Below are 55,133 nucleotides of genomic sequence, written 5' to 3'. Positions count from 1 at the left end.
GTCTCGTAGTCACCGCGCGGCAGCTCGTGGCCGACCGACCGCTCGACCTCGTCGATGTGGATCTCGCCGGCCATCACCCAGGTCCCGTCGTCCTCGACCGGGACGTAGCCCGGCTCGGTCGGGTCGTGCTCGTCGGTGATCTCGCCCACCAGCTCCTCGGCCAGGTCCTCGACGGTGACGACGCCCGCGAGGCCGCCGTACTCGTCGATCACGCACGCCAGCTGGTTCTTGCCGCTGACGAGGATGCGCAGGGCCTCGGGCAGCCGCATGGCGGTCGGCACCACCACGGGTGACCGCATCAGGGTGGTCGCCGCGCTGCTGTCGGGGAGGTCGGTGTCGAGGACGTCCTGCAGGTGGACCACGCCCACGACCTGCTCGGTCTCGTCCAGCACCGGGTAGCGCGAGTGGCCGGCGGCCATCGCGGTGCGGATCTCACCGAGGGTGTCGTCGGCTCGGAGCACGTCGACGCGAGCCCGCGGGATCATCGCGTGCTCGGTGTCGCGCTCGGGGAAGTCGAGGATCCGGTCCAGCAGCACCGACAGCTCCTCGGGCAGGTCGCCGCTCTCGCGGGAGTCAGCCACGATGTGCTCGAGGTCGCGAGCGGTCGCTGAGTGCTCGACGTCGTGGACCGGCTCGATCCGCAGGGCGCGCAGCAGCAGGTTCGACGCCCCGTCGAACGCCCAGATCAGCCAGCCGAACAGGCGCAGGTACCAGGTGGTCGAGGTCGCCAGCCCGACGGCGATCGGCTCCGGCCGCGCGATCGCGAGGTTCTTGGGGAACAGCTCGCCGAACAGCATCTGCACGAAGGTCGAGAACACCAGCGCCAGCACGGTGCCGACGGCGATGCCCACACCGGTGGGCACCCCGACGCCGCCGAACGCCTCGCCCAGCGACTCACCGATCAGTGGCTCGGCCACGTAACCCACGAGCAGACCGGTCACGGTGATGCCGAGCTGGGCGCCCGAGAGCATGAACGACGTACGCCGCGTCACCGCGAGGGCGCGGTCGGCCCCGGTGTCGCCGCGGGACGCGCGCGCGCTCAGCCTCGACCGGTCGACGGCCATGTACGCGAACTCTTGCGCGACGAAGTATCCGGTCGCCGCGGTGATCAGCAGCACGACCACGATCCCCAGCAGCAGGGACAGTACCCACATCAGCAACTCCCCCCTCTCGCCACTAGGTGCAGCTCAAGGGGGCTCGTACTGTCGCTGTCCATCACTCTCCAGGTCGGGGTCGACGACGCGGGATCACGCTCAGAGGCGCGAGTCCCGAACGTGCATGCTACGGCAACGTCAGTCGCGGGTCCCGTCCCGCAGCACGCCCGGGTCCTCGGGCACCAGCGCGTCGAGGATCCGGTTGAGGTCCGCGACGTTCGCGAACTCGATGCTGACGCTGCCCTTGCGCTGCCCCAGGTTGACCTTGACCTTGGTGTCGAGGCGGTCCGAGAGCCGCGCGGCCAGGTCCTGGAGAGCGCCGCGGTGCACTCCCGCACGCGGGCCGCTGCGGCGGGCGGGCCGCTCGTCCTCGCCGGTCTCGCCCAGCGCCACGATCTCCTCCGTGGCGCGCACGCTGATGCCCTCGGCGACGATGCGCTGGGCGAGGCGCTCCATGGCGGCGCCGTCGGGCAGGCCGAGGAGCGCACGCGCGTGGCCGGCGGACAGCACGCCCGCCGCGACCCGGCGCTGCACCAGCGGCGGCAGCTTCAGCAGGCGCAGCGTGTTCGAGATCTGCGGCCGCGACCGCGCGATGCGGGTCGCGAGCTCCTCCTGGGTGCAGCCGAAGTCCTCGAGCAGCTGCGTGTAGGCCGCAGCCTCCTCCAGCGGGTTCAGCTCGCTGCGGTGCAGGTTCTCCAGCAGCGCGTCGCGCAGCATGTCGTCCTGGTCGGTGTCTCGGATGATCGCGGGGATCGTGTCCCGCTCCGCGAGCTGCGACGCGCGCCAGCGCCGCTCGCCCATGATCAGCTCGTAGGTGGGCTGCCCGGCCTCGTCGGTGCCGCGGGGGCGCACGACGATCGGCTGCAGCACGCCCACGGTGCGGATCGAGTCCGCGAGCTCGGACAGCTTGTCCTCGTCGAAGACCGTGCGGGGCTGCACCGCGTTCGGCACGATCGAGCCGATCGGCACCTCGGCGAAGGTGGCGCCGGGCACCGGGACGAGATCGACCCCACCCGCTGCGCTCGGCGAGGTCTCCTCGCCAGGGTTCGCTCCGCCGTCGGGGCTCTCGTCGTTCCCCTGCCCGACGGCGGTGCTGTCCTCGCCCTCCTCGCTCACGTCGTCGTTGGCGTAGGGGCTGCGGGTGTCGGGGAAGAACACGTCGACGGGTCGGCCGGCGCCGCGCTCGCCTGCGGCGGGACCGGTGGGCCCGGTCGGGATGAGCGCGCCGAGGCCTCGGCCGAGAGCGTGTCGGCGCTCGTTCATCAGGATGCTCCTTCGTTGCCGGGTGACCGCAGGGTGATCTCGCGCGCGGCCTCGCGATACGTCAGCGACCCGCTCGAGCCCGGGTCGTAGGTGAGGACGGTCTGGCCGTGCCCCGGCGCCTCGGAGATCCGCACCGAACGCGGCACGGTGGTCCGCAGCGTCTGCTCGGGAAAGTGCTCGCGGACCTCGGCGGCGACCTCGCGCGCGAGGTTGGTGCGCGCGTCGTACATCGTCAGCAGGATCGTCGAGACGTGCAGGGCGGGGTTGAGGTGCGCGCGGATCAGCTCGATGCTGTTGAGCAGCTGGCCCAGGCCCTCGAGCGCGTAGTACTCGGTCTGGATCGGGATCAGCACCTCGCGGGCCGCGACGAACGCGTTGACGGTGAGCAGGCCGAGGCTGGGCGGGCAGTCGATGAACACGTAGTCGATCCGCGGCTGACCCTCGCGCAGCCGGTGCCGCAGGTACTCGGCGAGCGCGTTCCGCAACCTGTTCTCCCTGGCCACGAGCGAGACGAGCTCGATCTCGGCTCCCGAGAGGTCGATCGTGGCAGGCACCACGCTGAGGTTGGGGAAGGCGGTGGACTGCACCACGACCTCGTGGATCGGCGCCTCGTTGATCAGGACGTCATAGGTCGACGGCGTGCCCGCCCTGTGCTCGGCGCCGAGCGCCGTGGAGGCGTTGCCCTGCGGGTCGTTGTCGATGACGAGGACGTGCAGACCTGCGGCGGCGAGCGCGGCCGCGAGGTTGACGGTCGTCGTCGTCTTGCCGACGCCGCCCTTCTGGTTCGCGACCGTGAACACCCGCGTCTGCGCCGGCCGGTCGTAGACGTGACCGTGCAGGGCGACCCGACGGCGCGCCTCTTCGGCGAGCTCGGCCAGCAGCGGCGTATCGCCGTCAACCTGCGGGATCACGTCGAGCCGGGCCTGGCGGTGGGCGTCCAGCGGGGAGTCGGGTTGCATCGGTTCCTGGGGTCGAGCGGAGGGTCACCACAGCCTACGGCTGCGCGGCCTCGCGCACGCCGGTGGGGACATCGTCCGTGGACGGCGGCCTCACACACCTCGACATCGGGTCGTCGGCCCGGAAGGGCGCGGCTCACTGCGGACGACACCGAGGAATACGATCGGATTCGCGACAGTATCCGCGCGCCCTCTGAGCAGCGCCGGCATCGCTCCCGCGCGAGCCGCCCGCGAGATATCGGGCTGAGAGCGCGCTCTCGATTGGGGCCCTGCGAGTGCTTGACGGCGCCGGACGATTCCGCAATACTCCCTGATACGATCCGATCGGAAGTTGATCTACGCTTCCAGGGCAAAGGAGCTCGGTGTGACACAGCAGATAGATCGCAGGCAGTTCTTGCGGACGGTGCAGGCGGGTGCCATCGGGGCGGGCCTGCTCGGCCTCGCGGCGTGTGGTTCGGGCTCCGGCTCCGGCGGCGCGACCGGCGGTGGCGGCGGGACCGGTGGCGGCGGCGCCGCTCGCGTCCGCGCCGCGTGGTGGGGCGGCGACGTCCGGCACGCGAAGTTCAACGAGATCTACGACCTCTACCAGGCCGCCAACGAGGGCGTCACGATCGAGCGCGAGTTCGCCGACTGGAGCTCGTACTGGGAGCGGCTCCCCACCCAGTTCGCCGGCGGCCAGGCCCCGGACATCATCCACGTCACCGAGCGGCAGGTCTCCGACTACGCCAGCCGCGACCAGCTCGCCGACCTCGAGGCGCTCGCCGGCGAGGGGCTCATCGACCTGTCCCACTTCACCGACTCCTCGATCGACGCCGGTCGCTACGACGGTCGCCTCGTCATGCTGCTCATCGGCGCCACGATCCCCGCCACCATGTGGAACCAGGCGATGTTCGACGCCGCCGGCATCGAGGCACCGTCGGTGGGCTGGGACTGGAACGGCTTCTACGAGCGGTGCGAGGCCTTCCGGGCAGCGCTGCCGGACGGCCAGTGGGGTTCGACGTATCAGGCGGTGTCGACGCCGACGTTCGACACCTTCCTCATCCAGAACGGCAAGAGCATCTTCGCGCCCGACGCCTCGCCCGAGCTCAACTTCGAGGCGGCAGACGCGGAGGAGTGGTTCGCGATGTGGAAGGAGCTCCAGGACGCGAACCTGTGCCAGAGCGCGGAGTCCGCCTCGGAGCAGCAGAGCGCGCCGTTCGAGGACACCTCGTTCGCGAGGTCCGAGGCGGCGATGCACGTGCAGAACTCGAACCAGCTGGTCACCTTCCAGACCGCGATCGGCGAGGAGAACCCGCTCCACCTGGCACCGTTCCCGCAGATGGGCGCTCAGCCTGCCTCGCTGGTCATCGGCTCCTACGTGTCGATCAACGAGGGCAGCGAGTCCAGGGAGGAGTGCGCGAAGATCGTCGACTTCTTCGTCAACGACCCCGAGGCCAACACGATCTTCGGCCTCGAGCTCGGCACGCCCGGCAACAGCAACTGGGCCGAAGCCGTCGAGGCCGACCTCGCCGAGGTCGACCGCCGCGTCCTCGACTTCGCCACCGAGGTCGAGAGCCAGTCGGTCTTCGCGACACCGCGTCCGGCGGGCAGCGCCCGCTCGGAGACGCTGATGGTGGAGCTCGGCCTCGCGGTCGGGTTCGAGCAGCTCACGCCGGCCGAGGCCGGTACCCGCCTGGTGGACGACCTGAGGGCCGCCATCACCGAGGCCGCCGCCGGATGACCTGACCCGCTCACGGGCCGCACGCCCGGTATCCGCTCATCCGACACCTGGACACGGAGTAGACGACCGCCCATGGCGACAAGGACACGGCCCAAGCGCGAGCGGAGCGAGTACGCGCGCAAGGAGGCTCGAGCAGCCTGGCTCATGCTCACACCCTGGCTGCTCGGGCTGGCGCTCATCACCGCGATCCCGATGGTGGCGTCGCTCTTCCTGTCGTTCACGAGCTACCCGCTCCTCGCGGCGCCGACCTGGGTCGGGCTGGACAACTACCTCCGGCTCGCCGACGACCCGCGGTTCCTCGCCGCGCTCGGAGTGACGTTCCGCTACGTGTTCATCTCGGTGCCGCTCCAGCTGGGGTTCGCGCTGACCCTGGCGCTGCTGCTCAACCGCGGCCTGAGCGGGATGCGGTTCTACCGCAGCGCCTTCTACCTGCCGTCGCTGCTGGGCGCCAGCGTGACGATCGCGATCCTGTGGCGGCAGGTGTTCGGCAAGGACGGCATCTTCAACGACGTGCTCGCCCTGGTGGGCATCGAGGGCATGAGCTGGATCGGCAACCCCAGCACAGCGCTGTCGACCCTGATCGTGCTGAACGTGTGGACGTTCGGTTCCCCGATGGTCATCTTCCTGGCCGGGCTGCGTCAGATCCCGCGCGAGTACTACGAAGCGGCTGCGGTGGACGGCGCAGGCCGGTTCAGCCAGTTCCGGCGCATCACGCTGCCGCTGCTGACGCCGGTGGTGTTCTTCAACGTGATCCTGCAGTTCATCCACGCGTTCCAGGCGTTCACGCCGTCGTACATCGTCAGCGGCGGCAGCGGAGGGCCGGTCGACTCGACGCTCTTCTACACCCTCTACCTCTACCAGCGCGGCTTCACCCAGTTCCAGATGGGCTACGCCTCCGCGATGGCGTGGGTGCTGCTGCTGATCATCTGCGTCTTCACCGCACTGAACTTCTTCGGATCCAGGTACTGGGTCTTCTACGGGGACGAGAAGTAGAGCCATGGCTATCGCCCGCACCGCTGCCAAGCGCATCAGCAACAACCCGGATGCCGACACCTCCCGGTTCGCCGGAGCCCAGGCCTCGCGCTTCACCCGGACGTTGCGTCACCTGCTGCTGATCACCGCCACGATCGTGATGCTCTACCCGGTGATCTGGATGCTGCTCAGCTCGCTGAAGCCGCAGGAGGAGATCTTCAGCACCGGGCTGTGGCCCGAGAGCTGGACCCTGGAGAACTACACCAACGGCTGGAACGCCCTGCAGCACGGGTTCGGCCGGTTCTTCACGAACTCCGCGATCATCGCGGCCGCCGCGGTCATCGGCAACCTCGCCTCGTGCTCGTTGGCGGCGTTCGCGATCGCCCGGCTGCGGTTCCGTGGCAACAAACTGGTGCTCGGCATCGTCCTGCTCACCATCATGCTGCCGTACCACGTGGTCGTCGTGCCCCAGTACGTCGTGTTCTCCTCGATCGGCTGGGTCAACACCTTCTGGCCGCTGATCCTGCCGAAGTTCCTCGCGACCGATGCGTTCTTCATCTTCCTGATGGTGCAGTTCATCCGGTCCCTGCCCCGCGAGCTGGACGAGGCGGCGCGCCTCGACGGGTGCGGACCGTTCGGCATCTACGGCCGCATCATCCTGCCGCTGACGGTCCCCGCGCTGGCGACGACCGCGATCTTCACGTTCATCTGGACCTGGAACGACTTCTTCACGCCGCTGATCTACCTCAACGACCCGGCCACGCACACGGTGCCGATCGCTCTGAGCAGCTTCCTCGACTCCACCGGGCAGTCCTCGTACGGCTCGCTCTTCGCGATGTCGATGCTCGCGCTGGCTCCCATCGTCGGGTTCTTCATCGCCGCCCAGCGCTACCTGGTCGAGGGCATCGCGACGACGGGCGCGAAGGGGTGAACGACGCCGTCCGCCTGAGCATCGACCCCGCCGCGGCCGTCGACCTCAGCTTCCCGATCGACCCGCACCACTTCCGGTGGCGCCACGAGCGCGAGCTCGTGGACCGGCTCCGGGACGGTGCCCCGTTCGAGACCTCGCGCTTCGCCATGTCGGCGCACGCGTTCACGCACGCCGATGCGCCGTCGCACGTCGCCGCGGGAGCGCACGCCCTGCACGAGGTGCCGGTCAGCACCTGGGTCGGCACCGCCTCGGTGCTCGACCTCAGCGACATCGCCCCCGGCGCCCCGATCGGCGCCGACCAACTGGCGCGGGCAGCCCGGCGTGCGCCCGAGCTGGTACCCGGCGACATCGTGCTGCTGCGTACCGACTGGGACCGCCGCCGCGACATCGCGACACCGGACTACTGGCACGACGCCCCCTGGGTGGACCGCAGCGGTGCCGAGTGGCTCGCCGGCGGCGGGCCCCGGGCCGTCGGCTTCGACTTCCCGCAGGACGAGCCGATCCGGCGCACGCTCGCGGGCGAGCCGGGGACGCCGCCGGAGTTCGTCACGCACGACGTGCTTCTCCGCAGCGGCATCGGCCTCATCGAGTACCTGCACGGTCTCGACCGCCTCCCCGCGCGGGTGCTCCTCGTCGCGGCACCGATCGCCCTCGTGGGCAGCGACGGCGGTCCCACCCGAGCACTCGCGTTCCCCCTGACAGCACCGCCACACGGGCACGGCACCACAACAGAAAGGCAACCGTGATCTCTCTCCACGAAGGCCGGACGACCAGCGACCTCTCGGGACCCTGGTCATACGCGCTCGACCCCGAGGACACCGGCGAGGAGCGCGGGTTCGGATCCGCCGAGCTCGACGTGACCGAGTGGGCCACGCTCGAGCTGCCGACGAACTGGTACCTCACCGAGATCGGTGACTACTTCGGCACGGTGTGGTTCCGCCGCACCTTCACGGTGCCGCCGGAGTTCGAGGGTCAGCGGGTCTACCTGCGGTTCGGGGCGGTGGACTACTTCGCGGACGTCTGGGTCAACGGCACCTTCGTCGGGTCCCACGAGGGCATGTTCAACCCGTTCGAGATCGACGTCACCGACCTCGTCGACCGGGACGGCGAGAACGTCGTCGTGCTCAAGGACGGCGCGCCGCGTGACGACACCGAGTACATCCAGGCGGTGTTCTCCGACAACCCGCTCTCGGACGACTACCAGCGGCACCAGGCCAGGTCGATCAGCCAGATCAAGGGCCACATGATCGACGCGATGCACCGCCCGGGCTCGATGACGAAGTTCCGTCAGGACGGCAACTCCGGGGGTCCGTGGGGAAGCATCTCGCTGATCGCCCGGCCGGACGTGCACGTCTCCTACGCCCGGATCTTCACGCGGATCGGCATCAAGAAGGACTGGCTGGGCGACCAGCTGGACAAGCCCGACGGGACCGGTCTGGTCGCCGTCGACGTCACGATCGTCAACACGACCGGCACGGTCGTGCGGACGACGGCGCGACTGACCGTCACGCCCAAGACCTTCGACGGCCCCGCCGTCAGCGGCCCCGACCGCCCGGTCGTGCTGCAGCCCGGCGAGAACGTCGTCAAGCTCGTGCTCACCGTGCGGGACGCACGGCTGTGGTGGACCTGGGACCACGGCAACCCCGACCTGTACGTCGCCACGATCGCCGTCGGCGAGGACTGCCTGGACCAGACCTTCGGCATCAAGGAGATCCGTCACGACGAGCCGACCGGCCAGTGGTACCTCAACAACAAGCGCATCTTCCTGCGCGGCATGCGGTACATCACCTCGCAGTGGCTGAGCGAGGGCAACCGCACGCTGTGGTCGGAGGACCTCGGCAAGATGCTCGACATGCAGATCAACTCGATCCGCATCGGCAGCCACGTCGAGCCCGACGAGTTCTACACGATGTGCGACGAGATGGGCTTCCTCGTCTGGCAGGTGTTCCCGCTGCACTACTGCGTCAGCGACAGCGACGACTTCATCGAGCGGGCGTCGGAGATGATCCGCGACATGGGTCAGATGCTGGTCAACCACGCCAGCATGGGCATGTGGTCGGTCTTCAAGGAGCCCGAGATCTACCTGCTGCCGGACAAGCCGAACAACTTCTTCCGGCTGTGCCAGATCCTCAAGGAGACGCTCGGCACGGTCGACCCCACCCGCTGGATCCACCTCGGTGACTACCGCGAGGGTGCGCAGAACCTCATGATCGGCGGCGTCCAGCCCGGCGACATGGACCTGAGCCAGAAGATCATCCAGCCGCAGATCGTCGAGTTCGGTGCGGCGTCGATCCCGGTGCTGGAGACCCTCAAGACCTTCATCCCCGAGGACAAGCTGTGGCCCCCGCACTGGGACACCTGGGAGTACCACGGGTTGTTCTACGACCTCGCCTTCGGGTTCGCCAAGATCGACATCGGCAGCTCGCTCGAGGAGTTCATCGACAACTACCAGTCGTACGAGGCGCTGGTCGTCAAGGAGCAGATCGAGTTCTTCCGGCAGCGCAAGTACAGCCCGGTCGCCTCGATGTACCTCTACTACTGGAGCGACTCCTGCCCGATCATCGGGTCCGGGCTGCTCGACTACTACCGCCGGCCGTACAAGGTCTACGACTGGATGAAGGCGGTCTACACCCGCGTGCTGGTCAGCCTCGAGCGCGAGGTGACGCCCTACGTCATCGGCCGGGAGAAGGTGTACGCGCCGACGCAGACCTTCACCGCGAAGCTGTGGCTGACCAACGACGTCGACGCGGCCTACGAGGGTGCGCAGATCTCATGGCGGATCAGCCACCGCGAGAGCGGCACCGAGGTCGCGCGCAACGCGTTCTCGGGCACCATCCTCGCCGACTCGGTGGCGGTGACCGATCACGTGGTGTGGCCGATCCCGGCCGACGCCCCGACCGGGGAGTACCGGGTCGACATGCTGGTCACCGATGCCGCGGGCACCGAGCTGTCCAGCAACTTCATGGACATCGTGGTGCGGTGACATGAGCGAGCAGCGAGCAGTCGTCATCACCGGCTCCGGGAGCGGGATCGGCCAGGCCACGGCCGCCGCCTTTCTCGCCCAGGGTGCCACCGTGCATGGCTTCGACCTCGCCGAGCCGCAGCCGGACCCCCTGCCGGAGCGCGACTCCGGCAGGTGGGTCCCCCACCGGCTGGACGTGGCGGACGCCGACGCCGTGCGCGCGGCCCTCGGTCGGGTGGTCGACGAGGAGGGCGGCGTCGACGTGCTGGTCACGAGCGCGGCCGTGGGCTTCCCCGAGCCGTTCAGCGAGATGACGCCGGAGTCCTGGGACCGGGTCTTCGGCATCAACGTCACCGGCACCATGACCTGCATCCAGACCGTGCTGCCGTCGATGATCGAGAACGGCAGCGGGGCCGTCGTGGTGATCTCCTCGATCGCCGGCCGGACCAGGAGCGTCGCCAACGGCGCTCACTACACGGTGTCCAAGTACGGCCTGATCGGGCTCACCCGACACCTGGCTGCCGAGCTCGCGGGCACCGGGGTACGGATCAACTGCGTGGCCCCCGGGCCCACGAACTCGCCGATCCTCACGGCGAACTCGAGCGAGGAGGAGATCGAGGGGATCGTCCAGCGCACGCCGTTGCGTCGGATCGCCGAGCCCGAGGACGTCGCCTCGGTCGTGGAGTTCGTGGCGGACCCCCGGGCCCGCCACATCCACGGCGCGGTGCTCGACGTCAACGGAGGGCTGTACTGATGGCACGCGGCGTGCTCGTCACCGGCGCCGCGGCCGGCATCGGAGCGGCGACGGCGGACCTGTTCCTCGCCGACGGCCACGGCGTCACCGGAGCCGACCTCGCCGCACCTGCGCCCCGGGCCGACGAGCGGTTCCTGCCGCTCCAGCTCGACCCGACGTCGGCCGACTCCCAGCGCGACATGGTCGAGGCCGCCGTCGAGCACGCCGGACGGCTCGACGTGGTGGTCACGCACGCCTTCGTGGGATCGACCACCCCGCTCGCGGACCTCACGCTCGAGGAGTGGAACCGCGTGATCGGCATCAACCTCCGGGGCGCGATGCTGACGATCAAGACGGCGCTGCCCCACTTGCGCAGCGGCGCGGCGATCGTGGTGACGTCCTCGATCGCGGGGCGCCGGTACAGCAGCGTGATGGGCCCGCACTACACCGTCGCCCGGTACGGCCTGATCGGGCTCACCCGGCACCTCGCGGAGGAGCTGGCCGGCAGCGGCATCCGCATCAACGCCGTCTGCCCGGGACCTCCGGACACGCCGCAGATGTGGGAGGTGACCACCGACGAGCAGCGCCGCGAGATCGCGGCTCGCACGCCGACCCGGCGCCTGGCTGCACCGGACGACGTGGCCGAGACGATCGCGTTCCTCGCGGGCTCGGGTGCCCGCCACATGCACGGCGCGGTCGTGGACGTCAACGGCGGCCTCCACTGATCAGCCCCGCGCCGACCCGAGAGGACGACCGATGACCCGCCCCGACGCGCGCCGCGCAGTCGCCGTGGCCACGATCGGCCTCGACGGCTTCGGGGACGAGAACTTCGAGTACGCCTTCGACCTCATCCCCCGCCTGGGCATCCGGCGCGTCGAGCTCAACTGCTGGTACGGGCGCAACCTGACACCGTCGGGGATCGAGTCGATCCGGGTCCGGTGCGCCGAACGTGGCCTGCTGCCGGTCTCGCTGCACCTGCCGGGGTTCAGCAGCGCCGGCAACGCCGACCACGCGCGCGAGGTGGCGCGGTGGCTGTGGGTGCTGGAGGCCGCCGATCGCCTCGGAATCGGCCTGATCAAGGCGACAGGCAGTGCCCGCGGCACCGCCGGCGGCCTCGAGGGCGTGATCGACGTGCTGCGCCAGATCACACCCGTGGCAGCCGACCGCGGCGTCACGATCGCGCTCGAGAACCACGTCGACAACGTGCTCGAGCTGCCCGAGGACTACCGGAGGATCTTCGAGGCGGTGCCCTCGGAGACGATCGGCATGTGCCTCGACACCGGTCACTTCACGGCCTCCGGCGTCGACATGATCGCCGTCGTCGACGAGCTCGGTGACCGGATCGTGCACGTCGATCTCAAGGACTGCGCATCGTCGCAGGGGCGCGAGGACTTCGTCGGGTTCGGCGAGGGGATCGTGGACTTCGACGCGGTGCTGGGGCGGCTGGTCGAGCGCGACTACAGCGGGCTGCTGCTCGTGGAGTTCCCGCGCCGCAGCCTCGACACGGTGATCGACGACCTGACAGCCGGCGCGCGGATCGCGCGGCGCTACGCGACGGAGGACGACTGATGGTCCGGATCGGCTTCATCGGCGCGGGCGGCGTCGCGCGACACCATGTCACGCACCTCCTCGAGCACCCCGAGGTGCAGATCACCGCCGTCGTCGACCCCGACGTCGAGAACGCGGGCCGGTTCGCCGAGCGCACCGGCGCACGCGTCCTCGCCTCCACGGACGAGGCGATCGGCCACGTGGATGCCGCCTACGTGACGACGCCACCGCGGGTGCGGATCCCGATCGTGCGCGCGCTGGCCGAGGCCGGCCGTGGGATCTTCTGCGAGAAGCCGCTCGCGGCCACGGTGGCGGACGCGCTGGCGCTCACCGCGATCGTCGAGGAGCACGGCGTGCCGTTCATGATGGGCTTCATGCGCCGGTGGCACCCGCCCTACCGCCACCTCAAGGAGCTCGCTGACGACGGTGAGCGGCTCGGCACGCCGCTGCAGCTGTTCCGGCAGCGGCTCGGCCACCTGCCACCGGGCCCGGGCAACTGGCGCGCCGACGCCGATCAGCTGTGCGGCATGACGGTGGAGTCGGTCTCCCACGACATCGACCTGTTCCGCTGGCTGGGCGGGGAGATCGTCGCGGCACGCGGTGAGGTGCTCTGCTCCGACCCCGAGCTGCCGGGCTTCGACGACACCCTGGCGGCGACCGTGCGGTTCACCTCCGGAGCGACCGGATCGCTCCAGGTGAGCTGGGCGAGCCGGATCCAGCGCAACCAGTGCGGAGTGCTCGGGACGCGGTCGGCAGCCGTGGTCTCCGGTGCCGGGATGTGGTCCTCGGAGGTGCTGGACGTCGCCGGGGCCGTGACCGACCTGCCACGGGAGGACGCCGAGGACATGGGCTACGGCGGCGAGACCGCCGCGTTCCTCGCGATGCTGGCGGGCGGCTCCGACCCGGTACCGGGTGTGCGCGACGGCCTGCGAACCGTGGAGATCTCGCACGAGATCCTCGGGTCCTCCACCGCCGAGAGCCGCTGACGCGCGGTCTCGCTACCGACCCGTGAACCTCGGTGGTCGACGCTCGACGAAGCTCGCGACACCGGTCCGGAAGTCCTCGCTGCCGTAGACGTCGCGATAGACGTCGTCGACCGGCACCTGGCTCACCGCGGCGTCGATGCGTCGCTCCAGACCCTTGACCGAGCGCAGCGTCAGCGGAGCGGCCGTACGGATGCGGTCGAGCGCGGTCGCCACGAGGGTCTCCAGCTCCTGGCCGTCGGCCACGGCGGTGACGAAGCCGGCAGCCCGGGCCTCGGCGGCGTCGAGCAGCCGACCGGTCAGCAGGATCTCGCTGGTCAGGCGCCGCCCCAGGGTGGCGTGCAGCCGCGCGATCGAGGTGGCGGACAGGGTGTTGCCGATCGTCTGCGCGATCGGCGACCCGAACCGTGCGCGGCTGGTGGCGTACACGATGTCGGCGAGCGCGGCCAGCACCAGCCCGCCGCCCACGCACGCGCCGTCGACCACGGCGAGCACCGGCACCCGCACCGCGAGCAGGGCGCTCTGCACCTGACGCATCCGGCGCTCGTACTCGACGCCGAGATCGCCGTCCGTGATGGCGAGGAGCTCGTTGATGTCGGTGCCGCCCGCGAAGTGGCCCTCCGCGCCCCGGAGCACGACGGCGCGCACGCTGCGGTCGTCGCGGACGTCGTCGCACGTGGCCTCGAAGGCGTCGTACATCGCGTGGTCGAGCGCGTTGCGCCGCCGCGGGTTGGCGAAGGTGACCGTGACGACGTCGTCCGCCCTCTCGACGAGGACCGAACCCGTCACGCCTGGCCGCCCAGCAGCTCGTCGCGGTGCTCGTCGAGCAGCGGCGGGTGGCGCCGTGCCTGCGCCGGCGTGCCTGAGAGCTTGACGGGGAATCCGAGGGTCTGCACGGTGCCCTCGACCGGGTGGGGGATGGTCTGCACCATCTCGCGTGCCTGCGTGTGCGGGTCGGCGAGCACGGCGTCGTAGGGCTGGATCTTGCCGGCGGGCACGCCTGCGGCCAGCAGGCGCTCGACCCATGCGTCGGTCGTGTCGGTGGCCAGCACCTCGCTGATCAGGTCGGCGAGCTCGGCGCGGTTGCGCATCCGGTCGGGGTTCGTGGCGAACCGCTCGTCACTCTCCAGCTCGGGGCGTCCGAGCGCGGCGCAGAGATAGCCCCAGAGCCGCTGGTTGTTCGCCCCGATCGTCATCCAGCCGTCCGCGGTCTCGAAGGCTTGGTACGGGGCGGACATGCGGTGCGCGGAGCCGGTGGCCACCGGCACCTGTCCGCTGGCCCAGTACTCGGTTGCCTCCCACACGGACAACGCCAGGGCCGAGTCGTACAGGGACGTCTCGATCCGTTGCCCCTCGCCGGTGCGCAGCTTGTGGATGTACGCGCTCAGGATCCCGTAGACGCAGAACAGACCGGAACCCAGGTCTGCGACCGGCACCCCCGCCTTGACCGGCGGGCCGCCGGGTGACCCGGTCACGCTCATCACCCCGGCCAGGCCCTGGGCGATGAGGTCGTACCCGGCGCGCTGGGAGTAGGGACCGTACGAGCCGAAACCCGTGATGCTGGCGTAGATGATCGACGGTGCGACCGCCCGCAGCGACTCGTAGTCGATCCCGAGCCGCTCGGTCACGCCCGGGCGGTAGTTCTCGACGACGACGTCGGCCTCCGCGACCAGGTCGAGGAGGTGCTGTCGGTCCTGCTCGTCGCGCAGGTCGAGGACGACGCTGCGCTTGTTGCGGTTGAGCGCGAAGAACGCCGGTCCGTCGTCGCCCTTGCCCGAACGCCCCCACGAGTGCCGGGTCTGGTCCCCGCCGCCGGGCGGCTCGACCTTGACCACGTCCGCGCCGAGATCGGCGAGGAGCATCGTGCTGAAGGGCCCGGCCATCACCTGCGTCAGGTCGATGACCTTCATGCCCGCGAGTGCTCCGGCGTTCATCGGCTGTCCTCCGGGTGATCGTTGGCGAACGGTGCCGTCACTGGTCCTCCGCGGCGGGTACGGCGTCGAGGTCGCCGTCGACCGCAGCAGCCACGACGGCGCTCGCTGCGGCCAGGGTCAACGTGCGCGGGTTGTTCTCGCTCAGCCGCACGGCGCGGACTCCCTGCTCGGCGATCCATGCGACATTCTCGGTGCTGACACCGATCGCGGACAACGTGCGGGGAATCCCCAGAGCGCTGAGGAAGTCGCGCACCAGGTGCGGCGCGCGACCGGCGAGGTCGCCGTCAGGGCCCGAGGCGCCGAAGATGCGAGCGATCGCCGCCATCTCCTCGAGCCGCTCCACCTGGTTGTAGGCCATCACGTACGGGAGCAGGCAGCCCACACCCACCCCGTGAGCGGTGCCGGTCAGCACCCCGATCGGGTACTGGAGGGCGTGGGCGGCGGCCGTCCCAGCGGTACCGAAGGCCAGCCCTCCGAGCAACGACGCGTACATCGTCTCGGTGCGCGCGGACAGGTTGGTCGGATCGCGGTAGGCCACCTGCAGGCCCGCGACCAGGGCGCTGATGCCCTGGAGCGCCAGCGTGTCGGTGAGGCGGCTGCGCCCGACGAAGACCCGGTCGCGCGGCAGCTCGGGCGTCCCCTGCCGCTGGCGCGCGGTCAGCGACTCGACGCAGTGCGCGAGCGCGTCGGCCCCCGCGGCCGCTGTCACCTCAGGCGGGCAGGTGATCGTCAGCTCGGGGTCGCACACCGCCACCCGCGGGATGAGGTGGGGGCTCGAGATGCCGACCTTCATGCCGAGGGTGGCGTCGGCGACGACCGCGACCGGGGTGGCCTCCGACCCGGTGCCGGCGGTGGTCGGCACGGCGATCAGCGGAACGACAGGCCCCGGGACGCCGAACTCGCCGTAGTAGTCGGACGGCGACCCGCCGTGGCGGAGCAGGGTCGCGACCACCTTGGCGAGGTCGATACAGCTGCCGCCCCCGACCGCCACGATCAGCTCGGTGCCGTGGCGGCGGGCATCGGCGGCGACCGTCACCGCCAGATCGGCGGGCAGCTCGGGTTCGACGTCACGGCAGATGGCGACCTCGACATCCTCGGACCGCAAGGACGCGAGCACGTGCTCGAACTCCTCCTGGCCGGACAGGTAGGGGTCGACGATCACGTACGCGCGCCGCCCTTCACGCGCGGCCAGCCATCCCACCGACCTGCGCATGCCCGGTCCGAACAGGATCTCCGAGGGTGCTCGGAGCACGGCGAACCCGGACGCCCCGCCACCGTCGCTCTCGCCCAGCAGCATCGGCTGCGCGACATCACCGGTCAGCGGCATCGACTGGATCCAATCCGATAGGATTATCCGACTCGGTCACAGTACGGTTTCCCCAAGATGCGTGTCAAGATCCGCAGGTTCGGGCATGATGCCCCCAGGCAATGTTTCGCAACGTCGGCCGATACGATCTGATCAGTACCGAGGCCGTCTCGTGTGCCGATGACCTGAGGGGGCTTGATGGACCGCAGCGACACCCACGGGAGCGTGGAGCCTCAAGGCTCCCGCGCCGGCCGGACGCCGATCGGCGAAGAGGTCTACGACGTCCTGCTCTCACGCATCCTCTCGGCCGAGATGAAGCCGGAGGGGCGCATCACCATCGACGCGATCGCCCGCGAGCTGGGCGTGTCACAGACGCCGATCCGGGAGGCACTGCACCGCCTCGACGCCGAGGGTGTCGTGGTTCGCACGCACCTGGCGGGCTACCGGGTCGCCCCGATGATGACGCGGGAGCTGTTCGAGGACCTCGTGGAGCTGCGGCTGCTCCTGGAACCCGCCGCGACACGTCGCGCCGCCGAGCGTGCCAGCGACAGCGACCTCTCCGAGCTCCGCGTGCTTGCCGACGCGATGAGGCCCGAGGTGCTGGCGGAGTCCGGGAGCCGCGGGTACGCGCTCTTCTCCCAGCGCGACGCCGAGTTCCACGACCGGATCGCTCTGTGCGGGCGCAACACGTTCATCCGTGACTCGCTGAGTCGCCTGCACACGCACGTGCACCTGTTCCGGCTGTCGAACAAGGCGAGCGTGACCAGCGAGGCCATCGAGGAGCATGCCGAGATCGTCGCGGCGATCGGTCGCCGCGACCCGGATGCCGCCGCCTACGCCATGCGTTCGCACATCGAGGCTTCCGCTCGACGGTTCGGTGCAGCCTTCGAGTAGCTCGGTCGATCTCCGGTCCAGCGGGGGTCAGGGCGCCAGGCCGATGTACTTCTCCTCGAGGAACTCGAGGATCCCCTCGGTGGCCCCCTCGCGGCCAAGACCGCTCGCCTTCATCCCTCCGAACGGAGCGGCAGGGTCGCTGAGAACGCCGCGGTTCACCGCCACCATGCCGGCGTCGATCCGGTGCGCCACACGCATGGCGTCCCGCTCCGAGCCGTAGACGTAGGCGATCAGGCCGTACTCGGTGTCGTTGGCCATCGCGACGGCGGTGTCGACGTCGTCGAACGCGATCAGCGTCGCTACCGGGCCGAAGATCTCGGTCCGGGTGATCGTGGTGCCGTGCTGCACCTGGGTGAGCACGGTCGGGGTGAAGAACGCCCCCGGTCCCTGCGGTTCGCCACCGAGCGCGACGTGGGCCCCCTCGGACACCGCGGTGCCCACCAGGTCGGTGATCTTGTCCCGCTCCCCCATCGACACCAGAGCCCCCAGCCGGCTGCCTGGCTCCAGGCCAGGTCGGGGCTCGAACTCGGCCATGGCTTCGGCGAGCCGCTCGCTGAACTCCTCGTAGCGGCTGCTGTGGACGTAGAAGCGGTTCGCTGCGGTGCAGGCGGATCCGCCGTTGCGCATCTTCGCGACGACGGCGCCCTCGACCGCCTCCTCGAGGTCGGCGTCCGCCAGCACGATGAACGGCGCGTTCCCGCCCAGCTCCATGGAGGCACTGACGATGGTGTCGGCCGCCTCCCTCAGCAGCAGGCGTCCCACCTCGGTGGAACCGGTGAACGAGAGCTTCGTGACCGCAGGATCGTGGAGCATCGCCGCGACGGCGGGGCCGGTCGGGGCCGGCACGACGAGGTTGACCACTCCCTTCGGCACGCCGGCGCGCTCGAGCGCATCGACGACGTAGGTGGCCGTCAGCGGAGTCTCGCGCGCCGGCTTGAGGATGGTGGTGCAACCCGCCGCCAGCGCCGGTCCCAGCTTTCTCGTGGCCATCGCCGCGGGAAAGTTCCACGGCGTGATGAGCAGGGAGACGCCGATCGGCTGCCGAGTCACGATGATCCGCTTGTCACCGTTGGGCGACAGCCGGTAGTCACCCGGGATCCGTACCGCTTCTTCGGCGAACCACCGGAAGAACTCGGTCGCGTAGTCGGCTTCGGCAAGTGCGTCACTGAACGCCTTGCCGTTCTCGCGCACGATCGTCTCCGCGAGCACCTCCCGCTCCGAGCGCAGGATCTCGAAGACACTCCGCAGGATCTCCGACCGCTCGCGGGGCGGGGTGGCCGCCCAGCCAGGGCCGGCCGCCGCCGCGGCCGCGACGGCGGCTGCGCAGTCAGCCTCCGAGGCGATGGCGAAATCGGCGATCGTCGTGCCGTCGGCTGGGTCGATCACAGCGAACGTCCGGCCATCGCCGTCTCGCCACGTGCCGTCGATGTAGGAGGAGGTGAAGTAGGGCACGTCGGCTCCCTCGGTCGTGGTCGGTCATGCCGTTTCCGATCGTATCGGATTCTGCTCGACAGAGGGAGTCCCTCGGCGACGAGCGCCTTGAGGTCTCCTTCCCGGCGCGGCGCGGACGCTCGAGCTGCAGGTGGCCCACTGCCGGGTTCTACAGCAGGCTGCCGCCCGAGACCTCGATGCGTTCGGCCGTCATCCAGCGCAGCTCGCTCGAGGCGAGGGCTGCGATGGCGTCGGCGATCTCGGCGGGCTCGCCGACGCGACCGAGGGCGGTGTGGGCGGCGAGGCTGCTGCGCAGGTCAGGGTCGTCGCGTATGGCACCGCCGTTGAAGTCGGTGGCCGTGGGCCCGGGGGCGATGCTGTTGATGCGGATTCCCCGTGGTCCGAGCTCGACGGCGAGGCTGCGGCTCAGGGCCTCCACCGCCGTCTTCGACGCCGCGTAGAGCGAGGTCCCGGGGCTGACGTGGCGGGTGAGGGAGGTGGAGACGTTGATGATCCGACCGCCGTCGCCGATGTGAGGCGCCAGTGCCTGGATGAGGAAGAAGGTGCCGCGCAGGTTCGTCCCGATGAGGGCGTCGAACTGATCCACGGTGGCGTCTTCGAGTCGGCCGAACAGGCCGATACCGGCGTTGTTGACCAGCACGTCGATGGCGGAGCGGCCCCACCGCGCGTCGATGTCGTGCCGCAGCGAGACCGTGAAGTCGGCAAAGGAGGCGACGTCCGCCAGGTCGAGCCGCACGACGATGGCATCACCGCCGGCGTCACAAATCTCCTCCACGACGCCGGCTGCCTCGCCAGGGTCGCCCCGATAGGTGAGCGCCACGGCGAAGCCGCGCTGGGCGAGGGCACGCGCTGCCGCTCGGCCCAGGCCCCGGTTGGCCCCGGTGACCACGGCGATCCGCGGGGTGCTCGCGGTCATGCGCCGGATCCGTCGGGGAAATCGACGCTGATGAGGGGGCTGCCCTGCATCCATGCGTCGAGGGGTGCGACCGGTTGGCGGATGCCTGCGGGATTCCACGGCTGATTGAGGTCGGCGATGATCGACGAGAACACGACCTCCCGCTCGGCGCGGTCGAGTACCGGTGTGCCCACGGCCTTCAGGTCCGCCCGCACCCCGTTCTTGAGGTGGAACACGAAGTCAGGGTTGGCCACGATGTTCGCGTACCAGTCGCGGCGCGCCGGCGACGACGAGAGGTAGATGCGCCCGTCGACCCGGTAGAACCACACCTCGATGCGTCGCAAGCGGCCGGTACGTGCGCCGGTGGTGGTGATGTCGATCGTGCGCTCCCGGGCGCGCGACGCGGGGGTGATGGCCAAAGCCCGTTCGATGCTGGAATCCATCGTGCTCCTAGTAAGTATCTATTTACTTATACGCTAGGCCTGCGAGGACGATCGTGTCAACCAACGGCAGAGCAGGAACGGAGCGAGCATGGCGCAGCGAGACGCGGAGGCGACGAGGGCACGGATCCTCTCCGCCGCGGTCACGGAGTTCGCGGCGCACGGCTACTCCGGCGGCAGGATCGACCGCATCGCGAAGGATGCGCAGAGCAACGTGCGCATGATCTACGCCTACTTCGGCAACAAGAGCAGCCTCTTCGACGCCGCGCTCTCCGCCGCGATCGTTCGCATGGCGAACGAGGTCCCCCCGCAGCCGTCCGATCTACCGGCGTGGGTGGGCGAGCTGTTCGACTTCCATCAGCGCCAGCCGGAGGTGCTGCGTATCTGCCTCTGGGCGCAGCTTGAGCGACCGGAGGCTGCCTCGGAGCCGCTGGAGACGTACCTGGCGAAGGTAGAAGCGGTGCAGCAGCAGGCGTCACCGACCATCGGCGCCGTCGACCTCCTCGTCATCATCTATGCCGTCGCCCAGGCCTGGGAGCTTGCGCCGACCGGCCTCCTGGCCGCTGCCGGCAGTGTGGGCAGCGACACGAGGCGGGTAGCCGCGGTCGAAGCGATCACCCGGATCCTCGCCTGATCTCGACGCGGTCGTTGTGCGCGGCCCGGCGACCCGGGCGACGATGGTGATCTCTTGCGGGCGGCACCGCTCTACGGATGGGCAGCCCCTGGGACAGGTGCACGCCCGGGCACAGCGGGCCCGTGCGCACGGGCGCCAACCGTTCTGTGCTCACAGATCGCGGCTTGGCGCTGCGAGTGAGAGAGCATCGCTCCGGTGCGATGCTCACCTGCGCCCGAGCGGACTTGAGGCGACGGCCGTTTCACGTGAAACGGTGCACGCCGACTCGTCCGCACGGTCGGCTCCTGCCGGGTCGCTCGCAGCGTGTCCGCGGCCGCAGCCGACGGGGCAATCAGCGCGAGTGCACCCGTCGCAGCGCCGCCTCTCCGTGGCAAGCGGCCGTAGGCATCCACGATCGGAGCTCCTCCTTCACCTGTTCCGACCAGCCACGTCTCGTTCGGGTTCCACATTCGGCACGCATAGCAACGACTCCTGGCGGTGGCCACGGTGGCCCCTTCCACATGCCGCCTAGACTTCCGGCGTGGCAGCACGGTCGGGCATCAGCGCTCGCCTCGCGCACGACGACGAGCTGGAGCAGCTCGTCCGATTGCGGTGGCGATGGGAGCGCGAGGGCGGCTTCGCCAGCTCCGGCGAGGACGAGTTCGTTTCCTCCGCCATCGCGTGGGCCCAAGCGAACCGGGCGACACACCTTCCGCACGTCGCGGTCGACACCGGCATGACGGTGGTCGGCATGGCCTGGTTGGCGCTGACCCCACGCGTAGCGTCGGTGCGAAGCCTCGACCGATGGTCGGGCGACCTGCAGTCCTGCTACGTGGTGCCTGAGCTGAGGAACGCCGGGGTTGGCGGCCTCCTCGTCGACGCCGTGCTGGCCACCGCCAGAGCCCGCGGCGTCGAGCACGTGACGGTGCACGCATCTCCTGAATCAGCGCGCATGTACGAGCGCCACGGGTTCCGGACCAGTCAGAGACTGCTGTGGGCCGATGGGGCACTCTCCGAGAACTAGGTTCCCGTTTCACGTGAAACATCGCAGGTGCTCGCTCCCCGAAGATTGCGACGCGTGCGTTCCACGTGAAACACGATCCGCGCCTGGGCCCGGGGCCAGCCGCGTCGCATGCCCAGACCGCCGATCGGCTCGAGCCGCATGGAGCAACTGGTAGCAACCCGACACGCCACCGTCCGGAGCCGTGGGTCCTACGGGCTGAGCGGTTCAGCTGACGCCGCGATCCCCTCTCACACGCATGCGCTCGCGTTCCCGTGGCGGGTCGAGCTGCCCCGGGGCACACACGGCAAGCACATGCGGCTGCCTCAGGGGGGCGGACCACGGCGGACGCGGTGGAGCCGTGACGTCGGTGGAGCCGGTGACGGGGAGGCGGTGGCGGAGGTGGCGGTACCGGTGCTGGCGCCGGGAGTCCGTCCGAGGCGCAGATGTCGGTGCTGGCACGGGAGTCGGCGGGGGCGCGGGTGGCGGCGCCGCCGCGACTGCTGGCGCGGACGTCGGTGAGGGCGCGGGTGGCGGTACTGCCGCGACTGCTGGCATGGGAGTCGGCGGGGCCGCGGGTGGCGGTGTTGGCGCAACTGCTGCGCGGGCATCAGAGCTGGCTCGGGTGTCGTGCAGGCACGGATGCCGGTGCTCACGCGAGTGCTGGCGCGTGCGGGCGATCGCGCCGTGGTCGGTGCTCGGGCGGGTGCCGGTGCTGGTGCTGGTGCCGCTGACGCCAGACCCAGAAGCACCGCGCCGATTGCTCCACGGATGCGTCTGGTCCTGGTGACATGGGCCCGTAGTCATGGCAGGCATCGCTGCGCTCCACGCTCGCCGACCCAGCCGCAGCCCGCCGGCCGTTTCACGTGAAACATCTGTAGAGCATCTACCGCACCTTCTTCCTCCCAGGCAAGAGCGACGACCCGTCCGACAGCCGTCGACCGAACCCCCGGAAGCAGCCCGTCCGACAGGTCCACGCCCGCGGGCTCATCGGCAAGCGGGCGGAGGCAGCCAGGGCTTCGTGACCGTGGCGCTCCACACGTGGTCAGTGCAGCGCATGGCACACGTCCGGCCGCCTTCAGCGCCAGCGAACGCGTGCCCGGCAGGACACGCAGGCGGCATACGCCGCACGGCTGCGGCTCCGCACAGCCAGATGTTTCACGTGAAACATCACCCGGGGTCAGCCAGAAGGCGAACCCATGGGACCGCGCTCGGGGACCGCGCCACGGCCGCCAATGTCAGCCGTCCACGTGCTCAACGAACCGGTCAAGAGTCTCCTCGCCCTGATCGACACATACCGCGGCTCTGCGACGCCGCAGCAGCTCCAGGACGCCGCACGGACACCATCCACTCCCGGCTCACCATGGCCCGCCACGCTCTGCCGCTAGTCGCCTATTGATCTCACAGCGCCCGGACGCCCCACGCGACCATCTCGAGCGCGCCGTCGACGTCCCCCCAAGCCGCGGCCTCGGGCAGCCACAGGGCGATCGCCAGGCGACAACGCCCCCGCTCCGCTCTCGAGCCCCATCGCTCCACCGTACGAGAGCACGGTGTCACCATCACCGCGCCGGCGACGTCGCGGGCGACCTATCGCCCGCGCGCCCGCGCCACCTCATACACCAGGCCGAAGGAACCCATCACCGCGACACCGAGCTGGACGGATCTCCTCCGGTCCGCCGCGGCGGCCTCGCTGAGTCCGCGCCACGGTGCGCTCGCCAGGACCACGGCTCCACCGACCACATTCATCGCCGCCCAGACCAGGTTCAGGCCCGGGGATGAGTCCTCCCCGCCGAGTGGCGTCAGGCCGCGCCGACCGGCCACGCCAGTCACCGTGTGCGGTAGCGCGTTCACAAGCAACGCGCCCGCCAGGATGTCGCGTCTCATGCCGCCTCCCAAATATGATCGCCGTACACATAGGACCACGAGCAGGCTATATGAGCACCGTTCATGCAGCAACAAGCCGCCGCCGCGGCGCACCGCCCGCAGACCAGCGCCTGACCCGCCAGGCGGTGATCACCCGCGCCGCCGAGCTGATCGAGACCCACGGGCTGCCCGCATTCAGTCTTCGCGCGCTGGCAGCGGACCTCGACGTCCGTCCGAGCGCTCTCTACAACCATGTGTCCGGCCTCGACGCGCTGCTGTCCGCCGTGGTGGCCGACGCGATCGCCCACATCGAGCTGACCGACCGCCCGGGGCCCTGGCAGGAGTGGCTGCGTCACCTGGCGGTCGACATCCGCGCCTGGCTGCTCGCACGACCGAACACGGCCGGCCTCATCCTGGAACGCGCTGGCTCCACCCAGGCCGGCCCCGAGATCCTGAACCGGGTCACCGAGCGGTTGAGTGCCGCCGGCGTCGACCGGACCGTCGCGCACATGGCGTGGCACACCGTTCTCACCGTCGTCGTGGGAACCGTGCAGCAGGACCTCGCCAGGCGCGTCCACACCGACGGCACCTTCGAGGCCGTCCTGGACATCACGATCGACGGACTGGTCGTCACAGCGGGCCGCCCCATCGACCCAGACCTGCGCAAACTCGTGCGCAGCCACGGATTCAGCGACCGCTAGCTCCGCCGCAGCGCGGTGGGTTTCACGTGGAACACTCAGCCACGATCGCCGCGAGCGCGATGAAGCCCTCCACCTGCCAGGCCGAGCGGCCGACGAACAGACCGTTCACCCGTGGCACTGCCATCAGCGCGGCAGCGTTGTCCAACGACACCGATCCGCCGTAGAGCACAGGGCGAGCGGTGCCACCCAGGTCGGCGATCGCCGCGACCACGTCCACGATGTCGTCCGGCGACGCCGGCCGGCCGCCGCTCCCGATCGCCCACACCGGCTCGTAGGCCAGGAGGACCCGCGCAGTCTCCGGAACCCCCGCCAGCGCCGCCCGGACCTGCGACGACACCACCTCGACCGCCGCACCCGCTGCCCGCTGCTCGGCATCCTCGCCGACGCAGACCAGCGGCAGCACCCCGTGTCGCAACGCGGCGCGGACCTTGAGGTTCACGCGCTCGTCGGTCTCGCCGAAGTGCGCCCGCCGCTCCGAGTGCCCGATCTCCAGCAGCCGCGCGCCGGCATCCCACACCTGCGGCACCGAGATCTCACCCGTCCAGGCGCCCTCGTCCTCCCAGTGCGCGTCCTGCGCACCCACGAGCACCGGACCGCCGGGCGGCAGGATCTCCGCCACCGCGGCGATCGCCGTGGCCGGCGGGACCACGAACGGCTGCACGCCGCTCGGCCAGGAGACGTCCGCCAGCACCCGCGCGTACTCACGCGCCTGCGCCAGCGTCTTCGTCATCTTCCAGCTGGTGCCGATCCACGCGCTCGGGCCGGCATCGTCAGACACAGCGCTGTTCCGCTGCCTCCGCGAGCAGGTCGCCGCTGTCGTACGCCTCGATCGCTGCCACCTTCGGCCCGGAGCTGGAGCTCGGGTCGAACTCGTAGGTCAGCCACTCGGCCGCGAGCCGGCGTGCCAGCTCCAGCCCGACGACACGCTGCCCGAAGCACAGCACCTGCGCGTTGTTCGAGAGCACCGACCGCTCGACCGAGTACGAGTCGTGCGCCGTCACGGCACGCACGCCGTGCACCTTGTTCGCGGAGATGGCCACGCCGAGGCCGGTCCCGCACACCAGCAGCGCACGATCCGCCGTGCCGTCGGCCACCCGCTTGGCGGCCGCGACCGCGATGTGCGGGTAGTCGGTGGACCCCCCTGAGTCCACGCCGAGGTCGACGACCTCGGCCACGAGGTCCGATTCCTCCAGATCCGCCTTGAGCGCCGTCTTGTACTCGTATCCGGCGCTGTCCGCGCCGACGACGATCCTCAGTCCCATGGTCATGACTCCTTCGAGTGGAATGTTCTGCACACGAGCACGAACGAGATCGCACCCGGGTCGGCGTGGCCGACCGAGTGGTCGCCGTGCGTCTTCGCGCGCCCCTTCTTGGCCTGCAGCTCAGCGGTCGCGTCGGCCGCATCCGAGGCCACCTGCAGCGCAGCCGCCCACGCATCCTCGAGCGGCTCGCCCGCCGAGACCTTCTCCGTGAGCGTCTCGGCGAACGGGGTCGCCGCGTCCATCATCGTCTTGTCGCCGAGCTCGGCCTTGCCCATCTCCTTCATGGCCCCGACGGCGGAGCTCACCGCCTCGGCGATGTCGCCGGGGGTGGGTGCGTCCGTGTCGCCGAGCCGCTCGCCGGCGGCCACGAGCGCGGCGCCCCACAGCGCGCCGGACGTGCCCCCAGCGCTCTCGGCCCAGGCCTCGCCGACCTCGCGCAGCAGCGTCCCGAGCCCGACGCCGGCACCGACCGCCTCGTGGCCCCGGTCGGCAGCACCGACCACGCCGAGCACCATGCCCTGCCCGTGGTCGCCGTCACCGGCCACCGCGTCCAGCGCACCCAGCTCGGCCTCGTGGTCCTTGAGCACTCCGACCACGTCGTCGAGAAGCCCGAGCGCCGTCGCGGCCGCTGCCTGGGACGCCTCCGAGCCGGTCGAGCGCTCGGCGACCACCTGCGCGGGCAGCGCGGCCCGCCTCGGCGGGGCCGCCGTCGTCGAGGCGAACGAGCCCCGCCGGAACGCGGGGGTGTCGACCGGCGCGCGCCACAGCTGCTCGAGCTCGTCGTCCAGCAGGGTCGCGGTGACGGACAGCCCGGCCATGTCCAGGCTGGTGACGTGCTCGCCGACCTCGGGCTCCACCAGGGTGAAGCCTTCCGCCTCGAACCGCTCGGCCACCCGCGCGAACACCACGAACTGCTCCTCGTAGGTGGTCGATCCGAGCCCGTTGACGAGGATCGCCACCCGCGAGCCGCGGTCCTCCGGGAACGCGGCCAGCAGCCGGTCCACCAGGTCGTCGGCCACGTCCTGCGCCGAGCCCAGCGGCACCTCGCTCAGGCCCGGCTCGCCGTGGATGCCCAGACCGATCGCCAGAGCACCCTCCGCGACCTCGAACAGCGGCGCGTCGGCGCCCGGGAGCGTGCACCCGGACATCGCAACGCCGATCGTGAAGGTGCGGTCGTTGGCGTGCTTGGTCACCCGCTCGACGTCGTCGAGCGACCACCCCTGCGCCGCAGCCGCCCCGGCGATCTTGAACACCGGCAGGTCACCGGCGATGCCGCGCCGCTCGGCGTGCGTGTCCGAGGAGGCGATGTCGTCGGTCACGGTGAGGATCCGCGCCTCGATGCCCTCCTTCGCGAGCATCTCGATCGCACGGCTGAACTGCAGCACGTCACCGGCGTAGTTGCCGAACCCGAACAGCACCCCGCCGCCGGCGTGTGCCGCCCGCGCCACCGACGCCGCCTGCGACGCCGAGGGGGAGGCGAAGATGTTCCCGCACACCGCCCCGTGCGCCATGCCCTCACCGATCCAGCCGGCGAACGCGGGGTAGTGGCCGGAGCCGCCTCCCAGCACCAGGGCGACCTCGCCCTGCGGGGTCTCGGTGGCCCGCACGGCGCCACCGTGCACCGCCATCACCCGGTCCGCATGCGCCCGCACGAACCCCGCGAGGACATCGGCGGCGAACTTCTTCGGGTCGTTCACGAGGTGCGTCATGATGCAGGAGCCTCCAGCTTGGCGCGCAGGATGCGGCGGATGTAGTCGCGGTTCGTGGCCGAGACGCTGAGCCCGTCTCCACCGTAGTGCTCGACGCACATCGGGCCGTCGAAACCGGCCTCGAGAGCCATCCCGATCGCCTCGCGGTAATTGATGAAGCCGCTCTCGAGCGGCGCGGGCGCCGAGAAGTACGCCCCGGTCGCGGGGTCGTGGTCACGCAGGTAGTTCTTGAGCTGCCAGTAGTTGGTGTGCGGGAGCATCACCTCGAGCATCGTCCGCCAGTCCTCGACCGGCCGGTGCAGGCGCACGATGTTGCCGATGTCGGGGCACAGCCCGACGTTGGCGAGCCCGATGTCGGTCTTGAGCCGCACCGAGCTCTCCGACGTCCCGAGGTAGGTCCCCTCGTACATCTCGAGCGAGATCTCGACGCCGGCTCGCGCCGCCTCCTCGCCGATCTTCTGGAAGCCCTCGACGGCGGCCGCCCAGACCGCGGGGTCGTCCGGGTCCTCCTCGCCCTGGGCGAGCCAGAACCAGTGCGCCTCCTGCTGCGCCTGCGTGAGCGGCTGGTGGAGCCCGAGGCAGACGAGCTCGACGCCCAGCTCGCCGGCGGCGCGCACGACGTCGAGCGCGAACTGCAGGTTGGCGGCGGCGCGCTCCGGGTCGGCGTCGATGATGCTGCGCCGTGCCAGCGGCACGGCGCTGATCCGGAGCCCGTACTCGTCCAGGGTGCGCAGCAACGCGGCGCGGCCCTCGGCGTCGAGATCCGAGATCCGGATGTGGGAGGTGAACAGGTCGATCTCGGTGAAGCCGGCCGCGGCGACCTCGTGGAACGCCGGCCGCCAGGCCTCGGGCCCCACGGCGGTCACGTCACGGCCGTCGCGCGTGGTGCCCGCCAGCTGGGGCAGCCCTACACCGATCGGCCAGGTGTCGGCGGTGCGCTGGTTCATGCGGGGCTCTCCTCGGTGTCGGGGGCGGACGGGGTGCTGCCGGGCATCGGGCCGAGGTCGGCGAGCAGCCGGCTCATGCCCGTGTACGCCCGTGCGCGCCAGGCGGCGATCTCCTCGAGCGTCTCGGGCGGGTAGTCGCGGAACAGGCCCTGGCCGTTCTTCATGCCGTAGCGACCCGCGGCCACGGCCTCGGTGAGCACGGCCGGCGCCGAGAACCGCGGCCCCAGCTCGGCCTCGAGCAGCCCGTAGCACTTGTCGTAGATGTCGAGGCCGGCCATGTCGAGCATCGTGATCGGGGGGATGAACGGCATCCGGAACCCGAGCGTGGTGCGTAGCACGGTGTCGACGTCCTCAGCGGTGGCGTGGCCCTCGCTGACCAGCAGCAGCGCCTCGCGCACCAGCGCGAACTGCAGCCGGTTGAGCACGAACCCGGGTGCATCGCCCACCACGGCACCCACCCAGTCGGCTTGCGCGAGCAGCGTCTTGACCAGCGGCAGCACCGCGCGGTCCGTGTCTTCGCCGACCACGAGCTCGACCCCGGGCACGAGGTGCGCGGGGTTGCTCCAGTGCACGACGAGGAACCGCTCCGGGCGCTCGACGGCGTCCGCCATCCGGCGCACCGGGATCGTGGAGGTGTTGGACCCGATGATCGCGTCGGGACGGGCGACGGCGGAGATCCGGGCGAGCACGTCGCGCTTGATCTCGAGCACCTCCGGCACGACCTCCTCGATGAAGTCGGCGTCGCGCACCGCGTCCTCGAGCGTGGCCGCGGCGCTCAGGTTGGCCTCGACCACCTCGGTGGTCCCGGGAGGCAGCAGACCGGCCTGGACGTCGCGCGCCACGTCGGCCAGCGCACGGAGGCGACCCGCCTCGGCCAGCTCGAGGGTGGCGTCGGTGAGGGTCACGGTGATCCCCGCGCCTGCCAGCCGCTGCGCGATCCCGGTGCCCATGTAGCCGGCGCCGACGACGGCGACCCGCTCGATCTTCTCGATCATCCGTTGTGCTCTCTCTTCGGTGGGTGAGCCTGAACTCATCTGACGAGTTGGCACGAGCCTAGCGCGGCACGGCGGCGAGAGCCAGGGGTCCGGGCCGGAATCGACGACGTCGCAGTCGGAACCGCCACGGCCGGATGGTCCATATCGGCGCTGCACGGCGCGATCGGCGATCGTCCCGCGCCGGGCGCGCTCGACCCGACCCCGGCCGCCCCACCTGCGCGTCGACTCATCAGCACAGTTCGGCGCCCGCTTCTGGCACGATGAGGACATGGCGACGACCCCGGCTGACCCGGACCGGCCCGAGCGCACGCAGCCGCGCACCGCCTCGGACGCCGTGGTGGCGCACCTGGAGGAGCTGATCTTCGACGGCAGCTACGCCGCGGGCGACTCGCTGCCCTCCGAGGCCGAGCTCGCGATACAGCTCAAGGTCAGCCGGCTGACGGTGCGGGAAGGCGTGCGCTCGCTGGCGGCCCGCGGTCTGGTCGAGGTCAGCCACGGTCGCCGCCCGGTCGTCACGGCGACCAACGCGACCCAGCTGCGTGACTTCTTCTCCTCGTCGGTCCGCCGTGACGCCGGCGGCCTGCTGGAGCTCCTCGAGGTGCGTCTGGCCATCGAGGTGCACGCCGCCGAGCTCGCGGCGCGCAACGCCACACCGCCGCAGATCGACAGCCTCGCCGCCGATCTGCAGGCGATGACCGACGCCACCGACGAGGAGACCTTCACGGCCGCCGACATGCGGTTCCATCACGGCATCACCGAGGCGAGCGGCAACCGCATGATCAGCCTCCTCGTCGAGGGCATGGCCGACCCGCTGCGGGTCGGTCGGCTCAAGAGCCTGCACGGATACCTGCAGGGAACGCCGGATCTCGGGGATCTCCTCGACGAGCACCGGCTGATCCTGGAGAAGATCACCGCGCGTGATGCCGCCGGTGCTGCCCGTGCGATGCGCAAGCACCTCGCCACCACCCGCCGTGATCTCCTCAGGTCCTTCGGCTGAACCCCGCCCCGTCGGGGCTAGTGCATGTACATCCCGCCGTCGACGTTGAGCGTGTGCCCGGTGATGTAGCCGGACTCCTCACCCAGCAGGAAGGTGATGGCGGCCGCGATGTCATCGACCGTCCCCACCCGACCGACCAGCAGATCGGCCGCCATGATGGCCTTGCGCTCCTCGGTGAGGGTGCCGCCCATGATGTCGGTGTCGATCGGACCCGGCGCGATCGCGTTGACCGTGATGCCGTGCGGACCCAGCTCGCGCGCCAGCGCCCGGGTCAACCCGATCACACCGGCCTTCGCCACCGAGTACGGCGTCTTGGAGTACGTCCCGCCACCCCGTTGCGCCGACACCGAGGAGATCGAGACGATCCGCCCCACGGCCGCACGCACCATCGCCTCCGCGGCGCACCGCGTCACGTGATGGACACCGTCGAGGTTGACCCGCATCACCCGCTCCCACTCGCCCTCGGGCAGCTCAAGGTAGGGCGTGGGCGAGCTGACACCGGCCACGTTGGCCAGCCCGACGATCGGCGGCAGCCGCCTCCCGAGCTCCTCCACGGCCACCCGCACCGCTGCCGCGTCCGCCACGTCGACGCCCAGGCCCAGGGCCTCGACCCCGTGCTCGGACGCCAGCGCCGCGGCCAGAGCCGCCACCTCGTCGCCGTCGATGTCGAGCAACCCGAGCGACCATCCCTCACGGGCCAGCCGAGCAGCCGCCGCCCGCCCGATGCCGCGCAACGACGCGGCACCGGTCACGATCGCGGTGCGCTCTCCAGGAAATGTGCCCATCCGCCGTCCTCCGCCTTCTCGATCCGTCAGTACGTGTAGTCGGTGCCGCGCTGCCAGTCGGCGAACTCCCAGTCCGCCCGGCTGACGTCGACCCCGTCGGCGACCGCTTCGTCGATCGCGGTGTCCAGTGCTGCGGAGAAGGCGTCGCTGAGCTTGACCAGCTCGGCCCGGACGTCGCTGATGTCGCCGCCCAGGTACCCCTGGACGATCGCGCCGAGATCGGTCGACGGCGGGGTCTGGCGTGCCTGGACCTCGGTCACCTCGATCTTGCGCACCTGGGGCTGCGGGGCGCGGAAGACGCGCTTCTTGAAGTCCTCCACCAACCAGGCGTAGGGCTCGATGACGTCCGCCTCGGCGACGATGTCCAGGTTCAGCGGGGGCTGGTCCATCGCGGCCGCGAGCGCCGCCTGGTAGTCGTCCTGCGTGAAGGTCTCGATGATCTGGCTGGCGATCTCGGCGTCGGCGGTCGACCCCGAGACGAACCAGGTGGGCGCCGGCGCGCCACGGGTGATCACGAGCTCCTCGCCGTCGGGCGTGAGCTCACCCGAGGTGGCCATCCGCTCCACGTGCTCGGCGTTCAGCGCACGGACGCCACCGGGCGACCACGGCCCGTCGATGAAGAACCCGATCTCGCCGGCGGCCCAGCGGCCACGCGCGTCGGGGACCTGGAAGGAGTTGGTCCCGGGCAGCAGCCAGCCGTTGTCCGAGATCTCCTTGAGGAGCTCGATCGCGTTGAGGTAGCTGTCGTGGTGGTACTCGTACTCACCGGTGTCGTACCGCAGACCCTGCCATCCCGGGAACCCGCCCGCCTGCGCGAGGTCGTCGACCTGGTCGCGCGTGCGGCCGGCGGCGCCGAGGGCGAGGGTCATCGGGGAGTACGTGCCGTCGTCAGCGATGAGCTTGAGTGCCGCCAGCAGCTCGTCGTAGCTCTTCGGACCCTCGAACCCGATCTCCTCGGCGATCACCGAGTTGAACCAGGTGCACCCCCAGTACTGCCGGTCGGAGAGCGCGGGCAGCCCGTAGATCTGGCCGTCGAGCCGGGTGATGCCGTCGGTGAACGCGTCCTCGGGGAGCCGCGCGAGCGCCTCGTCCGAGAGCGTGATCGGGCTCAGCCAGCCGGCCTCGACCAGCGCGGGCAGCGGCAGCCCCACCACGTTGGAGTAGATGTCCGGCAGCGAGTTCGCCTGGTTGGCGAGCTGCAGCGCCTCGGTGGCCTTGCCGGGCTCGTTGTAGGTGTACTCGATGGTGATCCCCAGGCGCTCGGCCTCGTCGGCGGCCCACTGGGTGTGCAGGTCCTGCAGGCCACCGAAGTGGTCCCACCAGGTGAAGGTGCCGCCCTCACCGCCTCCGCCGCCACCGCCGCCACCGGTGCCACCGGGGTTCGGCGGTGCGCTCTCGCCGCCGCAGGCGGCGAGCAAGCCGGTCAGTCCGACCATTCCGACGCCGCCCATGAAGTGGCGGCGGTTGATACGCGTCATCTCGATCTCCTCGTTGAGTTCCGGGTGGGTGATGGGGGACGGGGCTGTCAGGACTTGACGGCGCCGGCGATGCCTTCGACGAAGTAGCGCTGCATGAAGGCGTAGAGCACGACGATCGGCAGCATGGAGATGACCCCAGCTGCGGCCATGCCGGGCCAGTCGGTGGAGTTCTCGCCCACGAACGCCTGCATGCCCACGCTCACGGTGCGCAGTGCCGGGTTGCTGAAGGAGAACACCAGGGGCAGGAAGAACGCGTTCCACGTGAACAGGAACGTCAGGATCGCCACCGTGGCCGTGACCGGCATCGACAGCGGCAGCATGATCCGGAAGAAGGTGCGGAAGAATCCCGCGCCGTCCACGATCGCTGCTTCCTCGAGCTCAGCCGGCATGCCGCGGAAGTACCCGGCGTAGATGAGGATCGATGCCACGTTGGCACCGCCGGCCAGCGCCAGGATCATGCCGCTGTGCTGGTCGAGCAGACCGAGCTCGAGCGAGAGCTTGACGATCGGGATGATCGTGTACCCGGTGGGCACGAACAGCGTGGCCACCAGGATCGCGATGATGACCCGGGAGCCGGGGAACTTGTAGCGCCCGAGCACGTAGCCGGCCAGCGCGCAGCGGGCCACCACGATGACCACGGTCGCGACCGTGACGATCACCGTGTTGAGGACGTAGACCTTGAAGTTGCCGTCCTCCCAGGCCCGGGCGTAGTTCTCCCACTGCAGGATCTCCGGGATCAGGCTGAGCCCGCCCGAGAACACCTCGCCGGAGGTCTTCAGCGACGCCGAGGCCATCCACAGGAACGGGTACACCCAGACGAACGCGATCAGGAGCAGCACCAGGGCCAGCAGCCACCAGCTCGCACGCCGCGACACCCGGGCGCGGGGACGCTGCGTCGTCGTGGCGCTCATATCCTCGCCGCCGACCGTCGGGAGGCCACCGTGGCCCACGCCTGGAGCATGACCACGACCAGCACCAGCAGCCCGAACAGGACCGCTGCCGCCGACGCGTGCCCCAGCTGGGGGATCGAGGCGGCGAAGGCGAACCGGTAGATGTAGATCTCCACGATCTCGGTGCTGAAGAACGGGCCACCGGCGGTCATCGTCTGCATCAGGTCGAAGGCGTGGAAGCAGTCCTCGACCGTGAGCACCGAGATGATCAGCAGGAACGGGATCAGCATCGGCAGCGTGATGTACCGGAACACGCCGAACGGTCCCGCGCCGTCGATCCGCGCTGCCTCGTACAGATCCTTGGGGATGGTCTGCAGCGCGGCCAACCAGTAGATCAGCGTGATGCCGAAGAACTTCCAGACATAGACGATGCCCGCCGTCCACAACGCCGTCGACGACGAACCGAGCAGGTCCACCGGGCCGGCACCGAACAGGCTCAGCACCCCGGCGACCGGGCCGCTGGCCGGGTCGAAGATGAAGCGCATCACCACGCCGACGATCGCCGTCGTGGTCACGACCGGGATGAAGTACACGGTGCGGAAGAACCCGGTGAACGGCAGCCTCGGGGAGTTGAGCAGGATCGCCAGCGCGAACGCGCCGAACACCCGCAGCGGCGCCACGATCAGCATGAAGACGAGCGTGACCTTGACCGAGTTCCAGAACTGCGGGTCGGCGAAGACCTTCTCGTAGTTGTCCAGCCCCACGAACTGCTGGTCGGCCGTGAAACCGTTCCACCGCACCAGCGAGTACCAGTAGCTGGCGACCATCGGGTAGAGCGTGTACATGCCGTACAGCACGAACGTGGGCAGCAGGAACACGTAGATCCACAGGTTCCTGCGGCGCTCCCGGGCGCGCTGCCCGGGACGTTGCTCGGCACGGCGGGAACGGGCGCGGCCGGTCTTACCCACGGCCTTCCCGGTCGCCGCGTCGGCGATCAAGGATGGACTCGCCATCGAGCTTCCTCCTCGGTCTGGGGTCAGCGGATCTGGGACAGGGCGAACGTGCGAGGGTCGTTGCCGAGCCGCTCGCCGGTCTCGAGAAAGTCGATCGCGCGCAGCTCCTCGGCACCGAGGTCGAGCCCGCCGAGGTCAGCGTTGCTGACCATCCGCTCGCGGGAGGTGGTCTTGGGGATGACCACGCGACCCTGCTGCACGTGCCAGGCCAGCACCACCTGCGCGGGGGTCACCTCGTGCGCCGTGGCGATCTCGCGGACCACCGAGCTCTCGAGAGCGGCACCCTGACCCAGCGGTGAGTAGGCCTCGACGACGATCTCTCGCCGCTCGCACTCGGCGATCACCTCGCGCTGCTGGAACGCCGGGTGGACCTCGATCTGGTTGACGGCGGGGAGGTGCGTCGCGAACGACGCCAGCTCCTGCAGGTGCTCCACCAGGAAGTTGGAGACCCCGATCGCTCGCACGCGCGAGGACTCGAGCAGCGTCTCGAGCGCACGCCAGCTGTCCTGCCAGAGCCCGGCTGCCGGGTTCGGCCAGTGGATCAGGTACAGGTCGAGCGCGTCGACGCCCAGTCGTTCGAGGGTGTCGTCATAGGCCCGCAGCGTGGCGTCGTACCCCTGGTCCCCGTTGCGGAGCTTGCTGGTGACGAACACCTCCTCACGGGGCACGCCGGCGGCGCGCAGCCCCGCCCCGACCCCGGACTCGTTGACGTAGGCCGCGGCGGTGTCGACGTGGCGGTAGCCCACCGCCAACGCCTCCTCCACCACCTGCTGCGCCTGCTCCGGCGGCACCTGGAACACCCCGAGCCCGACCTGCGGGATCTCGGCGCCACCCCGCAGGGTCACGGTGGTCTCCAGACGGGTCATCAGGCCGGCTCCACCGTGAGCAACGACACCGCGGGCAGCGGCAGGTCGACGGTCAGCTCGAGCGTGCCGCCGGTCACCGAGACCCGCTGCTCGGCCTCGAGCTCCTCGAGCCCCTGACGCGCCTTGATCTCGGCCAGCTGCTCCTCGGTGGGGAGCTGCGGCGACCCGAGCGAGGCCCAGACCGTGTGGGCGTTGCTGTGGTCGGCATCGATCCGGTGGTGGCGCAGCACGTGCTCGCCGTCGGTGAGCCCGGTGATCGAGACCGTCACCACGGCGGACTCCTCGTCCACCTGGTACTGGTCGTCGGTGTGGCGCCAGACGAGCACGGAGACGGCGCCCTCCTCGGACCGGGACGCCAGCACGTCGACCTCCTCCGGCATGCTCGCGCCCGTGGCGATCGCGTCGTCGAGCGCGCTCACGGGGTGCGCCGCGTCCGAGGTGGCCTCGATGCGGTTCGGGCCCAGGTGGGCCAGCGCCCGGTAGGCGTTGAGCAGCGGCTTCTCGATACCGCCGGCGGTGAGGAAGGCGCGCGTGCCCTCGAAGTACCGCTCGCCCTCGAAGTACCAGCTCCACGAGGTGGCCTGCTCGATCTGCACGGTCTCGGCCTCGTTGAGGTCGAGCAGCTTCTTCATCAGCTTCACCTGGAACACCGGGTAGTACTCGGTGTTCTGGAAGGCGAAGTTCGCGTTGTCGTAGAACCCGTAGTGCGCGGGCACGCCGGCGTCGCACTCGTCGACCAGCGCCGGCAGGTCGTGGTACTCGGGGAACTCCTCGACCACACGCAGCAGCCGGCGCACCTCGAAGAGCATCTTGTGCGTGGAGGGGTTCTGCTTCTCCGAGGGACCGCCGCCGGTGGGGCCGTACTCGCGCCACGGCGTGAACGCCGAGCCCTTGGTGTGGAACGAGACGAAGTCGATCGGGTCGCCGTGGGCGAGCGTGTGCGCCAGGAAGCCGCGCATGAAGTCCACGCCGGCACCGGTCACCGCCGGCCCGCCCACCTTGGCGTCGGGGATCACCGAACGCACCGCGCGCGCCGTCACCGAGTAGAGCTCGTAGAACTGCTCCGGGGTGCCGCGCCAGTAGAAGATGTCCGGCTCGTTCCACAGCTCCCACTGCCACGTCTGCACCTCGTCGAGCCCGTAGCGCTCGACGGAGTGCTGGACGAGCGCGGCCACCAGACCGCCCCAGCGCTCGTAGTCCTTCGGCGGGTACGACCACGCTCCGTGCTCGTACGCCGAGTAGGTCGTGGGGCTGGAGGGCACCGTGTACTCGTCGGCCTCCTCGGGCAGCAGCGCCCGCGGCGTGAAGGCCAGCTCCACGAGCACGTGGTGACCCGCCTCGACGATCGCGTCGTACACCTGGTCGACGATCGTGAAGTCGTAGTACGGGTTGCCGTCGGCGTCCTCGTGGTAGACGTTCCCGTTGCCCCAGTGCGGGACCCCGAAGCCGTTCCCGGAGCAGAACACGTAGTGCGGCCGCACGTGGTAGCCGGTGTCGGTGAGCTCGCCGAAGGAGCGCAGCAGCGCCCGTCCGGTCGCGGTGTAGGTCCAGTTGATCTCGTCGAAGCCGACGCTCTCCCACAGCCGCGCGAGCGGGCCGCGATCAGCACCGGCGTCCACGCTCACGCGTGCGGTGCGGACATGGGGGGCGCTGGGATCGCTCGGAGCCGAGCGCGGGAACGCCGACTTCCTGTCGTTCGCGATGCCGGGGTTGACGGACGTGGACGAAGTCACGTTCGGCCTCTCCTTCGAGGTGTCTGGGCACGGGGTGCCGATGTGAGCGTTAACTTTCCACGTCGCTTGCAGATTGTCAACAGTTTGCTGTCGGCGATCTACACTCGCGGTTACTCTGGGAATCCAGGGGCGCCGCCACTGGCCAGAACGGTCGGTGCCCGGCACCATGAACCAGTCCGACACAGAGGGGGAGCGCTCGGTGGAGCCAGTGATCAGCAGTGCCGACGGGCCACCGCGCACGTCCCTGTCGGAGTATGTGGTGCAGGTCCTGCGCGACCGCCTGGCGACCGGGCTGCTCGCCCCCGGCGAGCATCTGCGCGAGACCGAGCTCGCCGAGGAGCTCGACGTCAGCCGGGGGCCCATCCGCGAGGCGCTCGCGATGCTCGAGGCGGAGGGCGCGATCGAGATCCGCCGCCACCGCGGGGCGTTCGTGTCGGTGCTCACCACCGAGGACGTCGATGAGGTCCACACGTTGCGGGAGGCCATCGAGGTGCTGGCCGCCGAGCGCGCGGCCACCCGGATGACGGCCGAGCACATCGCCGAGCTCGACCGCATCCTCGCCGCGATGAAGGTCACCTCGGGGTCGGTGGAGCCGCAGGAGGCGGTCCGCCTGGACCTCTCGTTCCACGACGTCATGTACGAGGCCGCCGACCACGAGCGCCTGCGCCGGGTGTGGCGCTCGATCCGCAGCCAGGTCTCGTTCTTCCTCTACACCCGCAACGTCAACTTCCCCGACTTCCCCACCGTCGGGTTCCCCGAGCACAACCAGCTGCGGGATGCGCTCTGCAGCGGCGACCCGGCGCACGCACGCGCCGCGGCCGCGAGTCACCTCAGCGGTGCCTACACGCGGCTGTCACAGCTCGACCTGCCCCACCGTTCCGAGATCCCGACCGCGCGGCGTCACCGCTCGCGCTGACCGGGCCGCGGCAGCGCGAGCGTGAGGCGGTGGCAGAGCACGTCGACCGTGCCACCGGGCACAGGCACGGCATGCGTGAACGCGCCTTCGTCGGTCCAGCCCTCCCGCTCGTAGAACCGACGGGCGCGCGCGTTGCCCGGCACGACGGCGAGCCACGCGCTCTCGTGCCCGGCAGCGGCGACGCGGTCGGCCGCGGCAGCGAGCAACCGCCCGGCGACCCCACCACCCCGCGCCGAGCGGTCGACGTAGACCTGCTCGACCTCGTCGGCGGCCAGCATCGTGAACCCCACAACGACGCCGTCGAGCTCCGCGACGAGGCTGTCGGCCACCCGCACCCGCGCCGCGAAGCTGTCCGGCGTGCGAACGGCCACGAGCGCGTCCGGGACGTGGCCGAGGTGGCCGTCCGGCCAGCCCTCACCCCAGATGCGGGCGACGGCGTCGACATCGGCGGCCGTGGCGGGACGGAGCAAGAGGCTCACCACGGCAGGTTACTGCCGCCGTTACCTGACGGGTTGCGCTATTGACGATGCGGAAGCCGGTGTCGCAGGCGTAGCGTGTCCACGCCCGCGCCGCCCCCCGCGAGCTGCCTCCGGACGCCGACGTCCGAGCACCCTCGGACCTGAGGACCGTCATGGACACCGCCCACCTCGCCGACCGTCTCGTCGCCTCCGCGCTCGGTCTGATCGACGTCGTCACGATCTCGATCGGTCACCAGCTCGGGCTGTACCGCGTGCTGCACGACCGCGGCCCGCTCGCACCCGACCAGCTCGCCGAGCTGGCAGGCATCGCACCCCGGTACGCGCGCGAGTGGCTCGAGCAGCAGTCGGTGGCAGGGATCCTCGAGCACCGCGACGGCACCTTCGCTCTGCCGGCCGAGCACGCGCCGGTGCTGGTCGACGCCGGCGACCTCACGTATCTGGCACCGCTCGCCGATCTCATGACCGCCGCTGCCGCCCAGACCGAGGCGATCACGACGGCGTTCCGCACCGGCGGCGGCGTGCCGTGGTCGGTCTACGGTCCGCTGATGCGGACGGCTCAGGCCGCGGGCAACCGGCCCTGGTTCCTCGGGCCGCTCACCGCGGAGTGGCTCCCGAGCGTGGCCGGTCTCAGCGACCGGCTCGACGGCGGCGGCCGGGTTCTCGAGGTCGGGTGCGGGGAGGGCTGGGCGAGCATCGCCGTCGCGACCCGGTGGCCGAGCGCCCACGTCGACGCCCTCGACATCGACGACGCCTCGATCCAGGCCGCCCGCAACCACGCCGCGGAGGCCGGGGTGAGCGATCGTGTCACCTTCCACACCGACCCCGCCACACTCCCCGAGGGGGTGCGCTACGACCTGGCGATGGCGCTGGAGTGCGTCCACGACGTGTCGGATCCGGTGCCGCTGCTGGGCGAGATGCGTGCGCGCACCGCGGAGGACGGCGTCGTGCTCGTCATGGACGAGCGCACCACCGACGCCTTCACCGGCAGCGGTGACGAGATCGAGCAGCTGCTCTACGGCTGGTCGGTGCTGATCTGCCTGCCCGACTCGATGTCGCACCCCGGGTCGGTCGCGACCGGCACGGTCATGCGCCCCGAGACGCTGCGCGGCTACGCGACGGCGGCAGGTTTCTCCGACGTCGAGGTGCTGCCGATCGAGCACGACCTGTGGCGGTTCTACCAGCTGCTGCGGTAGCGGGGGTGGCTACCGCCGGACCTCGACCACCCGGGTGAGGTCGCCGTCGTCGTAGAGATCGACGTCGTGGACCGTCACCGAGGTGACACCGAAGCCCCGGAGCACCGTGCCGGCCTGCGTGACCTCCTCGGCCGCGCGCTGGCCCTTCATCGCCAGCAGCGCCCCGCCCATGCGCACCATCGGCATGGTCCAGCGCGCGAGCTTGTCGAGCGCCGCGACCGCGCGCGCCGTCACGGCCTCGGCCACCAGCTCGCCGTGCAGGTCCTCGGCACGCTCGCCGTGCACGACGACGTTGCCCAGCTCGAGCCGCTCGCCGACCTCGGTCAGCCACGCCACCCGGCGCTGCATCGGCTCCACGAGGTGGATCTGCAGGTCGGGGCGCATCAGCGCGAGCACGATGCCGGGCAGCCCCGCACCGGACCCGACGTCGATCACGGAGCCCGACTCCGGCAGGTAGGGCGCCACGGCGGCGCTGTTGACCACGTGGCGGCGCCACAGCCGCGGCAGCTCCCGCGGGCCGATCAGCCCGCGGAGCTCACCCTCGGCGGCGAGCATCCTCGCAAAGACGGCGGCGCCCTCGTAGCCCTGGCCGAGGATCTCCCTGCTCCGAGGGTCGTCCTCGACGACGTCGCTCGGCTCGGTCACCTCACCCATCGGTGCCCTGGGGATCAGGACCGGGCGCGGATGACCACGCGGCGGTTCGGCTCGACACCCTCGGAGTCGCTGACGAGACCGGCGGCGGCGACGGCGTCGTGGACGACCTTGCGCTCGAACGGGTTCATCGCCTGCAGGCTGACGTCCTGGTTGCCCGTCTGCACCTGCGCGATCGCCTCGTTGGCGAGCTCGGTGAGGGCGTTCCGCCGGGCCTGGCGGTGGCCGGCGATGTCGAGCATGAGGCGCGACCGGTCCCCGGTCCGCGCCTGCACCGCGAGCCGGGTCAGCTCCTGAAGAGCGTCGAGCACCTCGCCGTCGTCACCCACGAGACGCCGCAGCCCGCGGCCGCCGTCTTCCTCGCTGACGATCTCGACGGCGGCGCGGCCGTGGTCGATGTCGATGTCGATGTCGCCGTCGATGTCGGCGATGTCGAGAAGCTCCTCGAGGTAGTCCGCGGCGATGTCGCCCTCGGCCTCGAGGCGGCTGGTGTCCTCGCCCTCGCCCGCAGGCTTGTCGGCGACGGCGTCCGTGGCGTCGTTCTCCGCGCCGCCGGGGACGGGGGTCTCGGTGTCGGTCTCGGTCATGTCGGAGCTCACTTCTTCGGCTTCTTGGGCTTCTTCTTGCCCGTCGGTGGCTTGGTGGTGGTGGCGTCGTCCTCGAGCGGGGCGTCCTCGAGGGCGCCGTCCTCGAGAGCACTGTCCTCGGGTGCGGCGGCCGCGGGCTCGGGCTGGGTGCCGAACGCCGGCACGGGGTTGCTGGCGGACTGCCCGCCCGGGCGGCGCTTGCTGCGCGGCGCCTTCTTGGGCTGCACCCGCTGGCGGACCTGCGGCTCGTCCTCGAGCACGGTGGTGCCGGTGGCGCCATCGCCGTCCTCGAGTGCGGCGCCGCCGCCCTTGCGGGCGGCCTTGCGAGCCTTGCGCTCCTCGTAGACGCGCGCGGCCTCGGACCCGGGCGTCGGGTTGTTGCGGATGACCCACCACTGCTGGCCCATCGACCAGAGGTTGGAGGTGGTCCAGTAGACGAGGACACCGATCGGGAAGTTGACGCCGGAGAACGCGAACACCAGCGGCAGGATGTACATGAGGATCCGCTGCTGGCGCGCCATCGGGTTGTCGAGCGCGGCCTGCGGCATGTTCTTCATCGTCAGCTGCCGCTGCGTGAACAGCGTGGACGCGCTCATCATCACGACCAGCACGGCACAGATGATCTTCACGCTCAGCACGTCCGAGCGCAGGAACGTGTCCGACAGCGAGGCACCGAAGATGGAGGACTGCTCGATCTGCAGCGCGAGCTCCTGCGTCAGCGGACCGATCGAGGGACGCCCGTACCCGCCGACGGAGAGCGGCCCCAGCGAGTAGAGCACGCGGAACAGCGCGAAGAAGATCGGCATCTGCGCCAGCAGCGGCAGGCAGGACGCGAACGGCGAGGTGCCGTGGTCCTTGTAGATCGCCATCATCTCCTGCTGCATGGCCTGACGCGACGCGGGGTCGGTCTTGCCCTTGTACTTCTTCTGCAGCTTCTGGATCTCCGGCTGCACCAGCTGCATGCCCCGGGAGGCCTTGATCTGCCGCACGAACAGCGGGATCAGCAGGATCCGGATCACGACCACCAGCGCCACGATCGAGAGCAGCCAGGTCCAGCCGCCGTCGCCGGGCATACCCAGGAACGTGAGCACGTTGTGGGCGCCGACCATGATCCAGGCCACCACCCACTTCAGGGGGTAGAGGATCCCGTCAAACCAGTCCATGAGGTCTTTTCGTCGTCTCGATGAGCGCGCTCAGGCCTGGGCCTGGCGCGAGGTCCGGCTACCGAGGGTACGGCCTTTCGCCGTGGCCCTGTTCTCGTGGGTGTGCTGCTGCGGCTGGCTCGCGCTCTCGCCCCGCCGCGGCGGCACGTGGTCGACACCGCCGTGCGACCACGGGTTGCAGCGGAGCACCCGCCACACAGCGAGGCCCGTGCCGCGGATCGCACCGTGGGTCCGCAGCGCGCCGATCGCGTAGGCCGAGCAGCTCGGGTAGTACCGGCACCGCGGCGCGAACCACGGCGACACGATCAGCTGGTAGCCGCGCACCGCGCCGGCGAGCAGCCGCGCGGGCACGGAGGGCTTGACCTCCTCGGTCATGCCCGGACCCGCCGCGGGCTGCGCTGGCGCTGGATTGCCACATCGATCGAACGGTCGACGGCGGTCAGCAGTTCCGCATGACTCGCGCCCGCCGAGGCGGGCAGGGCGCGCACGACGGCGAGAGCACCGTCGGGGAGCTCGCCCAACCGGTCGCTCACGATCGCCCGCAGCCGGCGCTTCACGAGGTTGCGCCGGACGGCGTTGCCCACGGCCTTGGAGACGACGAAACCCACCCGCGCCGGTTCGGCGGGGGTGGGGACGTCTCGCTCGGGGTCGGCCAGCAGCAGGTGCACCACGAGGTGGTGCCCTCCGGCCCGACTACCCGATCGGATGGTCCGGGCGAAGTCGCCGCTGTGCCGCATCCGGTGCCGCGCTGGCAGCACCGGTGCCGCTCAGGCGGAGATCTCGGCGCGGCCCTTGCGGCGGCGCGCGGCCAGGATGGCGCGGCCGGCGCGGGTGCGCATGCGCAGACGGAAGCCGTGCACCTTGGCGCGCTTGCGGTTGTTCGGCTGGAAGGTCCGCTTGCTCACGTCAGTCTCCGTGTTGCTCGGGTGGCGCTGGCAGCCAGGAACGACTGACCGGCGAAGAGGTCTCGATGTCATGTGCGGCGGGCCGAGCGCGGTGATCCGGACCAGAGGTTCGGGTGGCACCGCGGGCACCAGGCGCCCGGCACACAACCGCACAAGGATAGGTGACGCCACGGTTCCTGGTCAAACCCGTGCGTGGGCGCCGATCCACGGCCCGCCCAGCCTCGCCGTCGGGCCCCTGCCTGCACCGCTCGGCACCGCTCGATCATCCCGTCCATCCGACCGGGACATGTGGACAACCACGCGGCGTTAGCATGGCCGCTCAGCGCATACGGGCAGGCCGCTGCCGGTGCAAGAGGACTGTGGAGCTCTTCCCACAGTCTGTGGACAGTGTTGTGGACCCCGTGTTCACAACCGCGATGAGGGTAGGCCGGTTGTCAGTCGAACCTGTGGATTCCGAGGCTCTGGCTCAGGGCTGGGCCCGTGCGGTCGACATCCTCCAGGACCGCGGTGAGGTCACCGGCGCCCAGCTGGGCTTCATCCGGCTGACGAAGCCCCTCGGTGTCATCGACGACACCATCCTCCTCGCCGTCCCGAGCGAGTTCGCCAAGGAGTTCATCGAGACCCGGGCGCGGGAGTCGATCACCTCCGCGCTCTCGGACGCGCTGATCCGCAACGTCAAGGTCGCGGTCACGGTCGACCCCTCGCTCGAGGACAACGCCCCTCCGGACCCGCCCCCGCCGGCGCCCAAGATCGTGCCGCCGAAGCTGCCCGAGAACCGGTACGACGGTCGTCAGCTCGGCCGCCACGAGAGCCGCTTCGAACCGCGGGCCGAGAACCGGATCGACGGCGTCGGCGTCGACCCCAACGCGCGGCTGAACCCGAACTACACCTTCGACACGTTCGTGATCGGTTCCTCCAACCGGTTCGCGCACGCGGCTGCGACCGCGGTGGCCGAGGCGCCGGCGAAGGCGTACAACCCGCTGTTCATCTACGGCCAGTCCGGTCTGGGCAAGACCCACCTGCTCCACGCGATCGGGCACTACGCCATGAACCTCTACCCCGGGGTGCGGGTGCGGTACGTGAACTCGGAGGAGTTCACCAACGACTTCATCAACTCGATCCGCGACGACAAGGCCGAGGCGTTCCAGCGCCGCTACCGCGAGGTCGACGTCCTCCTCATCGACGACATCCAGTTCCTGCAGGGCAAGGAACAGACGATGGAGGAGTTCTTCCACACGTTCAACACCCTGCACAACGACCGCAAGCAGGTCGTGATCACCTCGGACCAGCCGCCGAAGGCGCTCGACGGCTTCCACGACCGGATGCGGTCCCGGTTCGAGTGGGGCCTGCTCACCGACGTCAAGCCCCCAGACCTCGAGACCCGCATCGCGATCCTCCGCAAGAAGGAGGGTGCCGAGGACCTGCAGACCCCGCCCGAGGTGCTCGAGTACATCGCGTCGAAGATCTCCAGCAACATCCGCGAGCTCGAGGGTGCGCTGATCCGCGTGACCGCGTTCGCCAACCTCAACCAGCAGTCGGTGGACCTCGCGCTCGCCGAGATGGTCCTCAAGGACCTGATCACCGACAACGAGGGTGCCGAGATCACGCCGTCGGTGATCATGGGTCAGACCGCCAACTACTTCGGCGTCACGATCGAGGCGTTGTGCAGCGCCGACCGCTCCAGGGTGCTCGTCAACGCCCGCCAGATCGCGATGTACCTGTGCCGCGAGCTCACCGAGCTGTCGCTGCCCAAGATCGGCCAGCTGTTCGGCGGTCGCGACCACACCACCGTGATGCACGCGAACCGGAAGATCCGTCAGCAGATGGCCGAGCGTCGAACGACGTTCAACCAGGTCACCGAGCTGACGAACCGCATCAAGCAGCAGCAGCGCGCCTGACCCGGCGGCTCGCCCGGCGTGCGGCGGCGGGTCACGGTGCTGTGTCGCGACGCTGCCGAGCGATCGTCCACGCCATGCCCAGCAGCATCGTGAGCGACGTCCCGAGCAGCACGGCCGCCACCGGCGCCGCTGACGTCACGCCGACGAAACCGGCGATCGGAGAGATGACGCCCGCGGCCGCGAACGAGGAGAACCCCAGCAGCGAGGTGGCCGTACCGGGCTGTCCGCCCTGATGATCGAGCGCGATCGCGGTGGCTCCGGCGAAGCACCCGCCGCACGCGGCGACGAACAGCCACAGGCAGGGCAGCAGACCCGCCAGCCCGGTGCCCGCTGACTGCAACGGGACGATGGCGGCTGCCGACAGGACGGCAACCGAGGCGAACCCCGCCACGACGCGCGTGGTCGCCGCGCGACGCGCGAGCACCGCACTGAGCTGCACGCCGGCGACGAGTCCGAGCGAGTTAATCAGGAAGACGATCGCATAGCTGCCCGGCTCGAGGCCGTACACGTCCTGCAGGAGCAGAGGCGACGCGGCGACGTAGGCGTAGACGCTCGCGTAGGTCATGCTGAGCACCAGCGCGCCGCGGCGGAAACCCGGGTCGCGCAGCACCGCCTGCACGCGTTCACGCAGCTCGAGCGGGGCGTCCGAGGGCGGGCGCGTCTCCGGGGTGAGGGCCGCGGTGGCCACGAGCACGAGCAGCGACGCCGCGGCGAGCACGACGAAGATCCCCCGCCACCCGACGTGGGGCAGCAGCGCGGCACCTGCGACAGGTGCGAGCAGCGGCACGGTGGTGGTGACCAGGGTCACCCGCGACACCAGCACGACGAGACCGCGACCCTCCGTGGTATCTCGCACCATCGCGAGAACGAGCACGGCGCTGCCGGCGGCGCCGACGCCCTGGACGACGCGGGACGCGGCGAGGACCTCGACCGTCGGGGCGAACGCGCACGCGAGGGTGGCCAGCACATGGACGGCGGTGGCGAGGAGCAGCGGCCGCCGTCGGCCGACACGATCGCTCCACGTCCCGACCGTCAGCTCGCCCAGGGCGAGGCCGACCGTCATCCCCGCCAGCGTCAGCTGCACCATCGAGTCGGAGGCACCCAGCTCGTCCCGCAGCTGCGGGAAGGCCGGGAGGTACAGGTCGATCGAGAGCGGGCCGAGCGCTGCGAGAAGCCCGAGCACCACGACCGGCGGCCGTGTCCTGGTCGCCACGGTGCGCCTCGTCGTCAACACCGGTCAAACCTTGTTAGTGGTGTCATATCGTTACTCTGCCGCCGGCTTTCACACCTGTCAAGGCCCTATGCTGGTTGCATGCCGGTGCACACCGAACCTCTCGACCGCGAAGCGGACGTCCCGGAGCCCGCGCGTCTGATTCGCGACTTCCTCAACACCCTCGAGCGCCAGATCGGCGACGAGAGCCTCGACACCCCCGCGGCGCTGCGGGGCTGGATGGCGGGGCGCGGCCTGCTCGACGCCGACGCACGCCTCGACGAGCACGACCTCGCGGCGGCCACGGCGATCCGCGAAGGACTGCGCGAGGTCCTGCGCTCACACACGCCCGAGCCCGCGGACGCTGCTGACCAGAAAGCCGTGGCCGCCGAGCGCCACGCGGTGATCGGCGCCATGAACCGCGCGCTCGGCGACCTGCCCATGCGCGTCGAGATCACCGTGGACACGGTTCGCACGCTGCCGACCGGGGACGCGCCCTTCGCCCGGGCGATCAGCGGCATCCTCGATGCCGTGCGCCAGACGCGGGAGGCCGGCGGATGGTCGCGGCTCAAGATCTGCGCCCGCCACAGCTGCCTCTGGGCGTTCTACGACACCTCGCGCAACCAGACCCGGCGCTGGTGCTCGATGGCGGGGTGCGGCAACCACGTCAAGATGAAGCGCGCCTACGCGAGGCGAACGGGCCGCGGATAGGTCGCCGTCGGCGCGCGAGCTCGCGGCCGTTCGGTGAGTTCCTTATGTCACAGGCGTGTCACCAGCCCCGCTGATCACCGGAAACGCACAGATGTGCATGGACCTGTGGACAACGGTGGACAAGATCTCGAGAGCCGTGGACGACGGTCGCCGATCCGTGGACAGAGCCGGGGGAAAAACGGCCCGTCCACGAATGACAACGCTCCGACACAGGCTGACGCCCAGCTGGATCCACACCCGGCGCGCCGTTGCCACCTGCGACGACGCCGGTTGCCCACATGTTCCACACCACCGATGACGAACACGGGACTTCTCAATCGATCAGGGTGTGAACAACCAACAAAGCACTCCTGGCCCCGTGCTGAAGATTGCTGAGGACGAGGGCACATCGCGCCAGCGCCCCGCACTATGCTCGGGGTCCCACGGCAGGGGCCTCTTGGCGCCTGCCTCACGAACGAGTGAACGCAACGAGAGGTCGGCACAGTGAAGTTCAGGGTCGAGCGCGATGTCCTGGCCGAGGCCGTCACCTGGACCGCGCGCACCCTGCCGACCCGCCCGCCGGCCCCCGTGCTCGCCGGGGTCCGGATCGAGGCAGCTGCCGACGGCGCACTGACGCTCTCGACGTTCGACTACGAGGTCTCGGCCCGGTCCGAGGTCGCCGCCGAGGTCGAGACCCCCGGCTCGGTGCTCGTCTCCGGGCGGCTGCTCGCGGAGATCTCCCGGGCGCTGCCGGCGAAGCCCGTCGACGTCGTCCTGGAGGGCACCCGGGTCACCGTCACCTGTGGTTCGTCCCGGTTCACGCTGCTGACGATGCCGGTCGAGGACTACCCCTCGCTGCCGGAGATGCCTGCGCTCGCCGGTGCCGTCGACGCCGAGGAGTTCGCGGCCGCGATCGGGCAGGTCACGATCGCCGCCGGCCGCGACGAGACGCTCCCGCTGCTCACCGGCGTCAAGGTCGAGATCAACGGCGAGAAGCTCACGCTGCTCGCGACCGACCGCTACCGCCTCGCGATGCGGGAGATGACCTGGCGCCCGCAGTCACCCACGATCGAGCGTCAGGCGCTGGTCCGCGCCCGCACGCTCTCCGACGTCGCCCGCTCGCTGACCTCGGCCGGCACCATCGAGATCTCCCTCGCCGAGAGCGCGGACATCATCGGCTTCGAGGCCGGCGGCCGCCACACCACCTCGCTCCTCGTCGACGGCGAGTACCCGCCGGTGCGTCGCCTGTTCCCGGAGCAGACGACCACGCACACCGTCACCAACTCCGCCGCCCTGATCGAGGCCGCCAAGCGCGTCGCGCTCGTGGCCGAGCGCAACACCCCGATCCGACTGACGTTCACCGACGGCCAGGTGGTGCTCGAGGCGGGCCAGGGCGATGACGCGCAGGCGTCGGAGGCGCTGGAGTCGGTGCTCGTGGGCGAGGAGATCACCACGGCGTTCAACCCGCAGTACCTGCTGGACGGCCTCGGTGCGCTCGGCGCCCCCTTCACCCGGCTGTCCTTCACCCACCCGACCAAGCCCGCGGTCATGAGCGGTCAGCAGGAGGGCGGCGGCGACAGCCCGGACTCCGCCGACACGTTCCGCTACCTGCTCCAGCCCATCCGGTTCGCGAGCTGAGCGCGCACGAACCAACCTGAACCCACCGCCGTCGAGCCCTGAGGAGCACCGCCATGCACATCGGTCTGATCGGACTCGGACGGATGGGCGGCAACATGCGGGAGCGGCTGCGCGCCGCGGGCGTGGAGGTCACGGGGTACGACCAGAACCCTGACGTCACCGACGTCCCGTCGATCGCCGAGCTCGTCTCGGCACTGCCCGACGACGCCCCGAAGGTCGTGTGGGTGATGGTGCCGGCGGGCGAGATCACCGAGGCGGTGGTCACCGACGTCGCCGGCCGCCTCACTCAGGGCGACGTGATCATCGACGGCGGCAACTCCAACTTCAACGATGACATCCGCCGCGGCGCCGAGCTGTCCGCGCGCGGCATCTCCTACGTCGACGCCGGGGTCTCCGGTGGCGTGTGGGGGCGTGAGAACGGCTACGGCCTCATGGTCGGTGGGCCGGACGCCGTCATCGAGATGCTGATGCCGGTCTTCGACGCGCTGCGGCCGGAGGGTCCGCGCGAGGAGGGCTTCGTGCACGCCGGCCCGGTCGGCGCCGGCCACTACGCGAAGATGGTTCACAACGGCATCGAGTACGGGATCATGCAGGCCTACGCCGAGGGCTACGAGATCCTCGCGGCCCGCACCGACCTGCTCACCGACGTCAGCAAGGTCTTCCAGGCGTGGCAGCGCGGCACCGTGGTGCGGTCCTGGCTGCTGGAGCTGCTGGTCAAGGCGCTCAACGAGGATGACGACCTGTCCGAGATCAAGGGCTACGTCGCCGACTCGGGCGAGGGCCGCTGGACCGTGCAGGAGGCGATCGACCTCGCGGTCCCGGCTCCGGTGATCGCGGCGTCCCTGTTCGCGCGCTTCGACAGCCGGCAGGAGGACTCCCCCGCGATGAAGGCGGTGGCCGCGCTGCGCGAGCAGTTCGGCGGGCACGCCGTGGAACGCTCCGCCGACGGATGAGGAGCCCCTCGGCGTCCCACGGTCCGTCCCGTCGGTTCGAGCGGCTCGAGATCGGACATGCACGGCGAGATCGATCTGTCTGCGGTCCGATCTCGCCGTCGACGTCCGATCTCGGCGAGCTGGGCTCGACGGCAGAGGCCGGCTGAGCATGTACGTCTCGGACCTGGCACTCACCGATTTCCGGTCCTACCGCGAGGTGGTGATCTCCCTCGAGGCGGGGATCACCGCGTTCGTGGGGCAGAACGGGCAGGGCAAGACCAACCTGGTCGAGTCGATCGCTTACCTGTCGACGTTCTCCTCCCACCGGGTGGCCGGTGACGCGGCGTTGGTGCGGGCCGGCGCCGAGCGCGCGATCGTGCAGGCGAAGGTACAGCGCGGCGGTCGCTCGAACCTGCTGGAGCTCGAGATCGTGGCGGGCAGGGCGAACCGAGCCAGGCTGAACCGCAGCCCCACCAGGCCGCGCGAGCTGCTGGGCCAGCTCCGCTGCGTGCTCTTCGCACCCGAGGACCTCGCCCTGATCAAGGGTGACCCGGATGGCCGGCGCCGGTTCTGCGACGACCTCCTGACGCTGCTCGGTCCGCGGATGGCGGGCGTCCGCAGCGACTACGAGCGGGTGGTGAAGCAGCGGAACGCCCTGCTCAAGACGGCCGGAGCAGCCCGCCGCGCGGGATCCGACGGCGACATCCGCACCCTCGACGTCTGGGATGCCAAGGCTGCCGCGACCGGAGCGCAGCTGCTGGCGGGGCGGGTCCGGCTGCTGCGGGACCTGCGCCCGCACGTGCAGCACGCCTACGAGCAGGTCAGTGGTGGCCAGGGCACGGCCGAGGTGTCCTACCGGGCGAGCCTGAGCAGCGGCGGCGACGACCAGGTCGCCGAGGAGGAGCTGACGCAGCCCGATGCCGTCGAGGCGAAGCTGCTGGAGGCGATGGGTCGGTTGCGGGCCCGCGAGATCGAACGTGGCGTGAGCCTGGTCGGTCCGCATCGTGACGACGTGGAGCTCACCCTTGGCGGGCTGCCGGCGAAGGGGTACGCGAGCCACGGCGAGTCGTGGTCGTTCGCGCTCGCGCTGCGGCTGGCGTCCTACGAGCTGCTCAAGGGGGAAGGATCCTGGGACGGCGACGGCGAGCCCGTGCTCATCCTCGACGACGTGTTCGCCGAGCTCGACACCCGGCGCCGGGAGCGGCTGGCCGAGCTGGTCGCGCCGGCCGAGCAGGTGCTGATCACGGCGGCGGTGCCGCAGGACGTCCCGGCCACGCTCACCGGCGTCCGGCTGGACGTCGCGGACGGCAAGGTCACCCGTGGCGACTGAGCCACCCGGGACGGGTGCGGAACCGCCGTCGAGCGATGGTCGCGACGCGGCCGACGAGGCTGCCCGGCTCGCGCTGGCGCGTGCACGGGACGGGGCCCGCAAGAAGGGGCTGACCCCCGGGCAGCCGGGACCGCGCAGGCGCCGCCCGTTGGGGGACCACGCGCCCGGTGTGGTGCACGGCGCCGGCCGCGACCCCCAGCCGGTGGCCAGCACGATGGAGCAGCTCAGCGCGCAGCTCGGATGGGGCCGCTCGTTGCAGGTCGGCGGCGTGGTGGGGCGTTGGCGGGAAGTGGTCGGCGAGGCGATCGCGGACCACTGCGTTCCCGAGACCTTCGAGGAGGGCGCGCTCGTGGTGCGCGCAGACTCCACGGCCTGGGCCACACAGATCAAGCTGCTGCTGCCGCAGCTGGAGCGGCGGCTGGCCGAGGAGATCGGCGAGGGTGCCGTCACCTCGATCCAGGTGCTCGGGCCCGGCGGACCCACCTGGCGCAAGGGGCCGCGGTCGGTGCGCGGCCGCGGCCCGCGCGACACCTACGGGTAGTCGCGGCGTGCGACTCCTCCTCGCCCCGGACGTCAGCACCCGGGGCGGGAGGAGCGGCGGTCACTCGAAGATCTCGCGGTACTGCTGGGACAGCGCCGGGTAGTAGTCCTCGAACTGGATCGTGGCGACGTCGGCGCCGGTCTCCGCCGCCACCATGCGGTCGAGGTAGTACTCCCATCCGGGCCCGACACCCTCGGCCATGCTCGGGTCGGGCACCGACTGGGAGAACTGCAACGTGGTGATGCCATCGGTCTCGGCAAGCTCGAGCCCGAGCTGCCAGGTCATGGGCGTGCCGTCCTCGTGGGGCGAGGTGGTGGTGATCAGCAGCCTCGACGGCGGTGTGCACTCGTCGATCACGAAGTCCTCGGCGGGCATCTCATCGCCCTCGTAGAGCATCTGGAACGTCACCCGGCCCTCGGCCGGGTCGCCGCTCCAGCTCCCGATCCAGCGTGCCAGTCGCTCCGGCTCGGTGATCGCTGCCCAGACGTCGGCGACAGGCGCCGTGAAGGTGCGCGTGAGGACCAGGTGGTCGAGTCCCTGCCGGGTCTCCTTGCGACCGGTGACGGTGGTGGTGGTCATACAGCTGCCTTTCGTTGGTACGAGTCGGGTGGAAGAAGCCGTGGAGGTCTCATGCGGTCTCCTCGGCGATCGTGGCGGCGGCGTCGGCCTCGGTGGCGCGGCGGTCCCGTCCGGTTCGTCGGACCTCGAGCTCCAGGCCGTCGAGATCACGTTCGGTGAAGGGCGGCGCCGGAGCGAGCGCGGCGAGCAGCTCCTGGATCGGCGTCAGCCCGGCGCGGTCGAGCCGGTAGTGGCGCTCACGGCCGCGATCCTCCGCCGTGGTCAGGCCCGCGAGGGTGAGCAGCCTCAGGTGCTTGCTGATCGCCGGCCGGCTCACGGCGTGGTGCCCGGCGAGGTCCACGACACGCGCCGGACCTGCCGCCAACCGGACCAGCAGGTCACGACGGATCGGGTCCGCCAGAGCCGAGAACGCGTCCATGCACTATTGGTATCCGATCGGTTACCAATAGTCAACACATCGGTGCGGGCCCGCTGTGCAACACCCTGTGGAAAAGCCTGTGGATGATTGGGCGTATCGGCCAGATCACGATAGAATCGCAGGACCTGCCATCCCACCGAGAAGGTGCCGGCAGGTGGCGCACGCCGGTAAGTCCGAAGCGGCGTGTCCACGCGGGTGTTCGGCCCCGTGACAACGAGGACGAGGAGCCCGACGAGTGGCAGACCAGACCGTGGTGGATCAGACCGAGACGCCAGCAACCCCTCCCTCCGCGGGAAGCAGCTACGACGCGGGCAACATCACCGTTCTGGAGGGCCTCGAGGCCGTTCGCAAGCGGCCCGGCATGTACATCGGATCCACCGGCGAGCGAGGCCTGCACCACCTGGTCTACGAGATCGTCGACAACTCGGTCGACGAGGCGTTGGCCGGCCACTGCGACACGATCGTGGTCGAGCTGCTCGCCGATGGCGGCGTGCGGGTCTCCGACAACGGCCGTGGCATCCCGGTGGCGATCCACCCGACCGAGGGCAGGCCCACGCTCGAGGTCGTGATGACCGTGCTGCACGCCGGCGGCAAGTTCGGCGGCGGCGGATACGCGGTCTCCGGTGGCCTGCACGGTGTCGGCATGTCCGTCGTGAACGCGCTCTCCAGCAAGATGGTCTCCGAGGTCAGGCGCGACGGCCACCACTGGTCGATGACGTTCACCGATGGCGGTCACCCCGCGACCGAGCTGATCCAGGGCGAGCCGACCGACGTCACCGGCACCACCCAGACCTTCTGGGCCGACGACAGCATCTTCGAGACCACGGACTACGACTTCGAGACGCTGCGGGCCCGGTTCCAGCAGTACGCGTTCCTCAACAAGGGTCTGACGATCACGCTCGACGACCAGCGCGGTGCGGATGTCGAGGATGTCGTCGCCGGACCTGGTTCGGACGGCCTGGAGCACGCGCGCAAGGTCACCTACCGCTACGACGGCGGCCTGGTCGACTACGTGAACCACCTGAACTCGGCCAAGAAGATCGACCCGGTGCACCCGGACGTCATCGACTTCGCCTCCGAGGACACCGATCGCAAGATCGCGCTCGAGATCGCGATGCAGTGGACCAACGCCTACTCGGAGTCGGTGCACACCTACGCCAACACCATCTCGACGACGGAGGGCGGCACCCACGAGGAGGGCTTCCGCTCCGCGTTGACGGGCCTGATCAACCGCTACGCGCGGGAGAAGGGTTTGCTGAAGGAGAAGGATGACAACCTCACCGGTGAGGACATCCGTGAAGGATTGACCGCCGTCATCTCCATCAAGCTGGGCGAGCCGCAGTTCGAGGGTCAGACCAAGACCAAGCTCGGCAACACCGAGGCGCGATCCTTCACGCAGAAGATCGTCAACGACGAGCTCGGCAACTGGCTGGAGTCGCACCCCGCCGAGGCCAGGGACGTGGTCCGCAAGTCCGTGCAGGCCGCGGCCGCGCGGATGGCCGCCCGCAAGGCCCGCGAGGCGACCCGGCGCAAGGGTGTTCTCGAGAGCGGCGGCATGCCGGGCAAGCTGCGCGACTGCTCGAGCCGTGACGCCTCGGTCAGCGAGGTCTTCATCGTCGAGGGTGACTCGGCGGGTGGTTCCGCGGTGCAGGGACGCAACCCCGAGACCCAGGCGATCCTGCCGATCCGAGGCAAGATCCTCAACGTCGAGCGCGTGCGCCTGGACAAGGCGCTCTCGAACAACGAGGTGCAGGCCCTGATCACGGCCTTCGGCACCGGCATCGGTGAAGACTTCGACATCAGCAAGCTCCGCTATCACAAGATCGTGCTGATGGCCGATGCCGATGTCGACGGCCAGCACATCTGCACGCTGCTGCTGACCGTGCTGTTCCGCTACATGACGGATCTCATCAAGTTCGGTCACGTCTACCTGGCGATGCCCCCCCTGTTCAAGCTGAAGTGGGCGAACGCTCCGCACCAGTACGTCTACTCCGACCGTGAGCGTGACGCGATGGTCGCTGAAGGACGCTCCCGCGGCTGGCGGCTGCAGAAGGATGGCGGCGGTATCCAGCGCTACAAGGGTCTCGGTGAGATGGACTTCCGCGAGCTGTGGGAGACCACGATGGACCCGGAGACGCGCACGCTGAAGCAGGTCACCATCGATGACGCGGAAGCAGCCGACGAGATGTTCTCGATCCTCATGGGCGAGGACGTCGAGCAGCGCCGCACATTCATCCAGCGGAACGCACGCGACGTGCGCTTCCTGGACATCTAGGCCGAGGGACAGCAGTTGAGCGACGACGACATCACGACCGAGATTCCGGTGCCCGCAGGCGGCCGGGTCGAGCAGGTCGACCTGCGGCTGGAGATGCAGCGCAGCTACCTCGACTACGCGATGAGCGTGATCGTGGGGCGCGCGCTGCCCGACATCCGCGACGGCTTGAAGCCGGTGCACCGGCGCATCCTCTACGCGATGTATGACGGCGGCTACCGCCCCGACTCCTCGTTCTCCAAGTGCGCACGCGTGGTCGGCGACGTGATGGGTCACTACCACCCGCACGGTGACTCCGCGATCTACGACGCGTTGGTGCGGCTGGTCCAGCCGTGGTCGATGCGGTACCCGCTGGTGCTCGGTCAGGGCAACTTCGGCTCGCCCGGCAACGACCCGGCCGCGGCGCCGCGGTACACCGAGTGCAAGATGGCCCCGCTCGCGCTCGAGATGGTGCGGGACATCGAGAAGAACACCGTCGACTTCGGTGACAACTACGACGGCCACACGCAGGAGCCGGAGGTGCTTCCGGCCCGGTTCCCGAACCTGCTGGTCAACGGCAGCGCCGGCATCGCCGTGGGCATGGCCACCAACATCCCGCCGCACAACATGCGCGAGGTCGCCGAGGCCGTCGGGTGGTTCCTGGACAACCCGGACGCCAGCGCCGAGGAGCTGCTGGGCCAGGCGATGCGCCGGGTCAAGGGTCCGGACTTCCCCACCGGCGCGCTGATCCTGGGCA

56 protein-coding genes (2 of these 56 running past the window's edge) are annotated in these 55,133 nt (G+C 70.2%); 24 read left to right on the top strand and 32 right to left on the bottom strand.

Going from position 1 to position 55,133, the window contains the following annotated elements:
• From GPA04_RS14820 to GPA04_RS14810, 3 genes are all read right to left on the bottom strand, one after another.
• On the bottom strand, window positions 1–1,154 hold the 5' portion of the coding sequence (locus GPA04_RS14820) for a hemolysin family protein (RefSeq protein WP_156224944.1). Its footprint begins 220 nt before the window's first position; only the first 1,154 of its 1,374 coding nucleotides appear in the window; the start codon lies at window positions 1,152–1,154; its stop codon lies beyond the left edge, outside the window.
• A 138-nt stretch (window positions 1,155–1,292) separates the two neighbouring features.
• A complete protein-coding gene (locus tag GPA04_RS14815; protein ID WP_156224943.1) occupies window positions 1,293–2,417 on the bottom strand; it encodes a ParB/RepB/Spo0J family partition protein in 1,125 nt (374 codons plus the stop codon).
• Entirely contained in the window at window positions 2,417–3,376 is a 960-nt protein-coding gene (locus GPA04_RS14810) for a ParA family protein (RefSeq protein ID WP_156224942.1), read from the bottom strand. The genes GPA04_RS14815 and GPA04_RS14810 overlap by 1 nt, the downstream gene beginning before the upstream one ends.
• Before the next feature lie 361 nt (window positions 3,377–3,737).
• Between GPA04_RS14810 and GPA04_RS14805 the strand changes: the two genes are divergently transcribed.
• The 9 genes from GPA04_RS14805 to GPA04_RS14770 all read left to right on the top strand — a co-directional run bounded on the left by GPA04_RS14805 (window position 3,738) and on the right by GPA04_RS14770 (window position 13,225).
• The gene (locus tag GPA04_RS14805; RefSeq protein WP_156224941.1) at window positions 3,738–5,093 is read left to right on the top strand and encodes an ABC transporter substrate-binding protein; all 1,356 of its coding nucleotides are present in this window, start codon (window positions 3,738–3,740) and stop codon (window positions 5,091–5,093) included.
• A 72-nt stretch (window positions 5,094–5,165) separates the two neighbouring features.
• The gene (locus GPA04_RS14800) at window positions 5,166–6,086 is read left to right on the top strand and encodes a carbohydrate ABC transporter permease (protein ID WP_156224940.1); all 921 of its coding nucleotides are present in this window, start codon (window positions 5,166–5,168) and stop codon (window positions 6,084–6,086) included.
• Window positions 6,087–6,090: 4 nt separating this feature from the next.
• Entirely contained in the window at window positions 6,091–6,996 is a 906-nt protein-coding gene (locus GPA04_RS14795) for a carbohydrate ABC transporter permease (protein ID WP_156224939.1), read from the top strand.
• Window positions 6,993–7,742, top strand: a complete 750-nt coding sequence (locus GPA04_RS21040; RefSeq protein ID WP_162458628.1) for a cyclase family protein — start codon at window positions 6,993–6,995, stop codon at window positions 7,740–7,742. Before GPA04_RS14795 ends, GPA04_RS21040 begins: the two co-directional genes overlap by 4 nt.
• Window positions 7,739–9,979: a glycoside hydrolase family 2 protein gene (locus GPA04_RS14790; RefSeq protein WP_162458627.1), complete on the top strand. Its 2,241-nt coding sequence runs from the start codon at window positions 7,739–7,741 to the stop codon at window positions 9,977–9,979. Before GPA04_RS21040 ends, GPA04_RS14790 begins: the two co-directional genes overlap by 4 nt.
• Before the next feature lies 1 nt (window position 9,980).
• Window positions 9,981–10,712 carry an SDR family NAD(P)-dependent oxidoreductase gene (locus GPA04_RS14785; protein WP_162458626.1) on the top strand — a complete coding sequence of 244 codons (732 nt, stop codon included), beginning with the start codon at window positions 9,981–9,983 and terminating at the stop codon, window positions 10,710–10,712.
• Window positions 10,712–11,416, top strand: a complete 705-nt coding sequence (locus tag GPA04_RS14780; protein WP_156224936.1) for an SDR family NAD(P)-dependent oxidoreductase — start codon at window positions 10,712–10,714, stop codon at window positions 11,414–11,416. The genes GPA04_RS14785 and GPA04_RS14780 overlap by 1 nt, the downstream gene beginning before the upstream one ends.
• A 31-nt stretch (window positions 11,417–11,447) precedes the next feature.
• Window positions 11,448–12,260 carry a sugar phosphate isomerase/epimerase family protein gene (locus tag GPA04_RS14775; protein WP_156224935.1) on the top strand — a complete coding sequence of 271 codons (813 nt, stop codon included), beginning with the start codon at window positions 11,448–11,450 and terminating at the stop codon, window positions 12,258–12,260.
• Window positions 12,260–13,225 (top strand): Gfo/Idh/MocA family protein, encoded by a 966-nt coding sequence (locus GPA04_RS14770; protein ID WP_156224934.1) that lies wholly within the window; start codon window positions 12,260–12,262, stop codon window positions 13,223–13,225. Before GPA04_RS14775 ends, GPA04_RS14770 begins: the two co-directional genes overlap by 1 nt.
• Window positions 13,226–13,237: 12 nt before the next feature.
• Here the strand turns inward: GPA04_RS14770 and GPA04_RS14765 are convergent, their stop codons facing one another.
• From GPA04_RS14765 to GPA04_RS14755, 3 genes are read right to left on the bottom strand one after another with little or no spacing between them, the layout of a single operon-like run.
• Complete coding sequence (locus GPA04_RS14765) at window positions 13,238–14,011, bottom strand: enoyl-CoA hydratase-related protein (RefSeq protein ID WP_156224933.1); 774 nt, start codon at window positions 14,009–14,011, stop codon at window positions 13,238–13,240.
• Window positions 14,008–15,156 carry a CaiB/BaiF CoA transferase family protein gene (locus GPA04_RS14760; RefSeq protein ID WP_241680823.1) on the bottom strand — a complete coding sequence of 383 codons (1,149 nt, stop codon included), beginning with the start codon at window positions 15,154–15,156 and terminating at the stop codon, window positions 14,008–14,010. Before GPA04_RS14760 ends, GPA04_RS14765 begins: the two co-directional genes overlap by 4 nt.
• 37 nt (window positions 15,157–15,193) lie before the next feature.
• A complete protein-coding gene (locus tag GPA04_RS14755; RefSeq protein WP_241680822.1) occupies window positions 15,194–16,483 on the bottom strand; it encodes an iron-containing alcohol dehydrogenase in 1,290 nt (429 codons plus the stop codon).
• Between the two features lie 177 nt (window positions 16,484–16,660).
• On the opposite strand from GPA04_RS14755, the gene GPA04_RS14750 reads away from it, so the two are divergent.
• Window positions 16,661–17,356, top strand: coding sequence for a GntR family transcriptional regulator (locus GPA04_RS14750; RefSeq protein WP_156224932.1), 696 nt, complete (start codon window positions 16,661–16,663; stop codon window positions 17,354–17,356).
• A 27-nt stretch (window positions 17,357–17,383) separates the two neighbouring features.
• On the opposite strand, the gene GPA04_RS14745 is transcribed toward GPA04_RS14750, so the two are convergent.
• From GPA04_RS14745 to GPA04_RS14735, 3 genes are all read right to left on the bottom strand, one after another.
• The gene (locus GPA04_RS14745; protein WP_156224931.1) at window positions 17,384–18,808 is read right to left on the bottom strand and encodes an NAD-dependent succinate-semialdehyde dehydrogenase; all 1,425 of its coding nucleotides are present in this window, start codon (window positions 18,806–18,808) and stop codon (window positions 17,384–17,386) included.
• Between the two features lie 148 nt (window positions 18,809–18,956).
• Window positions 18,957–19,724 carry an SDR family NAD(P)-dependent oxidoreductase gene (locus tag GPA04_RS14740; RefSeq protein WP_156224930.1) on the bottom strand — a complete coding sequence of 256 codons (768 nt, stop codon included), beginning with the start codon at window positions 19,722–19,724 and terminating at the stop codon, window positions 18,957–18,959.
• On the bottom strand, window positions 19,721–20,146 hold the full coding sequence (locus GPA04_RS14735; protein WP_156224929.1) for a nitroreductase/quinone reductase family protein: 426 nt from the start codon (window positions 20,144–20,146) through the stop codon (window positions 19,721–19,723). The genes GPA04_RS14740 and GPA04_RS14735 overlap by 4 nt, the downstream gene beginning before the upstream one ends.
• Window positions 20,147–20,234: 88 nt before the next feature.
• Here GPA04_RS14735 and GPA04_RS14730 point away from each other — a divergent pair, with 88 nt between their 5' ends.
• Together GPA04_RS14730 and GPA04_RS14725 are read left to right on the top strand one after the other, a co-directional pair.
• Complete coding sequence (locus GPA04_RS14730; protein WP_156224928.1) at window positions 20,235–20,777, top strand: TetR/AcrR family transcriptional regulator; 543 nt, start codon at window positions 20,235–20,237, stop codon at window positions 20,775–20,777.
• 520 nt (window positions 20,778–21,297) lie between these two features.
• Window positions 21,298–21,780: a GNAT family N-acetyltransferase gene (locus GPA04_RS14725; protein ID WP_206674237.1), complete on the top strand. Its 483-nt coding sequence runs from the start codon at window positions 21,298–21,300 to the stop codon at window positions 21,778–21,780.
• A gap of 1,377 nt (window positions 21,781–23,157) precedes the next feature.
• Here the strand turns inward: GPA04_RS14725 and GPA04_RS21445 are convergent.
• The gene (locus tag GPA04_RS21445; protein ID WP_277754315.1) at window positions 23,158–23,292 is read right to left on the bottom strand and encodes a hypothetical protein; all 135 of its coding nucleotides are present in this window, start codon (window positions 23,290–23,292) and stop codon (window positions 23,158–23,160) included.
• Window positions 23,293–23,343: 51 nt separating this feature from the next.
• Window positions 23,344–23,640 carry a hypothetical protein gene (locus tag GPA04_RS21035; protein WP_162458625.1) on the bottom strand — a complete coding sequence of 99 codons (297 nt, stop codon included), beginning with the start codon at window positions 23,638–23,640 and terminating at the stop codon, window positions 23,344–23,346.
• Between the two features lie 50 nt (window positions 23,641–23,690).
• On the opposite strand from GPA04_RS21035, the gene GPA04_RS14720 reads away from it, so the two are divergent.
• On the top strand, window positions 23,691–24,320 hold the full coding sequence (locus tag GPA04_RS14720) for a TetR/AcrR family transcriptional regulator (protein ID WP_162458624.1): 630 nt from the start codon (window positions 23,691–23,693) through the stop codon (window positions 24,318–24,320).
• A 22-nt stretch (window positions 24,321–24,342) separates the two neighbouring features.
• On the opposite strand, the gene GPA04_RS14715 is transcribed toward GPA04_RS14720, so the two are convergent.
• From GPA04_RS14715 to GPA04_RS14695, 5 genes are read right to left on the bottom strand one after another with little or no spacing between them, the layout of a single operon-like run.
• Complete coding sequence (locus GPA04_RS14715) at window positions 24,343–25,098, bottom strand: triose-phosphate isomerase (RefSeq protein WP_277754314.1); 756 nt, start codon at window positions 25,096–25,098, stop codon at window positions 24,343–24,345.
• Window positions 25,091–25,588: a ribose-5-phosphate isomerase gene (locus GPA04_RS14710; RefSeq protein ID WP_277754313.1), complete on the bottom strand. Its 498-nt coding sequence runs from the start codon at window positions 25,586–25,588 to the stop codon at window positions 25,091–25,093. Before GPA04_RS14710 ends, GPA04_RS14715 begins: the two co-directional genes overlap by 8 nt.
• Window positions 25,585–27,291 carry a dihydroxyacetone kinase family protein gene (locus GPA04_RS14705; protein ID WP_156224925.1) on the bottom strand — a complete coding sequence of 569 codons (1,707 nt, stop codon included), beginning with the start codon at window positions 27,289–27,291 and terminating at the stop codon, window positions 25,585–25,587. Before GPA04_RS14705 ends, GPA04_RS14710 begins: the two co-directional genes overlap by 4 nt.
• The gene (locus GPA04_RS14700) at window positions 27,288–28,238 is read right to left on the bottom strand and encodes a sugar phosphate isomerase/epimerase family protein (protein ID WP_156224924.1); all 951 of its coding nucleotides are present in this window, start codon (window positions 28,236–28,238) and stop codon (window positions 27,288–27,290) included. Before GPA04_RS14700 ends, GPA04_RS14705 begins: the two co-directional genes overlap by 4 nt.
• A complete protein-coding gene (locus GPA04_RS14695; RefSeq protein WP_156224923.1) occupies window positions 28,235–29,233 on the bottom strand; it encodes a 3-hydroxyacyl-CoA dehydrogenase family protein in 999 nt (332 codons plus the stop codon). Before GPA04_RS14695 ends, GPA04_RS14700 begins: the two co-directional genes overlap by 4 nt.
• A gap of 268 nt (window positions 29,234–29,501) precedes the next feature.
• Between GPA04_RS14695 and GPA04_RS14690 the strand changes: the two genes are divergently transcribed.
• On the top strand, window positions 29,502–30,230 hold the full coding sequence (locus GPA04_RS14690; RefSeq protein ID WP_156224922.1) for a FadR/GntR family transcriptional regulator: 729 nt from the start codon (window positions 29,502–29,504) through the stop codon (window positions 30,228–30,230).
• A gap of 17 nt (window positions 30,231–30,247) precedes the next feature.
• Here the strand turns inward: GPA04_RS14690 and GPA04_RS14685 are convergent, their stop codons facing one another.
• From GPA04_RS14685 to GPA04_RS14660, 6 genes are read right to left on the bottom strand one after another with little or no spacing between them, the layout of a single operon-like run.
• Window positions 30,248–31,015 carry an SDR family NAD(P)-dependent oxidoreductase gene (locus tag GPA04_RS14685; RefSeq protein WP_156224921.1) on the bottom strand — a complete coding sequence of 256 codons (768 nt, stop codon included), beginning with the start codon at window positions 31,013–31,015 and terminating at the stop codon, window positions 30,248–30,250.
• A gap of 26 nt (window positions 31,016–31,041) precedes the next feature.
• On the bottom strand, window positions 31,042–32,493 hold the full coding sequence (locus GPA04_RS14680) for an ABC transporter substrate-binding protein (protein WP_156224920.1): 1,452 nt from the start codon (window positions 32,491–32,493) through the stop codon (window positions 31,042–31,044).
• Between the two features lie 47 nt (window positions 32,494–32,540).
• Window positions 32,541–33,404 carry a carbohydrate ABC transporter permease gene (locus tag GPA04_RS14675; protein ID WP_156224919.1) on the bottom strand — a complete coding sequence of 288 codons (864 nt, stop codon included), beginning with the start codon at window positions 33,402–33,404 and terminating at the stop codon, window positions 32,541–32,543.
• On the bottom strand, window positions 33,401–34,396 hold the full coding sequence (locus GPA04_RS14670) for a carbohydrate ABC transporter permease (RefSeq protein ID WP_156224918.1): 996 nt from the start codon (window positions 34,394–34,396) through the stop codon (window positions 33,401–33,403). The genes GPA04_RS14675 and GPA04_RS14670 overlap by 4 nt, the downstream gene beginning before the upstream one ends.
• A gap of 23 nt (window positions 34,397–34,419) precedes the next feature.
• Window positions 34,420–35,262, bottom strand: a complete 843-nt coding sequence (locus GPA04_RS14665; RefSeq protein ID WP_156224917.1) for an aldo/keto reductase — start codon at window positions 35,260–35,262, stop codon at window positions 34,420–34,422.
• Entirely contained in the window at window positions 35,262–36,995 is a 1,734-nt protein-coding gene (locus tag GPA04_RS14660) for a GH39 family glycosyl hydrolase (protein ID WP_241680821.1), read from the bottom strand. The genes GPA04_RS14665 and GPA04_RS14660 overlap by 1 nt, the downstream gene beginning before the upstream one ends.
• 199 nt (window positions 36,996–37,194) lie before the next feature.
• Here GPA04_RS14660 and GPA04_RS14655 point away from each other — a divergent pair, with 199 nt between their 5' ends.
• Window positions 37,195–37,911, top strand: coding sequence for a GntR family transcriptional regulator (locus GPA04_RS14655; protein ID WP_241680820.1), 717 nt, complete (start codon window positions 37,195–37,197; stop codon window positions 37,909–37,911).
• Here GPA04_RS14655 and GPA04_RS14650 read toward each other — a convergent pair.
• Window positions 37,896–38,390: a GNAT family N-acetyltransferase gene (locus tag GPA04_RS14650; protein WP_156224914.1), complete on the bottom strand. Its 495-nt coding sequence runs from the start codon at window positions 38,388–38,390 to the stop codon at window positions 37,896–37,898. The genes GPA04_RS14655 and GPA04_RS14650 overlap by 16 nt on opposite strands.
• A gap of 152 nt (window positions 38,391–38,542) precedes the next feature.
• On the opposite strand from GPA04_RS14650, the gene GPA04_RS14645 reads away from it, so the two are divergent.
• Window positions 38,543–39,583: a class I SAM-dependent methyltransferase gene (locus GPA04_RS14645; protein WP_156224913.1), complete on the top strand. Its 1,041-nt coding sequence runs from the start codon at window positions 38,543–38,545 to the stop codon at window positions 39,581–39,583.
• Between the two features lie 9 nt (window positions 39,584–39,592).
• Here the strand turns inward: GPA04_RS14645 and rsmG are convergent, their stop codons facing one another.
• From rsmG to rpmH, 6 genes are read right to left on the bottom strand one after another with little or no spacing between them, the layout of a single operon-like run.
• Entirely contained in the window at window positions 39,593–40,237 is a 645-nt protein-coding gene (rsmG, locus tag GPA04_RS14640; protein WP_156224912.1) for a 16S rRNA (guanine(527)-N(7))-methyltransferase RsmG, read from the bottom strand.
• A 14-nt stretch (window positions 40,238–40,251) separates the two neighbouring features.
• Window positions 40,252–40,821, bottom strand: coding sequence for a Jag family protein (locus GPA04_RS14635; protein ID WP_156224911.1), 570 nt, complete (start codon window positions 40,819–40,821; stop codon window positions 40,252–40,254).
• An 8-nt stretch (window positions 40,822–40,829) separates the two neighbouring features.
• Window positions 40,830–41,984 carry a membrane protein insertase YidC gene (gene yidC, locus GPA04_RS14630; protein WP_156224910.1) on the bottom strand — a complete coding sequence of 385 codons (1,155 nt, stop codon included), beginning with the start codon at window positions 41,982–41,984 and terminating at the stop codon, window positions 40,830–40,832.
• Window positions 41,985–42,014: 30 nt separating this feature from the next.
• Window positions 42,015–42,359: a membrane protein insertion efficiency factor YidD gene (gene yidD, locus GPA04_RS14625; protein ID WP_156224909.1), complete on the bottom strand. Its 345-nt coding sequence runs from the start codon at window positions 42,357–42,359 to the stop codon at window positions 42,015–42,017.
• A complete protein-coding gene (gene rnpA / locus GPA04_RS14620) occupies window positions 42,356–42,742 on the bottom strand; it encodes a ribonuclease P protein component (RefSeq protein WP_156224908.1) in 387 nt (128 codons plus the stop codon). Before rnpA ends, yidD begins: the two co-directional genes overlap by 4 nt.
• 9 nt (window positions 42,743–42,751) lie before the next feature.
• Window positions 42,752–42,889, bottom strand: a complete 138-nt coding sequence (gene rpmH / locus GPA04_RS14615) for a 50S ribosomal protein L34 (RefSeq protein ID WP_156224907.1) — start codon at window positions 42,887–42,889, stop codon at window positions 42,752–42,754.
• 446 nt (window positions 42,890–43,335) lie between these two features.
• Here rpmH and dnaA point away from each other — a divergent pair, with 446 nt between their 5' ends.
• Window positions 43,336–44,787 carry a chromosomal replication initiator protein DnaA gene (gene dnaA, locus GPA04_RS14610; RefSeq protein WP_241680818.1) on the top strand — a complete coding sequence of 484 codons (1,452 nt, stop codon included), beginning with the start codon at window positions 43,336–43,338 and terminating at the stop codon, window positions 44,785–44,787.
• Between the two features lie 31 nt (window positions 44,788–44,818).
• On the opposite strand, the gene GPA04_RS14605 is transcribed toward dnaA, so the two are convergent.
• Window positions 44,819–46,000: a multidrug effflux MFS transporter gene (locus GPA04_RS14605; RefSeq protein WP_162458623.1), complete on the bottom strand. Its 1,182-nt coding sequence runs from the start codon at window positions 45,998–46,000 to the stop codon at window positions 44,819–44,821.
• Window positions 46,001–46,099: 99 nt separating this feature from the next.
• Here GPA04_RS14605 and GPA04_RS14600 point away from each other — a divergent pair, with 99 nt between their 5' ends.
• From GPA04_RS14600 to GPA04_RS14580, 5 genes are all read left to right on the top strand, one after another.
• A complete protein-coding gene (locus tag GPA04_RS14600) occupies window positions 46,100–46,708 on the top strand; it encodes a CGNR zinc finger domain-containing protein (RefSeq protein ID WP_156224904.1) in 609 nt (202 codons plus the stop codon).
• 483 nt (window positions 46,709–47,191) lie between these two features.
• Entirely contained in the window at window positions 47,192–48,325 is a 1,134-nt protein-coding gene (dnaN, locus tag GPA04_RS14595; protein ID WP_156224903.1) for a DNA polymerase III subunit beta, read from the top strand.
• 53 nt (window positions 48,326–48,378) lie between these two features.
• Window positions 48,379–49,278 (top strand): phosphogluconate dehydrogenase (NAD(+)-dependent, decarboxylating), encoded by a 900-nt coding sequence (gene gnd / locus GPA04_RS14590; RefSeq protein WP_156224902.1) that lies wholly within the window; start codon window positions 48,379–48,381, stop codon window positions 49,276–49,278.
• Window positions 49,279–49,426: 148 nt separating this feature from the next.
• On the top strand, window positions 49,427–50,587 hold the full coding sequence (recF, locus tag GPA04_RS14585) for a DNA replication/repair protein RecF (RefSeq protein ID WP_156224901.1): 1,161 nt from the start codon (window positions 49,427–49,429) through the stop codon (window positions 50,585–50,587).
• Window positions 50,577–51,128 carry a DciA family protein gene (locus GPA04_RS14580; RefSeq protein ID WP_156224900.1) on the top strand — a complete coding sequence of 184 codons (552 nt, stop codon included), beginning with the start codon at window positions 50,577–50,579 and terminating at the stop codon, window positions 51,126–51,128. Before recF ends, GPA04_RS14580 begins: the two co-directional genes overlap by 11 nt.
• A 60-nt stretch (window positions 51,129–51,188) precedes the next feature.
• Here GPA04_RS14580 and GPA04_RS14575 read toward each other — a convergent pair whose 3' ends face one another.
• Both GPA04_RS14575 and GPA04_RS14570 read right to left on the bottom strand, forming a co-directional pair.
• Window positions 51,189–51,707 carry an SRPBCC family protein gene (locus GPA04_RS14575; RefSeq protein ID WP_156224899.1) on the bottom strand — a complete coding sequence of 173 codons (519 nt, stop codon included), beginning with the start codon at window positions 51,705–51,707 and terminating at the stop codon, window positions 51,189–51,191.
• Window positions 51,708–51,756: 49 nt separating this feature from the next.
• A complete protein-coding gene (locus GPA04_RS14570) occupies window positions 51,757–52,125 on the bottom strand; it encodes an ArsR/SmtB family transcription factor (protein WP_156224898.1) in 369 nt (122 codons plus the stop codon).
• A gap of 250 nt (window positions 52,126–52,375) precedes the next feature.
• Between GPA04_RS14570 and gyrB the strand changes: the two genes are divergently transcribed.
• Window positions 52,376–54,400 (top strand): DNA topoisomerase (ATP-hydrolyzing) subunit B, encoded by a 2,025-nt coding sequence (gene gyrB / locus GPA04_RS14565; RefSeq protein ID WP_156224986.1) that lies wholly within the window; start codon window positions 52,376–52,378, stop codon window positions 54,398–54,400.
• A 93-nt stretch (window positions 54,401–54,493) separates the two neighbouring features.
• On the top strand, window positions 54,494–55,133 hold the start of the coding sequence (gyrA, locus tag GPA04_RS14560; protein ID WP_436277916.1) for a DNA gyrase subunit A. The gene runs 1,919 nt beyond the window's last position; only the first 640 of its 2,559 coding nucleotides appear in the window; it begins with the start codon at window positions 54,494–54,496; the stop codon falls past the right edge of the window.

Source organism: Pseudactinotalea suaedae, from assembly GCF_009733815.1.
GTDB classification, from domain to species: Bacteria; Actinomycetota; Actinomycetes; order Actinomycetales; family Beutenbergiaceae; genus Pseudactinotalea; species Pseudactinotalea suaedae.
Note: the sequence above shows the minus strand (reverse complement) of the source record. Positions and strands in the feature narration are given on the sequence as shown.

Excerpts from the sequence above, each read along its gene's own strand:
- GPA04_RS14670 (WP_156224918.1), bottom strand. The coding sequence starts at position 34,396 with ATGGCGAGTCCATCCTTGATCGCCGACGCGGCGACCGGGAAGGCCGTG.
- GPA04_RS14680 (WP_156224920.1), bottom strand. The coding sequence starts at position 32,493 with ATGACGCGTATCAACCGCCGCCACTTCATGGGCGGCGTCGGAATGGTC.
- GPA04_RS14635 (WP_156224911.1), bottom strand. The coding sequence starts at position 40,821 with ATGACCGAGACCGACACCGAGACCCCCGTCCCCGGCGGCGCGGAGAAC.
- GPA04_RS14780 (WP_156224936.1), top strand. The coding sequence starts at position 10,712 with ATGGCACGCGGCGTGCTCGTCACCGGCGCCGCGGCCGGCATCGGAGCG.
- GPA04_RS14720 (WP_162458624.1), top strand. The coding sequence starts at position 23,691 with ATGAGCACCGTTCATGCAGCAACAAGCCGCCGCCGCGGCGCACCGCCC.
- GPA04_RS14740 (WP_156224930.1), bottom strand. The coding sequence starts at position 19,724 with ATGACCGCGAGCACCCCGCGGATCGCCGTGGTCACCGGGGCCAACCGG.
- yidC (WP_156224910.1), bottom strand. The coding sequence starts at position 41,984 with ATGGACTGGTTTGACGGGATCCTCTACCCCCTGAAGTGGGTGGTGGCC.
- GPA04_RS14775 (WP_156224935.1), top strand. The coding sequence starts at position 11,448 with ATGACCCGCCCCGACGCGCGCCGCGCAGTCGCCGTGGCCACGATCGGC.
- rsmG (WP_156224912.1), bottom strand. The coding sequence starts at position 40,237 with ATGGGTGAGGTGACCGAGCCGAGCGACGTCGTCGAGGACGACCCTCGG.
- GPA04_RS14645 (WP_156224913.1), top strand. The coding sequence starts at position 38,543 with ATGGACACCGCCCACCTCGCCGACCGTCTCGTCGCCTCCGCGCTCGGT.
- GPA04_RS14815 (WP_156224943.1), bottom strand. The coding sequence starts at position 2,417 with ATGAACGAGCGCCGACACGCTCTCGGCCGAGGCCTCGGCGCGCTCATC.
- GPA04_RS14575 (WP_156224899.1), bottom strand. The coding sequence starts at position 51,707 with ATGACCACCACCACCGTCACCGGTCGCAAGGAGACCCGGCAGGGACTC.
- GPA04_RS14570 (WP_156224898.1), bottom strand. The coding sequence starts at position 52,125 with ATGGACGCGTTCTCGGCTCTGGCGGACCCGATCCGTCGTGACCTGCTG.
- gnd (WP_156224902.1), top strand. The coding sequence starts at position 48,379 with ATGCACATCGGTCTGATCGGACTCGGACGGATGGGCGGCAACATGCGG.
- yidD (WP_156224909.1), bottom strand. The coding sequence starts at position 42,359 with ATGACCGAGGAGGTCAAGCCCTCCGTGCCCGCGCGGCTGCTCGCCGGC.
- GPA04_RS14760 (WP_241680823.1), bottom strand. The coding sequence starts at position 15,156 with ATGAACGCCGGAGCACTCGCGGGCATGAAGGTCATCGACCTGACGCAG.
- GPA04_RS14735 (WP_156224929.1), bottom strand. The coding sequence starts at position 20,146 with ATGGATTCCAGCATCGAACGGGCTTTGGCCATCACCCCCGCGTCGCGC.
- GPA04_RS14800 (WP_156224940.1), top strand. The coding sequence starts at position 5,166 with ATGGCGACAAGGACACGGCCCAAGCGCGAGCGGAGCGAGTACGCGCGC.
- GPA04_RS14810 (WP_156224942.1), bottom strand. The coding sequence starts at position 3,376 with ATGCAACCCGACTCCCCGCTGGACGCCCACCGCCAGGCCCGGCTCGAC.
- GPA04_RS14710 (WP_277754313.1), bottom strand. The coding sequence starts at position 25,588 with ATGACCATGGGACTGAGGATCGTCGTCGGCGCGGACAGCGCCGGATAC.
- GPA04_RS14755 (WP_241680822.1), bottom strand. The coding sequence starts at position 16,483 with ATGCCGCTGACCGGTGATGTCGCGCAGCCGATGCTGCTGGGCGAGAGC.
- recF (WP_156224901.1), top strand. The coding sequence starts at position 49,427 with ATGTACGTCTCGGACCTGGCACTCACCGATTTCCGGTCCTACCGCGAG.
- GPA04_RS14730 (WP_156224928.1), top strand. The coding sequence starts at position 20,235 with ATGGCGCAGCGAGACGCGGAGGCGACGAGGGCACGGATCCTCTCCGCC.
- GPA04_RS14795 (WP_156224939.1), top strand. The coding sequence starts at position 6,091 with ATGGCTATCGCCCGCACCGCTGCCAAGCGCATCAGCAACAACCCGGAT.
- GPA04_RS14690 (WP_156224922.1), top strand. The coding sequence starts at position 29,502 with ATGGCGACGACCCCGGCTGACCCGGACCGGCCCGAGCGCACGCAGCCG.
- GPA04_RS14750 (WP_156224932.1), top strand. The coding sequence starts at position 16,661 with ATGGACCGCAGCGACACCCACGGGAGCGTGGAGCCTCAAGGCTCCCGC.
- GPA04_RS21035 (WP_162458625.1), bottom strand. The coding sequence starts at position 23,640 with ATGAGACGCGACATCCTGGCGGGCGCGTTGCTTGTGAACGCGCTACCG.
- GPA04_RS14675 (WP_156224919.1), bottom strand. The coding sequence starts at position 33,404 with ATGAGCGCCACGACGACGCAGCGTCCCCGCGCCCGGGTGTCGCGGCGT.
- GPA04_RS14695 (WP_156224923.1), bottom strand. The coding sequence starts at position 29,233 with ATGATCGAGAAGATCGAGCGGGTCGCCGTCGTCGGCGCCGGCTACATG.
- GPA04_RS14785 (WP_162458626.1), top strand. The coding sequence starts at position 9,981 with ATGAGCGAGCAGCGAGCAGTCGTCATCACCGGCTCCGGGAGCGGGATC.
- GPA04_RS14600 (WP_156224904.1), top strand. The coding sequence starts at position 46,100 with ATGCCGGTGCACACCGAACCTCTCGACCGCGAAGCGGACGTCCCGGAG.
- GPA04_RS14700 (WP_156224924.1), bottom strand. The coding sequence starts at position 28,238 with ATGAACCAGCGCACCGCCGACACCTGGCCGATCGGTGTAGGGCTGCCC.
- GPA04_RS14770 (WP_156224934.1), top strand. The coding sequence starts at position 12,260 with ATGGTCCGGATCGGCTTCATCGGCGCGGGCGGCGTCGCGCGACACCAT.
- GPA04_RS14685 (WP_156224921.1), bottom strand. The coding sequence starts at position 31,015 with ATGGGCACATTTCCTGGAGAGCGCACCGCGATCGTGACCGGTGCCGCG.
- GPA04_RS14665 (WP_156224917.1), bottom strand. The coding sequence starts at position 35,262 with ATGACCCGTCTGGAGACCACCGTGACCCTGCGGGGTGGCGCCGAGATC.
- GPA04_RS14705 (WP_156224925.1), bottom strand. The coding sequence starts at position 27,291 with ATGACGCACCTCGTGAACGACCCGAAGAAGTTCGCCGCCGATGTCCTC.